The sequence below is a fragment of the Brevundimonas sp. genome, assembly GCF_032055285.1.
Taxonomy (GTDB): domain Bacteria; phylum Pseudomonadota; class Alphaproteobacteria; order Caulobacterales; family Caulobacteraceae; genus Brevundimonas.
In genome coordinates this window covers 56549-111591 of record NZ_DAMBRE010000001.1, presented here as the reverse complement: position 1 = coordinate 111591, position 55043 = coordinate 56549, and the positions used below count along the sequence as shown (strand labels likewise).

The 55043-nt window shown below is 67.7% G+C and carries 59 protein-coding genes and 1 pseudogene (1 of these 60 cut by a window edge); 40 read left to right on the top strand and 20 right to left on the bottom strand.

What is annotated here, in order from left to right; genetic code table 11:
- Window positions 1–28: 28 nt before the first annotated feature.
- The 4 genes from RTY13_RS00560 to RTY13_RS00545 form a co-directional block, all read right to left on the bottom strand.
- Window positions 29–502 carry a hypothetical protein gene (locus RTY13_RS00560; RefSeq protein WP_312780396.1) on the bottom strand — a complete coding sequence of 158 codons (474 nt, stop codon included), beginning with the start codon at window positions 500–502 and terminating at the stop codon, window positions 29–31.
- Window positions 503–588: 86 nt separating this feature from the next.
- Entirely contained in the window at window positions 589–789 is a 201-nt protein-coding gene (locus RTY13_RS00555; protein ID WP_312780395.1) for a hypothetical protein, read from the bottom strand.
- A 20-nt stretch (window positions 790–809) separates the two neighbouring features.
- Window positions 810–2261: a sigma-54 dependent transcriptional regulator gene (locus tag RTY13_RS00550; protein WP_312780394.1), complete on the bottom strand. Its 1452-nt coding sequence runs from the start codon at window positions 2259–2261 to the stop codon at window positions 810–812.
- Entirely contained in the window at window positions 2230–4167 is a 1938-nt protein-coding gene (locus tag RTY13_RS00545) for a DUF4153 domain-containing protein (protein ID WP_312780392.1), read from the bottom strand. The genes RTY13_RS00550 and RTY13_RS00545 overlap by 32 nt, the downstream gene beginning before the upstream one ends.
- Before the next feature lie 289 nt (window positions 4168–4456).
- On the opposite strand from RTY13_RS00545, the gene RTY13_RS00540 reads away from it, so the two are divergent.
- The gene (locus RTY13_RS00540) at window positions 4457–6256 is read left to right on the top strand and encodes a M3 family oligoendopeptidase (RefSeq protein WP_312780390.1); all 1800 of its coding nucleotides are present in this window, start codon (window positions 4457–4459) and stop codon (window positions 6254–6256) included.
- Here RTY13_RS00540 and RTY13_RS00535 read toward each other — a convergent pair.
- Window positions 6235–6636, bottom strand: a complete 402-nt coding sequence (locus RTY13_RS00535; RefSeq protein ID WP_312780388.1) for a universal stress protein — start codon at window positions 6634–6636, stop codon at window positions 6235–6237. The two genes, RTY13_RS00540 and RTY13_RS00535, sit on opposite strands and share 22 nt — an antisense overlap.
- On the opposite strand from RTY13_RS00535, the gene RTY13_RS00530 reads away from it, so the two are divergent.
- From RTY13_RS00530 to RTY13_RS00475, 12 genes are all read left to right on the top strand, one after another.
- The gene (locus tag RTY13_RS00530) at window positions 6535–7896 is read left to right on the top strand and encodes a serine hydrolase (RefSeq protein ID WP_312780386.1); all 1362 of its coding nucleotides are present in this window, start codon (window positions 6535–6537) and stop codon (window positions 7894–7896) included. The two genes, RTY13_RS00535 and RTY13_RS00530, sit on opposite strands and share 102 nt — an antisense overlap.
- A 74-nt stretch (window positions 7897–7970) precedes the next feature.
- Window positions 7971–8219, top strand: coding sequence for an aa3-type cytochrome c oxidase subunit IV (locus tag RTY13_RS00525; protein ID WP_312780384.1), 249 nt, complete (start codon window positions 7971–7973; stop codon window positions 8217–8219).
- 231 nt (window positions 8220–8450) lie between these two features.
- Window positions 8451–9584 carry a Re/Si-specific NAD(P)(+) transhydrogenase subunit alpha gene (locus RTY13_RS00520; RefSeq protein ID WP_312780382.1) on the top strand — a complete coding sequence of 378 codons (1134 nt, stop codon included), beginning with the start codon at window positions 8451–8453 and terminating at the stop codon, window positions 9582–9584.
- Window positions 9584–9910, top strand: a complete 327-nt coding sequence (locus RTY13_RS00515; protein WP_105562904.1) for an NAD(P) transhydrogenase subunit alpha — start codon at window positions 9584–9586, stop codon at window positions 9908–9910. Before RTY13_RS00520 ends, RTY13_RS00515 begins: the two co-directional genes overlap by 1 nt.
- On the top strand, window positions 9907–10191 hold the full coding sequence (locus tag RTY13_RS00510) for a hypothetical protein (protein ID WP_312780379.1): 285 nt from the start codon (window positions 9907–9909) through the stop codon (window positions 10189–10191). Before RTY13_RS00515 ends, RTY13_RS00510 begins: the two co-directional genes overlap by 4 nt.
- Before the next feature lie 11 nt (window positions 10192–10202).
- Window positions 10203–10580 (top strand): hypothetical protein, encoded by a 378-nt coding sequence (locus RTY13_RS00505; RefSeq protein WP_312780377.1) that lies wholly within the window; start codon window positions 10203–10205, stop codon window positions 10578–10580.
- A 41-nt stretch (window positions 10581–10621) separates the two neighbouring features.
- Entirely contained in the window at window positions 10622–12040 is a 1419-nt protein-coding gene (locus RTY13_RS00500; protein ID WP_312780375.1) for an NAD(P)(+) transhydrogenase (Re/Si-specific) subunit beta, read from the top strand.
- 70 nt (window positions 12041–12110) lie between these two features.
- Window positions 12111–12833, top strand: a complete 723-nt coding sequence (locus RTY13_RS00495) for a hypothetical protein (RefSeq protein WP_312780373.1) — start codon at window positions 12111–12113, stop codon at window positions 12831–12833.
- A complete protein-coding gene (locus RTY13_RS00490; RefSeq protein ID WP_312780371.1) occupies window positions 12827–13288 on the top strand; it encodes a hypothetical protein in 462 nt (153 codons plus the stop codon). Before RTY13_RS00495 ends, RTY13_RS00490 begins: the two co-directional genes overlap by 7 nt.
- Before the next feature lie 92 nt (window positions 13289–13380).
- Window positions 13381–13791: a cupin domain-containing protein gene (locus RTY13_RS00485; RefSeq protein WP_312780369.1), complete on the top strand. Its 411-nt coding sequence runs from the start codon at window positions 13381–13383 to the stop codon at window positions 13789–13791.
- Window positions 13784–14197: a DUF1801 domain-containing protein gene (locus RTY13_RS00480; RefSeq protein ID WP_312780367.1), complete on the top strand. Its 414-nt coding sequence runs from the start codon at window positions 13784–13786 to the stop codon at window positions 14195–14197. The genes RTY13_RS00485 and RTY13_RS00480 overlap by 8 nt, the downstream gene beginning before the upstream one ends.
- Window positions 14198–14238: 41 nt before the next feature.
- Window positions 14239–15708, top strand: a complete 1470-nt coding sequence (locus RTY13_RS00475; RefSeq protein ID WP_312780365.1) for an amidohydrolase family protein — start codon at window positions 14239–14241, stop codon at window positions 15706–15708.
- Here RTY13_RS00475 and RTY13_RS00470 read toward each other — a convergent pair.
- Entirely contained in the window at window positions 15686–16264 is a 579-nt protein-coding gene (locus tag RTY13_RS00470) for an HdeD family acid-resistance protein (protein WP_312780363.1), read from the bottom strand. The genes RTY13_RS00475 and RTY13_RS00470 overlap by 23 nt on opposite strands.
- A gap of 97 nt (window positions 16265–16361) precedes the next feature.
- Complete coding sequence (locus tag RTY13_RS00465) at window positions 16362–16604, bottom strand: hypothetical protein (protein WP_312780361.1); 243 nt, start codon at window positions 16602–16604, stop codon at window positions 16362–16364.
- A gap of 93 nt (window positions 16605–16697) precedes the next feature.
- Between RTY13_RS00465 and RTY13_RS00460 the strand changes: the two genes are divergently transcribed.
- The 3 genes from RTY13_RS00460 (at window position 16698) to RTY13_RS00450 (ending at window position 20100) form a co-directional block, all read left to right on the top strand.
- Window positions 16698–17687, top strand: coding sequence for a WYL domain-containing protein (locus RTY13_RS00460; protein WP_312780360.1), 990 nt, complete (start codon window positions 16698–16700; stop codon window positions 17685–17687).
- A 68-nt stretch (window positions 17688–17755) separates the two neighbouring features.
- Window positions 17756–19189 carry a hypothetical protein gene (locus RTY13_RS00455; RefSeq protein ID WP_312780358.1) on the top strand — a complete coding sequence of 478 codons (1434 nt, stop codon included), beginning with the start codon at window positions 17756–17758 and terminating at the stop codon, window positions 19187–19189.
- A gap of 77 nt (window positions 19190–19266) precedes the next feature.
- Window positions 19267–20100, top strand: coding sequence for a universal stress protein (locus RTY13_RS00450; RefSeq protein WP_312780356.1), 834 nt, complete (start codon window positions 19267–19269; stop codon window positions 20098–20100).
- A gap of 4 nt (window positions 20101–20104) precedes the next feature.
- Here the strand turns inward: RTY13_RS00450 and RTY13_RS00445 are convergent, their stop codons facing one another.
- Window positions 20105–21535, bottom strand: coding sequence for a short-chain fatty acyl-CoA regulator family protein (locus RTY13_RS00445; RefSeq protein ID WP_312780354.1), 1431 nt, complete (start codon window positions 21533–21535; stop codon window positions 20105–20107).
- Between the two features lie 154 nt (window positions 21536–21689).
- On the opposite strand from RTY13_RS00445, the gene aceA reads away from it, so the two are divergent.
- Both aceA and RTY13_RS00435 read left to right on the top strand, forming a co-directional pair.
- On the top strand, window positions 21690–22967 hold the full coding sequence (aceA, locus tag RTY13_RS00440; protein ID WP_312780352.1) for an isocitrate lyase: 1278 nt from the start codon (window positions 21690–21692) through the stop codon (window positions 22965–22967).
- A 14-nt stretch (window positions 22968–22981) separates the two neighbouring features.
- Window positions 22982–23191: a hypothetical protein gene (locus RTY13_RS00435; protein WP_105562892.1), complete on the top strand. Its 210-nt coding sequence runs from the start codon at window positions 22982–22984 to the stop codon at window positions 23189–23191.
- A 13-nt stretch (window positions 23192–23204) separates the two neighbouring features.
- Here RTY13_RS00435 and RTY13_RS00430 read toward each other — a convergent pair whose 3' ends face one another.
- Window positions 23205–25493 (bottom strand): ATP-binding protein, encoded by a 2289-nt coding sequence (locus RTY13_RS00430; protein WP_312780349.1) that lies wholly within the window; start codon window positions 25491–25493, stop codon window positions 23205–23207.
- A gap of 148 nt (window positions 25494–25641) precedes the next feature.
- On the opposite strand from RTY13_RS00430, the gene RTY13_RS00425 reads away from it, so the two are divergent.
- The 7 genes from RTY13_RS00425 (at window position 25642) to RTY13_RS00395 (ending at window position 33121) form a co-directional block, all read left to right on the top strand.
- A complete protein-coding gene (locus tag RTY13_RS00425) occupies window positions 25642–27066 on the top strand; it encodes an ATP-binding protein (protein ID WP_312780347.1) in 1425 nt (474 codons plus the stop codon).
- 148 nt (window positions 27067–27214) lie between these two features.
- Window positions 27215–28645, top strand: a complete 1431-nt coding sequence (pstC, locus tag RTY13_RS00420; protein ID WP_312780345.1) for a phosphate ABC transporter permease subunit PstC — start codon at window positions 27215–27217, stop codon at window positions 28643–28645.
- Complete coding sequence (pstA, locus tag RTY13_RS00415) at window positions 28638–29933, top strand: phosphate ABC transporter permease PstA (protein WP_312780343.1); 1296 nt, start codon at window positions 28638–28640, stop codon at window positions 29931–29933. Before pstC ends, pstA begins: the two co-directional genes overlap by 8 nt.
- 5 nt (window positions 29934–29938) lie before the next feature.
- On the top strand, window positions 29939–30805 hold the full coding sequence (pstB, locus tag RTY13_RS00410) for a phosphate ABC transporter ATP-binding protein PstB (protein WP_312780341.1): 867 nt from the start codon (window positions 29939–29941) through the stop codon (window positions 30803–30805).
- A gap of 10 nt (window positions 30806–30815) precedes the next feature.
- Window positions 30816–31565, top strand: coding sequence for a phosphate signaling complex protein PhoU (gene phoU, locus RTY13_RS00405; RefSeq protein ID WP_312780340.1), 750 nt, complete (start codon window positions 30816–30818; stop codon window positions 31563–31565).
- Between the two features lie 43 nt (window positions 31566–31608).
- Window positions 31609–32298 (top strand): phosphate regulon transcriptional regulator PhoB, encoded by a 690-nt coding sequence (gene phoB / locus RTY13_RS00400; RefSeq protein ID WP_105562885.1) that lies wholly within the window; start codon window positions 31609–31611, stop codon window positions 32296–32298.
- 103 nt (window positions 32299–32401) lie between these two features.
- Window positions 32402–33121 carry a CPBP family intramembrane glutamic endopeptidase, BDIM_20840 family gene (locus tag RTY13_RS00395; protein ID WP_312780339.1) on the top strand — a complete coding sequence of 240 codons (720 nt, stop codon included), beginning with the start codon at window positions 32402–32404 and terminating at the stop codon, window positions 33119–33121.
- On the opposite strand, the gene RTY13_RS00390 is transcribed toward RTY13_RS00395, so the two are convergent.
- Complete coding sequence (locus RTY13_RS00390; RefSeq protein WP_409450263.1) at window positions 33118–34050, bottom strand: Hsp33 family molecular chaperone; 933 nt, start codon at window positions 34048–34050, stop codon at window positions 33118–33120. The two genes, RTY13_RS00395 and RTY13_RS00390, sit on opposite strands and share 4 nt — an antisense overlap.
- Window positions 34051–34234: 184 nt before the next feature.
- Here RTY13_RS00390 and RTY13_RS00385 point away from each other — a divergent pair, with 184 nt between their 5' ends.
- The 7 genes and pseudogenes from RTY13_RS00385 to RTY13_RS00360 all read left to right on the top strand — a co-directional run bounded on the left by RTY13_RS00385 (window position 34235) and on the right by RTY13_RS00360 (window position 42052).
- Complete coding sequence (locus RTY13_RS00385; RefSeq protein ID WP_312780337.1) at window positions 34235–34774, top strand: hypothetical protein; 540 nt, start codon at window positions 34235–34237, stop codon at window positions 34772–34774.
- Between the two features lie 84 nt (window positions 34775–34858).
- Window positions 34859–35383 (top strand): annotated as a pseudogene (locus RTY13_RS17660) (HAD-IB family phosphatase); the annotation flags it as partial.
- 135 nt (window positions 35384–35518) lie between these two features.
- Window positions 35519–36748, top strand: a complete 1230-nt coding sequence (serA, locus tag RTY13_RS00380; RefSeq protein WP_409450275.1) for a phosphoglycerate dehydrogenase — start codon at window positions 35519–35521, stop codon at window positions 36746–36748.
- Window positions 36749–36845: 97 nt separating this feature from the next.
- Complete coding sequence (locus tag RTY13_RS00375; RefSeq protein WP_312780335.1) at window positions 36846–38648, top strand: autotransporter domain-containing protein; 1803 nt, start codon at window positions 36846–36848, stop codon at window positions 38646–38648.
- Between the two features lie 339 nt (window positions 38649–38987).
- Window positions 38988–39524, top strand: a complete 537-nt coding sequence (locus RTY13_RS00370) for a M23 family metallopeptidase (RefSeq protein WP_312780334.1) — start codon at window positions 38988–38990, stop codon at window positions 39522–39524.
- A gap of 105 nt (window positions 39525–39629) precedes the next feature.
- Window positions 39630–40610, top strand: coding sequence for an ATP-binding cassette domain-containing protein (locus RTY13_RS00365; protein ID WP_312780332.1), 981 nt, complete (start codon window positions 39630–39632; stop codon window positions 40608–40610).
- A complete protein-coding gene (locus RTY13_RS00360; RefSeq protein ID WP_312780330.1) occupies window positions 40607–42052 on the top strand; it encodes an ABC transporter permease in 1446 nt (481 codons plus the stop codon). Before RTY13_RS00365 ends, RTY13_RS00360 begins: the two co-directional genes overlap by 4 nt.
- Before the next feature lie 235 nt (window positions 42053–42287).
- On the opposite strand, the gene rpsU is transcribed toward RTY13_RS00360, so the two are convergent.
- Window positions 42288–42524 carry a 30S ribosomal protein S21 gene (gene rpsU, locus RTY13_RS00355; protein ID WP_312781747.1) on the bottom strand — a complete coding sequence of 79 codons (237 nt, stop codon included), beginning with the start codon at window positions 42522–42524 and terminating at the stop codon, window positions 42288–42290.
- Between the two features lie 189 nt (window positions 42525–42713).
- Here rpsU and RTY13_RS00350 point away from each other — a divergent pair, with 189 nt between their 5' ends.
- Both RTY13_RS00350 and RTY13_RS00345 read left to right on the top strand, forming a co-directional pair.
- The gene (locus tag RTY13_RS00350) at window positions 42714–43382 is read left to right on the top strand and encodes a COQ9 family protein (protein WP_312780328.1); all 669 of its coding nucleotides are present in this window, start codon (window positions 42714–42716) and stop codon (window positions 43380–43382) included.
- Between the two features lie 116 nt (window positions 43383–43498).
- A complete protein-coding gene (locus RTY13_RS00345) occupies window positions 43499–43852 on the top strand; it encodes a DUF559 domain-containing protein (protein ID WP_312780326.1) in 354 nt (117 codons plus the stop codon).
- Window positions 43853–43928: 76 nt separating this feature from the next.
- On the opposite strand, the gene RTY13_RS00340 is transcribed toward RTY13_RS00345, so the two are convergent.
- Both RTY13_RS00340 and purE read right to left on the bottom strand, forming a co-directional pair.
- The gene (locus RTY13_RS00340) at window positions 43929–45002 is read right to left on the bottom strand and encodes a 5-(carboxyamino)imidazole ribonucleotide synthase (RefSeq protein ID WP_312780324.1); all 1074 of its coding nucleotides are present in this window, start codon (window positions 45000–45002) and stop codon (window positions 43929–43931) included.
- A 1-nt stretch (window position 45003) separates the two neighbouring features.
- Window positions 45004–45495, bottom strand: a complete 492-nt coding sequence (gene purE, locus RTY13_RS00335) for a 5-(carboxyamino)imidazole ribonucleotide mutase (RefSeq protein WP_312780322.1) — start codon at window positions 45493–45495, stop codon at window positions 45004–45006.
- A gap of 135 nt (window positions 45496–45630) precedes the next feature.
- On the opposite strand from purE, the gene RTY13_RS00330 reads away from it, so the two are divergent.
- On the top strand, window positions 45631–46197 hold the full coding sequence (locus RTY13_RS00330) for a GGDEF domain-containing protein (RefSeq protein ID WP_312781745.1): 567 nt from the start codon (window positions 45631–45633) through the stop codon (window positions 46195–46197).
- A 12-nt stretch (window positions 46198–46209) separates the two neighbouring features.
- Here the strand turns inward: RTY13_RS00330 and RTY13_RS00325 are convergent, their stop codons facing one another.
- From RTY13_RS00325 to RTY13_RS00315, 3 genes are read right to left on the bottom strand one after another with little or no spacing between them, the layout of a single operon-like run.
- On the bottom strand, window positions 46210–46434 hold the full coding sequence (locus tag RTY13_RS00325; RefSeq protein ID WP_292084303.1) for a YdcH family protein: 225 nt from the start codon (window positions 46432–46434) through the stop codon (window positions 46210–46212).
- 39 nt (window positions 46435–46473) lie between these two features.
- Window positions 46474–46941 (bottom strand): TIGR02444 family protein, encoded by a 468-nt coding sequence (locus tag RTY13_RS00320; RefSeq protein WP_312780321.1) that lies wholly within the window; start codon window positions 46939–46941, stop codon window positions 46474–46476.
- Entirely contained in the window at window positions 46938–47555 is a 618-nt protein-coding gene (locus tag RTY13_RS00315; RefSeq protein WP_312780320.1) for a UbiX family flavin prenyltransferase, read from the bottom strand. Before RTY13_RS00315 ends, RTY13_RS00320 begins: the two co-directional genes overlap by 4 nt.
- Window positions 47556–47670: 115 nt before the next feature.
- Here RTY13_RS00315 and RTY13_RS00310 point away from each other — a divergent pair, with 115 nt between their 5' ends.
- Window positions 47671–47844: a YdcH family protein gene (locus RTY13_RS00310; protein ID WP_292084299.1), complete on the top strand. Its 174-nt coding sequence runs from the start codon at window positions 47671–47673 to the stop codon at window positions 47842–47844.
- Between the two features lie 71 nt (window positions 47845–47915).
- On the opposite strand, the gene RTY13_RS00305 is transcribed toward RTY13_RS00310, so the two are convergent.
- Window positions 47916–48584 (bottom strand): DUF1013 domain-containing protein, encoded by a 669-nt coding sequence (locus RTY13_RS00305; protein WP_207822457.1) that lies wholly within the window; start codon window positions 48582–48584, stop codon window positions 47916–47918.
- 217 nt (window positions 48585–48801) lie between these two features.
- Here RTY13_RS00305 and RTY13_RS00300 point away from each other — a divergent pair, with 217 nt between their 5' ends.
- Complete coding sequence (locus RTY13_RS00300; protein WP_312780317.1) at window positions 48802–49425, top strand: beta/gamma crystallin-related protein; 624 nt, start codon at window positions 48802–48804, stop codon at window positions 49423–49425.
- A 42-nt stretch (window positions 49426–49467) separates the two neighbouring features.
- Here RTY13_RS00300 and RTY13_RS00295 read toward each other — a convergent pair whose 3' ends face one another.
- The gene (locus RTY13_RS00295) at window positions 49468–50439 is read right to left on the bottom strand and encodes an NAD(P)H-quinone oxidoreductase (protein WP_312781744.1); all 972 of its coding nucleotides are present in this window, start codon (window positions 50437–50439) and stop codon (window positions 49468–49470) included.
- Window positions 50440–50518: 79 nt separating this feature from the next.
- Here RTY13_RS00295 and RTY13_RS00290 point away from each other — a divergent pair, with 79 nt between their 5' ends.
- Both RTY13_RS00290 and RTY13_RS00285 read left to right on the top strand, forming a co-directional pair.
- Window positions 50519–50722, top strand: a complete 204-nt coding sequence (locus tag RTY13_RS00290) for a DUF1192 domain-containing protein (protein ID WP_312780315.1) — start codon at window positions 50519–50521, stop codon at window positions 50720–50722.
- Between the two features lie 103 nt (window positions 50723–50825).
- On the top strand, window positions 50826–51353 hold the full coding sequence (locus RTY13_RS00285) for a DUF1465 family protein (RefSeq protein ID WP_409450262.1): 528 nt from the start codon (window positions 50826–50828) through the stop codon (window positions 51351–51353).
- A gap of 26 nt (window positions 51354–51379) precedes the next feature.
- Here the strand turns inward: RTY13_RS00285 and RTY13_RS00280 are convergent, their stop codons facing one another.
- Together RTY13_RS00280 and rpmE are read right to left on the bottom strand one after the other, a co-directional pair.
- The gene (locus RTY13_RS00280) at window positions 51380–52936 is read right to left on the bottom strand and encodes a L,D-transpeptidase family protein (protein WP_312780313.1); all 1557 of its coding nucleotides are present in this window, start codon (window positions 52934–52936) and stop codon (window positions 51380–51382) included.
- A gap of 152 nt (window positions 52937–53088) precedes the next feature.
- On the bottom strand, window positions 53089–53313 hold the full coding sequence (gene rpmE / locus RTY13_RS00275) for a 50S ribosomal protein L31 (protein ID WP_105562861.1): 225 nt from the start codon (window positions 53311–53313) through the stop codon (window positions 53089–53091).
- Between the two features lie 133 nt (window positions 53314–53446).
- Between rpmE and RTY13_RS00270 the strand changes: the two genes are divergently transcribed.
- Window positions 53447–55043: the 5' portion of an ABC transporter transmembrane domain-containing protein gene (locus tag RTY13_RS00270; RefSeq protein ID WP_312780311.1), read on the top strand. The gene runs 257 nt beyond the window's last position; only the first 1597 of its 1854 coding nucleotides appear in the window; the start codon lies at window positions 53447–53449; its stop codon lies beyond the right edge, outside the window.

Below are 55043 nucleotides of genomic sequence, written 5' to 3'. Positions count from 1 at the left end.
CCCGTTGCGGACGTTCATGCGCCGCTGGCTAAACTCTGAAAAAATCTAGATCGTCAGTCAGTTCTGCCAGCACGGATGTACAAAGGTGGAGCACGTCGTGTTTCGTTCCGTCTGGCGTTTCGACTACCACAGTTTCGGGCATGTCTGACCAAGTCGTACCGTCCGAAAAATAACTGCCATCACTGAATGCCGCACCCCTGCCCTTGGTGAGGTGCTCTGCACGCAATCCTATCAACTCAGGCCTAGGATGGCGGGTCAACTCGACGTGCTTACCTGCGTTCGCGATGGCTCGAACCGTGTGAAAATTGGGTATCTTCTCAGCGATCTCATATGCAATCTCGTGCGCCTTCGCGCCTCTGACATGAGCCACCACGTCGGCAAAATGAAACAGAATAATGCAGCACGAAATCGCTAACTCATAGCTGGTCGGCTCAGCCTGAAAACGGCGCAACAGAGGTTTCGCCAGATCGTCGATGTAAATTTGCGGGTTCGAAAACGCCATGTGCTTGCAATAGCTGCTTCCAGCCGCCGACAACAGTCGGCTTACCACCCTTAGCGGCTCTTCAGTAGGTTCGTTTCACCGCCGCCCTACTTAGTGCTCCATGGCCGTACGGCTCCGCTTTTGACGCGAGCAGCCTGTTCGCGCTGGAAGCGGCCGCCGCGCGGGGGCTTGGGACGGGCGGCGATGGCTTCCTGCTTTTCACGCAGGGCGCGCTGGATCGGGGTCTCGGTCGGAGCCTCATCCGCCGGGGCGGGAGAGGCGGACTGGTCGTCGCTATGGTCGCTCATGACCTCAGCCTAGCACGTCCTCAGCCCGCTTCCTTCAGCTGCTCTTCCAGCCCCTGTTCGCGGACCTTGCGGTACAGGGTCGAGCGGCCGATGCCGAGGCGTCGGGCGATCTCGCTCATGTGGCCGGAATAGACCTCGATGGCGTGCTGGATCAGGTCGCGTTCGATCTCTTCCAGGGTGCGGACGTGGCCGCGTGCGTCGATGATGCGCACCGGGCTGTCGGCCTGGGCCTCGGCGCCCGCTTCGCTAGGGGGCGTCTCGGCGCGCGCGTGCGAGACCACGGGGTTCAGCGGCATGGCGATGCCCGAGATGGCCGGGAAGTCGTGCGGCTGCAGCAGCGGCGAATCGGCCAGCACCAGGGCGCGATAGATCGAGTTCTCCAGCTGACGCACGTTGCCGGGCCAGTCATAGCCCTGCAGGAGAGCCATGGTCTCGACGGCGCAGCCGGCGACGCGCTTGCCTTCTTCCACGTTGAAGCGGGCGATGAAGTGCTCGACCAGGGCCGGGATGTCCTCGCGCCGTTCGCGCAGGGCCGGGGCCTCGATCGGGAAGACGTTCAGGCGATAGAAGAGGTCCTCGCGGAAGGCGCCTTCCTTGACCTGCTGGGCCGGGTCGCGATTGGTGGCCGAGACGATGCGGACGTCGACCTTGACCGCGCGTTTCGATCCGACCGGGTCGACCTCGCCTTCCTGCAAGGCGCGCAGCAGCTTGACCTGCATGTCCAGCGGCAGTTCGCCGATCTCGTCCAGGAACAGGGTGCCGCCATTGGCCTCCATGAACTTGCCGGCGTGCTTGTCGACAGCGCCGGTGAAGGCGCCCTTCTCGTGGCCGAACAGGATGGACTCGACCAGATTGGCGGGCAGGGCGCCGCAGTTGACCGCCACGAAGGGCTTGCCGGCCCGGTCCGAGGCGCCGTGCAGGGCGCGGGCGATGACTTCTTTGCCCACGCCGCTCTCGCCGGTGATCAGCACCGGGATGCCGGACTTGGCGGCGCGCACGCCCAGGGCCTTGACCATGCGCATCGGCGGGCTGTCGCCGACGATGTCGTCGAACGAGGTGCGGCCCGAGACATGTTTCTTCAGACGGCCGATCTCGGCCGACAGCTGGGTCAGCTGCAGGGCATTGCGCACGCCGATCAGCAGACGTTCCGGCCCGACCGGCTTGACGAAGAAGTCCTGGGCCCCGGCTTGCATGGCCTTGACCACGGTCTCGATGCCGCCGTTGGCCGTCAGGACGATGACCGGCACCGCCACCCCCGCCGTGCGGATTTCGGCCAGGGTCTCCAGACCCGACAGGCCGGGCATGACGAGATCCAGCAGCACCACGTCGGCGCCGCCGCCCTTGGTCAGGCGGTCGATGGCCTCGCCCCCGCTCTCGGCGTGAACGACGGCATAGCCTTCGCGGTCGAGCACCGCCTGAATCAGGCGGCGCTGCGTGGGATCATCGTCGACGACCAGAACGGTCTTGGCCATGTGAAACACACCCTAAATCATCACCGGAACGGCCGTCCTCGTTGCTCGGGATCGGCTCGCTTCGAGCACACCCTAGACCAAAGGGGGTGAAGATCGGGTTTCGGAGAACTGAGTCAGGGGTTAACGGGCGAGATGATCGGCGGGCAATCGATGCGGGCCTGGCGGTGCGCGGTGGCTGCGCCAGCTTCAGGTCCGGCCAGGGCGACGGCACGGGCGCGACGTCCGGCGACTTGAGGAACTCGCGGTGGTCGGCGCCGCGCGGGCTGACACAGGCGTCGGCGCGGTAATCGGCCTGAGGTTTCCAACTGCCGGCCTCGGCCGCGAACAGGGTGATCTGGAACCGCGTGGCCAGCAGGATTTCGTCGCGCCCGTCGCCGTTCATGTCGCGCATGACCGCCACGCAGTCCTCGGTTCCGCTGCAGGCGAAGCGCGGGTCGCCGCTGGAGACAGGGGCGTCGAACCCTTCAGGCAGGACGGCGCCCTTGGGCCAGGCGGTGATCCGGGGGTGGCTCGGCGGGGTGGCGCGTTCGTCATCATAGCGCGACGTGGACGCCTGCGCCCGCTTGGCGCGAGCGGCGATGTCGGCGTCCCTGGACCGGGCCAGGGACGCCAGCGCGCGCTGGCCGGTTCGGCCTGCATTCCACCTCAGGAAGCTGTAGTCGAAGTCCGCCGCGCTGACGGCGCCGCGCTTCAACCGGGCGACCTGATCGCCGACCGACAGGCGGGCGGGGTCCAGCAGGGGGCTGAACAGGGCCAGGATGACCCCGACCGTCAGGACGGCGGCGGCGACATTGGTGCGCTCCAGCGGCTTCATCCACGCCGTCGTCTTCCAGAAGGGCGACAGCGCGGCCCAGCCGTAGCCTGCCGCATAGACGAGCCCGACCAGGGCGCAGGCCGCGGCGATGATCCGATCCGGCGTCAGGCCGTGTTGGCCGATGCGCAAGGACAGACCCCAGACGGCGATCAGGATCAGCGGCGTCAGAAGAACCGCCGCCACCCGCACGGCCACACGCAGCACGACGGGCGGCAGGTTGTCCTCGCGTCCGTCCTGATAGGCGGTGTTGATCAGGATGATCAGGGCGGCGGCCGCCGACAGCACCAGGGCCGTGGCGCTGCCCGTCTTCCACAGGCCGTCCAGCCCGGTGAAGGGCAGGGCGATCAGGAAGCCCGCCACCAGCACCGTGATGACCAGCAGCAGCCAGGACAGCAGCATCAGGGCCACGGTCCGCACGCCCCGGATCAGACCGCTGCGTACATCTGTCAACTGCACCGCCACAGCGAAGACCAGGCAGGTGACGGGGATGGCGAACCATTCCTCGCCGATCAGGTCGGACAGGAAGCTGAGGCCGATGATGCGGAACAGGGCCGCACCGAGGAAGAGCAGCAGCCAGAAGGCCCCGGTGAAGCCCAGCGACAGGACCAGTTGCACCCCCGCCTTCCACGCCGTGTCGAAATAGTCGTCGAAGTCGGCGATCCACTGGCGGCTCGTGACCGCCGGGACGATGAGATGGTGGGCGATGAACAGGGCGGCGGCGCTGAAGGCGACCACAGGGAAACGCAGATAGGGCGGCCGGAAGTGGTCGCTGGCCTGCTGCGCGGCGTCATGCCAGCCCAGCAGGGCTAAAACTGCGGCGGCGACCACGCCCCAGAGCGCCAGCCCCTTGACCGACAGCCGTCCGACCCCCGCAAGCAGCATGATGGGCGTAAAGGCGCAGGCCAGAACCAGGGCCGCGAACAGCGGCGGATTGGTCGCGGGCCAGGTCAGGGCGTCGTGCGTCGCAATGCTGCGATACAGACTATAGAGCAACAGCCCTTGCGCCAGACCGATGCCGATGCGGGCGACGGCCAATCCCCGCGCGCCATCCAGCGAGGCGCGGCCGGTCTGGTCGTGGAACGGGTCGGTCATGGCGTGGCCCCTTCAGCTTTGCGGGCAGGGTGGACCGGACTGGGCGGCGAGGCAAATGGTGGCGTCTCCCTCTCCCGGCGGGAGAGGGCTTGAGCCTCCAAGAGCGAAGCGATTGGTTCAGGCGAAAGGGTGAGGGGCTACGGTTTCAGTCGGCGTCAGCCGTGGCGCGGCGGCTTACGCCGACGGCGGCCGACGACCCTCATCCGACCCTTCGGGCCACCTTCTCCCATCGGGAGAAGGAAGGGAGAGGCGCTTGCGTCCGCCCGTCCGCGCCCCCACAACCAGAGACATGAACGCGCCCGTCCAGATGACCGAACTCGCCGACGCCCCCCTGTGGGACCTGTCCGACCTTTACGCCTCGCGCGAGGATGCGCGCATCGGCGCCGACCTCGACCGCGCCAAGGCCCTGGTGGATCAGATGAACGCCTATCAGGGCCAGCTGGTCGCCCAGCGCGGCGACGCAGCGGCGCTGGGCGCGGCTCTGGACCAGACTATCGCCCTCTATGAACAGGCGGCGGACGTCATGGGCGGGCTGGGCGCCTACGCCTTCCTCGCGGCCTCCACGGCGCGCGACGATGCGGGCGCGCAGGGCTTCGAGGCCAATATCCGCGAGAAGATGACGGTCATCGCCACCCCGACCGTCTGGCTGACGCTGGAGATCAACCAGCTGGACGAGGCCGAGATCGCCGCGGCCCTGTCCGCCCATCCCGCCGCCGCGCGCTGGTCGCCCTGGCTGCGCCGGGTGCGGGCGATGAAGCCGCACGAGCTGTCCACCGAGCTTGAGACCTTCATCGCCGAGCGCGGCCCGATCCAGGCCCAATGGCCGCGCCTGTTCGACGAGACCCTGGCCGCGCTGCGGGCCGAGGCTGACGGCGAGAGCCTGACCCTGTCCGAAGCCCTCAACCGGCTCAGCGACGCCGACGGCGCCAAGCGCGCCTCAGCCGCCGAGGGCTTGTCAAAAGCCTTCGCCGACAAGGCCCAGACCATGGCCATGGTCATGAACACCGTCGCCGCCGACAAGGCGCTGGAAGACAAGTGGCGCGGCTTCAAGCGCCCCGCCGACAGCCGCCACCTGGGCAATGAGGTCGACGGCGAGAGTGTCGACGCCATGGCCGAGGCGGTGGCGCAAGCCTATCCGCGCATCTCGCACCGCTATTACGCGCTGAAAGCCAAGGCCATGGGCAAGACGGCGCTGGACCACTGGGACCGCAACGCCCCCATCGAGGCGACGCCGCCGCGCACCTATGACTGGGCGCAGGCGCGCGAGGTGGTGCTGGCCAGCTTCGCGGACCTAGGTGGCGACTTCGCTGAACGCGCCGGCTGGTTCTTCGACCGCCCGTGGATCGACGCGAAAGCCCGGCCGGGCAAGCAATCCGGCGCCTACGCCCACCCGGTGACGGCGGACCGCCACCCCTATGTCTTCCTGAACTGGATGGGCGAGCGGCGCGACCTGCTGACCCTGGCCCACGAACTGGGCCACGGCGTGCATCAGACCCTGGCGGCGGCGCAAGGCAGCCTGCTGGCCGACACGCCGCTGACCCTGGCCGAGACCGCCTCCATCTTCGCCGAGGGCCTGACCTTCGACCGCCTGTTGGCCGAGGCGACGCCGCAGGACCAGCGCGCCCTGCTGGCCGGTCGCATCGAGGACGGGTTGAACACGGTGGTGCGCCAGATCGCCTTCCACCGTTTCGAGACCCGCTTCCACGACGAGCGCGCGGCGGGCGAGGTCCCGGTCGAACGCCTCGGCGAAATCTGGATGGAGGAGCTGGGCGCCAGCCTCGGCCCGGCGGTGACGCTGAACCCCGGCTACGAGAACTGGTGGGCCTACGTCAGCCACTTCGTCCACTCGCCCTTCTATGTCTACGCCTACGCCTTCGGCGACCTGCTGGTCGCGGCCCTGATGGAGACGCGGGCCAAGGACCCGGCGGCCTTCACGCCGCTGTATCGCGATCTCCTGTCGGGCGGCGGAGCGCACACCTATGTCGAGGCGCTGAAGCCCTTCGGCCTCAACCCGCGCGACCCGGCCTTCTGGACCATCGGCACGAAGCGGCTGGAGCGTCTGGTCGATCAGTTCGAGGCGCTGGCCTGACGCACGACCAGAACATCCGAGGGCAGGCGTTTCAGCAGGTTGGACGCCTGACTGCCCAGGGGCGCCTGCACCCAGCCGCTGCGGCCATGCGAGCCGATGACGACCAGATCGGGCGCGTCTCTCAGGACGCGCTGCTCCATCACCGTCTGGACATCGCCCTTGGCGACGACGGTGCGCACGGCCTCGGGCCGGGGCGGGACGTTCGCAAGCGCATCATGAAGCCTGATCGGTCGGCGCCAACGCGTTGACAGGTCGCGCCAGGCTGCGAAGCTTGCGGCATGATGACCCTGTCCCGTTTCGCCGCCGTCGCGGCCGCCCTGGCTCTGCCGACCGTCGCCGCCGCCCAGACGGCGTCGAACGCGCCGCCGACATCCATGCACCGCGCCCTGGCGGCGGGCTACAAGGCGCTGACGACCTGCAGCGCGGTCCATACGGCGCGCGAAGCGGGTGCGACCCGCACCCCGGCCAGCGTCGAGGCGAACGAACTGGTCGGCATCTATCCCGAGCTTCAATCCCTGGTCGGCGCCATGCCGGTCGAGATGGCGGGCGATGTCGTCTCGGTCGCCTGGGATGCGGCGTCGCCGCCGCGCATCGCCACCTATACGGCAGGGCGCGGCTGTGTGATCGAGCCGATGGGCTATGTCGTCGGCAGCGCCCCGGCGCGGGTCCCGCTGACGCGTCGGGCTTCGGCGCCGGAACTGCCCAGCGCGGCCCCGCGCGGCGATGCGGCGGCCCTGACCAGCGCGGTCGATCGCGCCTTCATCCAGGGCTTTGGCGCAGGGACCAACACCACCGGCGTGGTGATCCTGCAGAACGGCCGCATCGTCGCTGAGCGCTACGCCCCGGACTTCGGACCCAACGTCCCACAACGCACCTGGTCGGTGGCCAAGAGCCTGGCGGGAACCCTGATCGGGGCGGCGGTCCAGCGCGGCGAGGTCGATGTGAAGGCCCCGGCGGCCATCGCCAACTGGCGCGAGCAGGGCGATCCGCGCGGCGCCATCACCCTGGAAGGCCTGATGCGAATGTCGTCGGGGCTGACCAGCGATACAGCGGGTAACCGCACTGACGCCCTCTATTTCGGCGGCACGGCCGCGGACGAGCAGGCGCCGGCCTGGCCTCTGCTGGCCCCGGTCGGATCGACCTATCGCTACGCCAACAACGACACCCTGCTGGCGACGATGGCGATTGCGCCGACCTTCGCCGCCCATCCGCCCGCCGAACTGTTCGACCGCCTGGGCATGACGCACACCTTCGCCGAGACCGACTGGCGCGGGAACTACATCCTGTCGAGCCAGGTCTGGACCACGGCGCGCGACCTGGCCAAGTTCGGTCAGCTGTATGTTCAGGACGGGGTGTGGGAGGGGCGACGCATCCTGCCTGAGAATTGGCGCGCCTTCGTTTCGGCGCCATCGGGACCGCAGCCCCCGACCGGCAATTTCGGATATGGCGCGACCTTCTGGGTGATGAACCGGTCGGAGGGCGTGCCCGCCGACGCCTTCGCCGCCTTCGGCAATCGCGGTCAGTATGTGGTGATCGTGCCGAGCCGAAATGTCGTCATCGTTCGGCGCGGCGAGGACCCGGCGGGCAAGGGTTTCGACGTCGCCGTCTTCGCCCGCGAGGTTCTGGCTGCGCTTGATTGAAGCGGGGTCTTGAGCGCCGCGTCCCGACCGCTATAAGCAACGTCGAAATCTTGACTCTTTTTCGGAAGACCGGAATGGCCGACCAGCACGCAGACAACGCCGAACACGCCTATATGCACGGCTCGATGGAAATCTCGGAACAGGTTTCGACCTGGCACCTGTTCATGTTCATGGCCAAGTGGGGTTCGCTGCTGACCGCCGCCATCCTGCTGCTGCTGACGGTCTGGTTCGCCGTTGGCGCGGGCTTCCTGGCGGGTTTCATCAGCGGCGCGGCCCTGTTCGTGGTCGGTTTCTTCGCCCTGCGCTCCAAGCCTGCCCATTGAGGTCGACGCCGCATTTGCGGCGCCCGGACATCTGAAAAGCCCGTCGGACCCCGCGTTCGATGGGCTTTTTCATGTCTGGCGCAGCGTAAGAAAAGGTCGAAACTTGCGTTGACGGGGCGAATTTTCTCTCGCGCTGCAACAAATTGTCAGGCGAGGGGGCGATTTGCGCTTTGACGCCCGCTTTGGCTTCGTCCTAACGTTCCGGTTCTGGGGGACTTGGGAGGGATTCGCTTGGCTGTCGCCATCGCCGTGACCCGCGAACGCCGTGAAGGCGAGACGCGTTGCGCTGTAACGCCGGAGACGGTGAAGAAGCTGATCGCCCTGGGCGCGACCGTCTCGGTCGAGGCCGGGACGGGGCTGGGCTCGTCCATTCCCGACGCCGACTACGCCGAGGCCGGGGCGACGGTGAAGCCTGACACTCGCGCGGTGCTGGACGGGGCCGACATCGTGCTGAAGGTGCGCGGCCCCACCGCGCAGGAGACCGCCGCGCTGAAGCCCGGCGCCATCGTCATCGCCATGCTGGACGCCTATCGCGAGAAGGCTGCGGTCGAGGCGCTGAAGGGCGCGAACGCCACCGCCTTCGCCATGGAATTCGTGCCGCGCATCACCCGCGCCCAGGTCATGGACGTGCTGTCGTCCCAGGCCAATCTGGCCGGCTATCGCGCGGTGATCGAGGCGGCCTATGCCTTTGGCAAGGGTTTCCCGATGATGATGACGGCGGCGGGCACGGTCGCCGCCGCCAAGGTCTTCGTCATGGGCGTGGGCGTGGCGGGGCTGCAGGCCATCGCCACGGCCCGGCGTCTGGGTGCGGTGGTCACGGCCACCGACGTGCGTCCGGCCACCAAGGAACAGGTCGAGAGCCTGGGCGCCAAATTCCTGGCCGTCGAGGACGACGAGTTCAAGAACGCGCAAACTGCTGGCGGCTACGCCAAGCCCATGTCGGCGGAATATCAGGCCAAGCAGGCCGTCCTGACCGGCGAACACATCAAGAAGCAGGACATCGTCATCACCACCGCCCTGATCCCCGGCCGCGCCGCGCCGGTGCTGGTCAGCGCCGAACAGGTGGCGTCGATGAAGCCGGGTTCGGTTCTGATTGATCTGGCGGTCGAGGCGGGCGGCAATGTCGCGGGCGCCAAGGCGGGCGAGGTCGTGACCACGGCCAACGGCGTGTCCATCGTCGGCTACACCAACCTGCCGGGCCGGATCGCGGCCGACGCCAGCGCTCTTTATGCGCGCAACCTGGTCGCCTTCCTCGGGTTGATCATTAAGGACGGCACCGTGACGCTGGACCTGGAAGACGAAATCCTCAAGGCCGCCGTCGTGACGCACGGCGGGGCCGTCGTGCATGAAGGAGTGAAGGGCTGATGGAACACGTCGATCCCACCGTCTTCCGGCTGGCCATTTTCGTGCTGGCGATCTTCGTCGGCTATTATGTGGTGTGGAGCGTGACGCCCGCCCTGCACACGCCGCTGATGGCCGTGACCAACGCCATCTCCAGCGTCATCATCGTCGGCGGCCTGATCGCCGCGGCGGCGCTCAGCCCTGAGGCTGCGGGACCGAACGCCTGGATCGCCAAGGGGGCGGGCGTGGTCGCCGTCACCCTGGCCAGCGTCAACATCTTCGGCGGCTTCATGGTCACGCGACGGATGCTGGCCATGTACAAGAAGAAGGAAAGGCCCAAGGCCTCGTGATCTTCTCGCCTGTCCTGTTCGCTTTTTATGTTTCCTGGGCCGTCACCGGTCTGGGCGTGGCCCTATGGATCTGGAGCTGGGTGCGGGTGAAGGACCCTATCGGCCGACTGCGGTTTCAGGACTGCGGCGTCGTGCTGGTCTTTGGGGCCGTGCTGACGCGCATCGTCATTCAGGACCGTGAGATGACCGTCTTCGACTGGGCCATGATATTCTTGGGGCCGCTGTTCATCGCCGCCGCGCTGTGGCGACTGTCCCGCACCCAAGGCCTGACCAAACGCTAAGAGTAATCGTGATGAAAACCACCCTGATTTTTGCCGCCGTCCTGACCGCCGCCGTCGCCGCCTCGGGCGCCGCCTCGGCCCAGCGCACCGAAGAAGTGGGCAAGAACCCCTACGGCGGCCTGCACTGGTCCGTGGCCGCGCCGCAGGGCGCCAGCTGGGCGCTGCAATGCCAGTTCGCCCCGGTGACCATTCGCGGCATCCACATGAACCGCATCAACCACACCGGCACGGGCCGCATGGCCGGGCGTCTGCCCAGCGACAACGGCAGCTGCACCGTGACCAAGACGGGCGGCGAGGGCGGCGTCGGCGTCGCTGTCGTCAAGAATGGCGTGGCCACGTCCGCCGGCACCCGCGACGCGGCGACGCCCGCCGTCGTCAACGTCTTCTGACTTAACGCCTGACTGAACATGACCTCGGGGGAGGGGATCTGATGAACGCATCCATAGCCGCGCTGGCCTATCTGGCCGCGGGGGTCCTGTTCATCCTCTCCCTTCGGGGGCTGTCCAGCCCGGAGACCAGCCGTCGGGGCAATACCCTGGGCATGATCGGCATGGCCCTGGCCGTCGGCGTGACCCTGCTGACTCTGGGGACCTCCGGTGCGCTGGACCTGCTGACCCTGGCCCTGATCGGCGGCGGCGTCGTGGTCGGCGGCGGGGCGGGGGCCCTGATCGCCCGGCGCGTGCCGATGACGGCCATGCCGCAACTGGTCGCGGCCTTCCACTCGCTCGTTGGTCTGGCCGCCTGTCTGGTGGCGGTCGGCGCCGTCTATGCGCCCGACGCCTTCGGCATCATGACGGCGGCGGGCGGCATCAAGACCCTGTCCATCGTCGAGCTGAGCCTCGGCGTGGCCATCGGGGCCATCACCTTCACCGGCTCGGTCATCGCCTTCCTGAAGCTTGATGGAAGGATGAGCGGCTCGCCGATCCTGCTGCCCGCGCGGCACCTGATCAACATCGGCCTGGCCCTGGCCCTGGTCTTCCTGATCGGGGTGCTGATCGGCACCGGCGGCACGGCGATCTGGGCCTTCTGGGGCGTCTTCGCCATCGCCCTGATCCTTGGCGCGACCCTGATCATCCCCATCGGCGGCGCAGACATGCCCGTCGTGGTGTCCATGCTGAACTCCTATTCCGGCTGGGCGGCGGCGGCGCTGGGCTTCACGCTGGAGAACATCGCCCTGATCATCACCGGCGCCCTGGTCGGCTCATCGGGCGCCATCCTCAGCTACATCATGTGCAAGGGCATGAACCGCAGCTTCATCAGCGTCATCCTGGGCGGCTTCGGCGGCGGAGACGCGGCGGCGGCGGGCGGTGGCGTGGTCGAGACGCGTCCCGTCAAGCAGGGTTCGGCCGAGGACGCCGCCTTCATCATGAAGAACGCCTCCAAGGTCATCATCGTCCCCGGCTACGGCATGGCCGTGGCCCAGGCCCAGCACGCCCTGCGTGAAATGGCCGATGTCCTGAAGGAAGAGGGCGTCGAGGTGAAATACGCCATCCACCCCGTCGCGGGCCGGATGCCGGGCCATATGAACGTCCTGCTGGCCGAGGCCAACGTCCCCTATGACGAGGTGTTCGAACTGGAGGACATCAACTCCGAGTTCAGCTCGGCCGACGTGGCCTTTGTCATCGGCGCCAACGACGTCACCAACCCCGCCGCCAAGACCGACCCCCAATCGCCCATCTACGGCATGCCGGTGCTGGACGTGGAAAAGGCAGGAACCGTCCTCTTCATCAAGCGCGGCATGGCGGCGGGCTATGCTGGCGTCGAGAACGAGCTCTTCTTCCGTGACAACACCATGATGCTGTTCGCCGACGCCAAGAAGATGGTCGAGGGGATTGTGAAGGCGCTCTAGGCTGAGCGTGAGAACCCTTCGCGCGCCGGTGCGTTGGCTTGCGACGCTCAACCTGAGCCGTGGAGAGATGATGACTGTGTTCCAAGGACTGAAAACCGTCGCCGTGCTGGGCGCCATGGCCGGACTGGCCGCCTGTGGTCAGGCGGAGAAGGCGGAGGAGAAGGTCACGGCTCCGGCCGAGGCGACGGCGGCCGCGCCTGAGGCTGCTCCCGCGGCGGGCGGCGCAGCGACGATTGATCAGATGTTGGGTGTTCAGGTCGCCTATCTGGAATCCAAGCTGGGTCCCGCCCGCACGGTTCAGGACAAGGAACGGACTTATGAGATCGGCGACTGCACGGTCCGGGTCAGCGCCGAGGGCGGCGAGGTCGTCGGCTACGCCGTGCCGATGACGCCCGCCTGTTCGACCCAGGCCCTGGCGGCGCTGAAGGATTATGACCTGCCGCAGAAGATCGACCTGACCATGGGCGAGTTCGCCGCCGCGCGCGGCAACGCCGACTTCAAGGCCGACTGTCTGACCCTGTGCGGCAATGCAGCCAATCCCTGGATCTATCTGGAAAGCGCTGGTCCGCGCGTCTCGCCGGGCATCCGCGCCTCGGCCGTGATGGTCAGCGACGCCACCATCGACGCCGCCTTCCGCATTCGCGACGCCATCAAGGCGGCCAAGGGCGAGGACTATGTGATCGACACGACCTTCAACTGCAGCGCCGACTTCGACCAGATGGCGGTGCGCGAGCTGAAGAATGTCCGCATCGACGAGATCGAGGTCGGCTACGTCCCCTACGCCGGGTGCTGAGGCGCCGTGCGGCCTGGCGCGCCGGGCCGGCCCTGGCGGCGGCCTCTCTGGCCGCCTGTTCGGCCATGATCCCGGTCAATATCAGCGGCGATCTGCAGCGGCCGACGGCGAGCTTCGGCCCTGATCCGACGCATCCCCAGAAGGCCTGCCTCGGCGGTCTGGCCGTGCATGAACTGTCCAACGCCATGATGCGGCCTGTGTGGTTGATCGAGGCGCGTGGTCGCGAGTGCCAGGGCCTGCGCCAGATCGTCTATGGCGAGGCGCCGGACGGGTTCGAGACGACAGTGGAGGCTCTGCCGCTGAAGCCCGGCGTGCGCTACGCTGTCGTTGGATATGGCGTCTCTGGCGGACCGCTGAGCCGAGTCCCTTGGCGTGGCGGCGGCGACTTCGTCTTCGAGGATGGTCAGTGGCGCTCCGCCGAGGGCCCCGGGCTTGGCGTTGGGCAGGGCGCCTAAGCCTTCCTTTTATGGTTGGGACGCGGCGACGCGGCGTTGAGTCTCGCCGCGAACAGCGCCATCAAGTCCGCCAGATCAGCAGCGGGACGGCCATGACTGAGGAGGGGGAGATCGTGTTCAGTGCGGACGAGATCATCGCCAACCTGTCATTGAGCCCCCATCCCGAGGGCGGGCATTTCCGGCCCATGGCGCGCGATCCCGGGCTGGCGGCCTGCGGGTCGGAGGCGGCGACCGAGTATCGGTTGTTGACGGCGGAGGGCGCGGACGACTGGCGTCCGGTCGAGGCGACCGAAATCTGGGCCTTTTACATGGGGGCGCCGCTGGATTTCGAGATCGCAACGGATCGCGGGGTGAGGTCGTTGGTGCTGGGACCGGATCGGCGACAGGTGGCGGCCCCTGCCGGCGCATGGCGACGGATGAGCAGTCAGGGCGACTGGACCCTGGCCGCCTGTTCGACGGCGCCGGGACTGGCGATCGAAGCCGTGGAGACCCCCCATGTCTGAGCCCAAGACCCAGCCCACGGACGCCTCGGTCGAGGATTTCCTCTCCGCGGCCGAACCGGCCCGACGGCGCGAGGAAGGCCGCATCATTTGCGCCCTGATGCAGGAGGTGACGGGCGAGGCGCCGGTCCTGTGGGGCCCGTCCATCGTCGGTTTCGGCCGTTACGCCAATCTCACCGCCAACGGCAAGAGCGCCGACTGGCCTCGGATGGGCTTTTCGCCGCGCAAGACGGCCCTGACCCTCTATCTGGCTTCGTCGCCGCAGACCGAGGCGCTGCTGGCGCGGCTGGGACCGCACACGACCAGTGTGGCCTGCCTCTACATCAAGCGCCTGGATCAGGTGGACATGGGCGTGCTGCGCGAATTGTGCGTCGCCAGCCGGGACGAGATGAACCGACGCTATCCCTGAATCGCTTGTTCCTGGTGCGGAGCGGCGTATAGCGGATGCCCATGCGCACCTTCCTGATCGTCGCCGCCGTCGCCCTGTTGTCCGCCTGCGCCACCGCGCCGCTGACGGCTGTTGATAAACCGGTGGAGACGGTCGACCTGCTGCTGACCTCGGCCACGGTGGTGGATGTCGAGAAGGGGGCGACGACCCCTGATCAACTGGTGGCCGTGCGCGGCGGGGACATCGTCGCCGTCCTGCCGGAAGGCGAGGCCCGCCGTTATCGTGCGACGCGGACGACGGACCTGGGCGACCGCTATGTCATGCCGGGCCTGTGGGACATGCACGTCCACTTCGGCGGGGGCGGGGCCCTGATCGAGGAAAACGCCGAGCTGATGCCCCTCTATGTCGTCAACGGCGTGGTCGCGGTGCGCGACGCGGCGGGCGATCTGGCGCAGCAGGTGCTGGACTGGCGCGACGCCCCGCCGACGCCTGACAGTCCGCGCATCTTCACCTCCGGTCCCAAGATCGAGGGCATCGCCCCGGTCTGGAAAGGCGTGATCGAGACCGGCAGCGAGGCCGACGTGGACGCGGCCCTGGACCGGCTGCAGGCCCTGCGCGTCGACTTCGTCAAGATCACTGACAACACCCTGAAGCCCGAGCTTTTCCTCTACGCCGTGCGCGAGGCGAAGAAGCGGGGCATGAAGACCTCGGCCCACATCCCGGCCAGCATCACCGTGCTGGAGGCGGCCGAGGCGGGCCTGTCGTCAATCGAGCACCTCGACTACGCCATGAAGGCGGGCTCGAAGGACGAAGCCGCAATCGCGGCCGACTATCTTGCGGGCAAATATACCTATGCCCAGACCATGCGGCGCTACGCCGACACCTTTGATGTCGAGACGGCGCGGCGGGTCTATGCGCGCTTGCGCGAACTGGGCACGGCGGTGTCGCCGACCCTCTATGGCTCGACCACCCTGGCCAACCTCGATCTCGACGACCACTCGCACGACGACGGGCTGGCCTATGTCGGCCCGGGAATCCGCGCCACCTATGCTTGGCGCGTCGAACGTGCGGCCAGGGCCACGCCGCAGCAGGTGGCGGATCGCCACTTCGTCAAGGACGTCACCGCCCGCACCCTGCCCATGCTGCGCGACGCGGGCGTGACCATCCTGACCGGGACGGACGCGGGCTTCCTCAACTCGTTCAACTATCCGGGCTTCTCGCTGCACGACGAGCTGGAGCTCTATGTGAAGCTGGGCCTGACCCCGCGCGAGGCGTTGGCGGGCTCGGTCGTCGATGGCCCCCGCTTCCTCAATCAGGGCGCGCGCTACGGCGCCGTGGCGGCGGGCAAGTCGGCCGACCTGCTGGTGCTGGAGGCCGACCCTCTGGCTGACGTGTCGGCGACGCGTCGCATCGCCGACGTGGTGCTGCGCGGTCGTCTGATCGACGCAGGCGAACTGGAGCGGATGCGCAGCGACATCCGCGCCCGCGTCGCCGCCCGCAACGCGACCTTCAGGCCTTCGCCAGCGTCCTGACCCTGAAGGCGACCCAGATCAGCAGCAGGCCGAACAGCACGGCCCAGGCGGCGATCAGCCACAGCAGGCCCATGGCCCCCGCGCCTGGCGCAAAGACCAGGACCAGGCCGAAGATGACCGACAGGGCGCCGGCCATGCCCAGGCTCCATTCGTTGGGGATCTCCTTCCTCAGCCGGATTGCGCCGACGATCTCCAGCACGCCGCGCATGATCGACCAGAAGCCGATCAGATAGACCAGGACCAGGGCCGTCAGGCCCGGCCAGACGAAGGTCAGTCCTCCGGCGACCAGGCTGGCGATCCCGCCGAGCGCCAGCCACCAGCGCGGGGCGATCCCGCCGCCGCGAACCGCCGCGATCAGGGCCAGAATCCCGTCCGCCACGGCGTAAATTCCATAGACCAGGATCAGGCTGACCAAGCTGATGCCCGGCCAGACGAAGGTGGCGACGCCGAAGGCCACGGCGATGATCCCGCGCAACAGCAGCAACCACCAGGAGCGACGCAGGGCGGACTTGACGAGGCCTTCCAGCGAAGGTGCGGCGGTATGGGACGATGTCATCGGCGGCTCCCCTCGGGCATGACCGGAATGGCCATGCTTCGGCGAACGTTGGATGGGGAATCGGGTTCCCGATGCGGCGCTCTGATCTGGCCAGGTTTCAGGCCGCCATGCGCCAGTCGTGCGCGGCGGTGGTCGGAGCGGCATGAAACTCGTCCCACAGAGCGTCCTCATCGGAGTAGCGGCTGCTGGCCGAGGCGGAGATGACGTCCACCACCTGTTCTTCCTGACGGTCCCAGATGACGGCCAGGTCGCCCTCGGCCTCGCACGGCACGATCATATAGCGGTCGGCGAAGGTCTTGCGGGCGGGCTTCTGGACGGTGGGGGTGCGGGCGAAGGCCATGTCGTGATCTCCTGAAGCGATTGCCTCTTGCTGATGTTGAGAGGATGCGACAGCATTGCGTCAGTTTCGGACGTAGTTCTGTGGAGAAGTTTCTTGCGGCACGACAAGGCGGCGATGGTCATCGATCTGGCGCGCGGCATGGCGGCCAGCGCCGAGGGGCTGACGCTGAACGAGATGGCGGGCCAACTGCGGGTCGGGCGGCGCACCGCCGAGCGGATGCGCGACGCCGTCCTGATGCTGTTCCCTCAGGTCGAGGAGATCAGCGATCCGCCGAGCAAGCGCTGGCGTATTCGCGGCGGTCTGTCCGCCTTCGAGCAGGCCCCGACCGCGACCGAGATGCTGGAGCTGACCAAGGCGGCGGCGGCCCTGCGCGCGGCGGGCGAACCGGCGCGGGCGGCGGCGCTGGAGGGGCTGGAGCGCAAGGTCAAGGCGGCCATGCGCTCGACCACCCTGAACCGCATGGCCCCGGACCTTGAGGCTCTAGTCCGCGCCGAGACCATCGCCGTCCAGGCCGGGCCGCGCCCCACCGCAGATGAGACGGTGCTGGCCGAGATCAGAGGCGCGGTGCTGGCCGAACGGCCGCTGAGCTTCATCTACGCCCGTCCGGGGGTCGAGGCGCGCAGCCGCAGCGTGGCGCCCTGCGGCCTGATGTTCGGGCGCGCCAACTATCTGGTGGCGGCGGATCGCGAGAGCGGGCGTATCCAGACCTTCCGCCTGGATCGCATGAGCTCGGTCGAGGCGGGAGAGGGGACGGCGCGCCCGCCCGCGGACTTCGACCTGGCCGCCTTCGCCAGCCAGTCCTTCGGCATCTATCAGGACGAGATCGAGGAGGTGGTGCTGCGCATCGCCCCTGAGGGTGCGGCTGAGGCGCGCGGCTGGCGTTGGCACCCGACCCAGGTCATCGAGGATCAGGCGGACGGATCGGTCCTGGTGCGGTTCCGGGCTTCGGGTATGCGCGAGCTGGCTTGGCACCTGTTCACCTGGGGCGAGCAGGCCACCATCGAGGGGCCGCAGCGGCTGAAGGCGGTCATGGCGGGCGAGCTGGCGGCGGCCGGGCGCGCCCTGTCGCGGGCGCAATCCTGAGCAATCCGTAAGCTGACGCCGCGCCGCTCGCGGCTATGTTCGAGCTGAACCGTATGGAGTCCGTCGTCTTGCGTTTGAAAGCCCTCGCCGCCTCGACCCTTCTGGCCGCCGCTCTTCTAGGGGCCTGCGCCGCCGCGCCCCTGCCGCCGGGGACCTGGGACGCGCGGGCCGCGCCGAGCGTCGAGGTCGTGCGCGACGGCGACCGGTGGACGGCGGACTATGTCTTTAACCGGGATGCGCAGGTCTGGGCCTTCATGGATTCGGCCCTGATGACCGACGTGCGTCAGCCCTGGCGTCCGACCCAATGGACGGTCGAGACGCCAGGCGTCGTCATGGAGCGGCGCGGCCACTATGACGTGATCCGCAGTCTGGACGGCGGTCCCGTGCCGCGCCACGTGCGCTTCTCGCTCAAGCCCAAGGCCGTCTATCTGGAGGCGGAATACGGCACGCTGACCTTCTCCGACGGCGCGGTCGCCCTGCCGACGCGCCAGTTCGACGTCTTCGCCCTGCCGTCGGTCGAGGCCGCCGAGGCCATGCCGGCCGACCTGAACGGCGTCGATCTGGAAGGCGGGGCCTCCACCGTTCGCTGGCGGGACACGGCGGGGCCGGTGCTGTTCAACGGCGAGCGCCGGGCCAGCCTTACCACGACCGGCGAGCGCTCCTATGTCCTGCTGGGGCAGGCGCGGGTGACGCCGGGCAGGGGGCTGACCACGGTCATCGATCCCAATCTGCCGCCGTGGATCGGCGAGGAGATCCGCAGCTTCGCTCCCCATGTCGGCGACTACTACCTGCGTCGGCTGGGCGCGCCGGGCGTCGGCAGCGAGACCTCGACCGTCATGGTCAGCTGGAACGGTCCGACCGAGCGCCTGTCCAGCATGGGCGGCAGCGTCCTGCCCGGTCTTATCGTCATGAAGTTCGAGGGCGTTGGCGTGTTGAACCCCAGTCGGGAGGTGCTGGAACGCTCGCGCTGGTTCATCGGCCACGAGAGCGCGCACTTCTGGCTGGGGCAGGCCGTGCGCTATCAGTTCGCGCGTGACGCCTGGATCACCGAGGGAGGGGCCGACCTGATGGCGGTGCGGGCGCTGAAGGCGCTGGACCCGGCCTATGACGATCGCGCCGAGCTTCAGACCGAGGTGGACGACTGCATCGATCTGGCGCGCAAGCCTGTAGCCGAGGCCGGGGATCGGGGCGAGCACCGCGCCTATTATGCGTGCGGCGCTGTCTTCGCCATGGCGGCGGAGGGGGCGCAGAAGCGGCGCGACGGCGGAGACTGGTTCGACTTTCTGCGCCCGGTCCTGGTCGCCAACCGCGACGACGGGGTCCTGAGTCGCGCCGAATGGCTGGACACCCTGACCCGTGTTTCGGGCGATCCGTCGCTCGCGGGAACCATCGAGCGGATGCTGGATCAGGGCGCGAACGATCCGGCAGCCGAGATCGCGGCTGTGTTCCAGAAGACAGGTGTTCCGCACCGGGTCGAGAACGGCAAGGTGGTCCTGCTCTGATCGTTGTTATTTGATCAGGATCAAGGACCGAACTTCGGCTCAGGCGTTCTATCGTTCTGGAACGAGAGGAGGTCGCCATGACCTGGTCCAGCCTGATCGTCTATGTCGATGACGAGCCCGACAACACCCAGAGGATCGAGCAGGCCGCCGCTCTGGCCAAGGCGCACGGCGCTCATCTGATCGGGGTGTCGGCCTGCGCGCCTGAAACCCCGATGGCCGACGCCTATGGAGCGGGCATCCTTGTGGGCGAGGTGTTGACGGCTCAGCACGAGCGGGCCGAGAGCGCCCTGAAGGGGGCCGAGGAGAGGTTCCGCGACATCGCTGTCCACGTGGGCGTGGGCTGCGAATGGCGCGCCGATGTGGGCGATCCTACCGGTCTTCTGGTCAAGCACGCCCGCGCCGCCGACGTGTTGATCGTCGGGCGCGATGCGGCCAACGCCAGCGGCTGGCGCGCGCCCTATCCTGCGGACCTGACTATGCGGGCAGGGCGATCGGTCCTGATCGTGCCGCCGAACCCGGCTCGCGCCGTCGCAGGCGCGCCGGTCCTGCTGGCCTGGACCGACAGCCGTGAGAGCCGTCTGGCCGCTGTCGCCGCCATCCCCCTGCTGCGCGAGGCCGAGAGCGTGCGCGTGCTGGAGTTGTGCGATCCCGAGGACATGGACGGCGCCCGGCTGCGCACCGCCGACGTGGCCGCCTGGCTGCGGCGTCACGGCGTCAACGCCGAGCCCGAGGCTCGCGCCCACGACGACCGTTCGGCGGGGCGTCGCCTGCTGGACTGCGCCGCCGAGATGAAGGCCGGCGCCATCGTCAGCGGGGCTTGGGGGCATGCGCGGATGCGTCAGTGGATCTTTGGCGGCGTGACCCAGACTCTGATCACCGAAAGCCCGGTGGCCCTGCTGCTGGCGCACTGAGCCGTCAGGCGAAGGGGTAGGGGCTGACCGACTTGGACCAGTCGTCGACCGTCAACGCCCGCCCGACCGGCGGCGCGGCGCGTTCGGCGCAGGGGTGGCGTTCGCATAGTCTGCACGCGGGGCCGATGGGCGTGACCTCGGGCCTTTGCAGGTCCAGGCCGCGCGCATAGGTCAGGCGGTGGGCGTGCTTCAGCTCGCAGCCCAGGCCGATGGCCAGGTCCTGCCCCTCGGTGAAGGCGTCCTGACCCTGGCGGTCCACGGTGCGAGCCAGGGTGAACCAGCGGCCGCCATCGGGCGTCTCGATGATCTGGGTGACGACGCGGCCCGGCGTACGGAAGGCCGAGTGCAGCCGCCAGCGCGGGCAGGCCCCACCGAAGCGCGAAAAGGGAAAGGCGCCGGAGGCGTAGCGCTTGGACACGTTGCCCGCCTGATCGACCCGCATCAGAAAGAAGGGCACGCCTCTGGCCGTGGGGCGTGACAGGGTGGTCAGCCGGTGCGCCGCCTGCTCGAAGCCGACGCCGAAGCGGGCCTGCAGCCGGGCCAGGTCATAGCCGGTTTCCTCGGCCGTGCGCTGGAAGGCGGCGTAGGGCATCAGGATGGCGGCGGCCAGGCTGTTGGTCAGCGAGGTCTTGAGCAGGTTGCGGGTCGGGGCGTCGGGCGTATTCGCCGCCTCGGTCAGGGCCTGAAGCTCGGCCCCGTGCTCCATCAGGGCCAGCTGGCTGGCGACAGCGAAGGCGCGCGATGACGGGCCGAGGGTGTCGGACAGCAGCAGGCGGCCCCGGTGTGGGTCGAAGCGGCGGGTCCATTCGACCATGACCTCGGCGGGCAGGGTGCGCACCGTCAGGCCGTGCCGCGCGAACAACCGTGCGCGGGCCAGGGCCTCGAAGCTCTCGTCCGGCGATGGGGCCTCGGCCTTCAGGGCGTCGTGCAGAGCCTCGCCGAGGGCGTCGAGTTCGGGGACGTGATTGTGGCGGCTCTGGATGTATTCGCGCACCCATTCCGACGGGCTGTCGGCGGGGGAGGCGGCGCCGGCGACCTCGGCCTCGGCCCGGTCGCGCACGCGGCGGTCGGAAAAGGCGCGGTAGAGCCTCAGGATGGCGTCGGCGGCGGCGGGTTGGTCCTCGGCCAGTTGCACGATCTCATGGCGCGGCACGGCCAGACCCTGAAACAGGGGGTCGGCGAAGGCCTCGGCCAGTTCGGCCTCGGAGGCCGGGCCGCCGGACTGGCCGAGGTTGCGCAGGTCCACGTCATAGGTCTCGGCCAGACGCAGCAGAAGCTGGGCCGAGACGGGGCGCTGATTGCGCTCGATGTGGTTGAGGTAGGAGGGTGAAACGCCCAGATCGCCGGCCATGGCCGTCTGCGACAGGGCGAGATCGCGCCGCAGCCGTTTCAGGCGGCCGCCGAGGAAGAGTTTGCGATCGGCGGCGGCGTTCATGACGCGATGATGTCATGATATGACTGAATGGCAAGTGTCATGATATGACTGTTTGACTTGAATGCTGTGGCTCGTGCTGTGTCAATCATGACGGTGGCGTGTTCTGGTCTGGTGACGGCGGCAGCAGCCGCGCCATTTCAAAGCCGAGACGAACATGACGACCTTCGCCGATCTGGTTCCTTCGCCCGCCGGCCGTTTCGACGGCATCGAACGCCCCTATACGCCGGAGGACGTTCTGCGCCTGCGCGGCTCGGTGCCGATCACCCACACCCTGGCCGAGCGCGGCGCCAACCGCCTGTGGCAGCTGCTGCACGACGAGCCCTTCATCAGCGCCCTGGGCGCCGTCACCGGCAACCAGGCGATGCAGATGGTTCGCGCCGGCCTGAAGGCCATCTATCTGTCGGGCTGGCAGGTCGCAGCTGACGCCAACACCGCCGGGGCCATGTACCCGGACCAGTCGCTGTATCCGGCCAACGCCGCGCCGGAACTGTGCCGCCGCATCAACCGCACCCTGCAACGCGCCGACCAGATCGAGCACGCCGAGGGCGGCGCCAAGCGCGACTGGTTCGCTCCCATCGTCGCCGACGCCGAGGCCGGTTTCGGTGGCCCGCTGAACAGCTTCGAGATCATGAAGGCCTTCATCGAGGCGGGCGCGGCGGGCGTCCATTTCGAGGACCAACTGGCCTCTGAGAAGAAGTGCGGCCACCTGGGGGGCAAGGTCCTGATCCCGACCCAGGCGCATGAGCGCAATCTGGTCGCCGCCCGTCTGGCCGCCGACGTCATGGGCACGCCGACCATCACGGTCGCCCGCACCGACGCCGAGAGCGCCCAGCTGATCACCTCGGACATCGATGAACGCGACCAGCCCTTCATCGACCGCGACAACCGCACGCCCGAGGGCTTCTTCCGCCTGAAGGAAGGCACGGGTCTGGACCATTGCATCGCGCGCGGCCTGTCCTACGCCAACATCGCCGACCTCTTGTGGTGGGAGACCTCGCATCCCGATCTGGACGACGCCAAGAAGTTCGCCGAGGCGATCCAGAAGGCGCATCCGGGCAAGCTGATGGCCTACAACTGCTCGCCCTCCTTCAACTGGAAGGCCAAGCTGGACGACGCCACCATCGCCAAGTTCCAGCGCGAGCTGGGGGCCATGGGCTACAAGTTCCAGTTCGTGACCCTGGCCGGCTTCCACAGCCTGAACAACTCTATGTTCGAACTGGCCGATGGTTACCGCGATCGCGGAATGGCGGCCTATTCCGAGCTCCAGCAGCGCGAGTTCTCGAACGAGGCCGCAGGCTACACCGCCACCCGTCACCAGCGTGAAGTCGGCACCGGCTATTTCGATCAGGTCGCCACGGTCATTTCGAACGGCCAGTCCTCGACCACGGCTCTGAAGGACTCGACCGAGACCGCTCAGTTCCACGCCGCATAGGAAAGGATAGAGACATGGAACCGATGACCCGTCCGCAAGCCATCATCGACTTTTGCCTGGCGCCCCTGGCGCTGGACGGATCGACCGAGGCGGAACGCGAGGTGCGCCGCCGTCTGGAGCATGTGCTCAAGACCTTTGAGGCCAAGGCCGCTCGGCCCTTGAGCGTGGACTTCTCGTCCATGCCCAGCCAGGTCATCAACGAAGCCGCCCACGGCTACGAATAGGAAGAGAAGACCCTCAGGCCGCCTGAACCGCGGCCTGAGGCGCGTCGGAAGTTAGTTCAGCCACCATGGCCAGCAGGGCCTCGACGCTGAAGGGCTTGGACAGATGGCGGTCGGCGCCGGCATCGATGCCGGCGGCTATGTGTTCGGGCAGGGCGTTGGCCGTGAGCATGACGATGGGCGTGGGGGACATGCCCATCGCCAACTCATGCAGACGAATCTCGCGGGTGGCGGTCAGCCCGTCCATGACCGGCATCTGCATGTCCATCAGCACCAGGTCGAAGGTCGACGCCCGGCAGGCTTCGACCGCCTGGACCCCATTCTCCGCCGAGACCAGATCGACGGCTTCCTGATCCAGGATCAACTCGACCACGCGCCGGTTGGTGGGATGGTCGTCGGCGACGAGGATGCGTAGGCGGCGGTTGTTCTCGACAAGGCCAGAGTCCGCCGACGCCACCATGGTTGGCGTCGGCGCAACGGGGGCTTCGGCTGGCCGCAAGGGCAGGGCCAGGATGAAGGCGGCGCCGCCGCCTGGCTCGCTTTCGCAGTCCAGACCGCCGCCCATCATGGCCGCAAGTTCGCGGCTGATCGACAGACCCAGGCCCGAGCCGCCAAAGCGTCGTGTGATCTCCCCGTCGGCTTGTTCGAAGCGGCTGAACAGGCGGTCGCGCGTTTCGGCGTCAAAGCCGATGCCGGTGTCCTGAACCACGAAGCGCAGGCCTTGAGGCCCGGCGTCGACGGTCAGGCTGACGAAGCCGGCGGCGGTGAACTTGACGGCGTTGGAGACCAGATTGGTCAGGATCTGTTTCAGGCGCACCGCATCGCCATGAACCCAGATGCGGGCCTCGGGCGCCACCTCGACGACGAATTGCAGTCCCTTGTCGCGGGCGGCGGCGGCATAGAGTTGGGCCGCCTCTTCGGTGGCGCGGGCCAGATCGAACGGCTCGTCGCCCAGCTCCAGGCGACCCGATTCGACGCGGGCAAGGTCCAGGATATCGCTGAGCAGGGTCTGCAGGGTGCGGCTGGAGGAGTGGATCAGGTCCAGCATCTCGCGCTGTTGTTCGCTCAGATCCGTGCGGGCCAGGGCCTGGGCCACGCCGATGACGCCATTCAGGGGCGTGCGGATCTCGTGGCTCATATTGGCCAGGAACTGGCTCTTGGCGCGGTTGGCGGCGTCGGCGGCGTCGCGCGCCTCGGCCAGGGCCTGGGCGTCGCGTTTCAGGTCGGTGATGTCGGAGCAGACCGTGACCGTGCCTTTTTCAGCCGTGCGGCGGTCCTGAACCCTCAGCCAGCGGTCGCCCACATTCTGTTCCATCGCGCCTTGGGGCCGCCGGCGGTTGGCCATGCGTTCGGCGAGCCAGGCCTGTTCACGGCCCTTGGCGCAAGGGTAGATGTTCGCTTTCAGTCCCGCTTCCAGGATTTCGCGGAAGGTGACGCCGACCTTGAGGACGGCGGCCACTTCGGGATTCACGTCGGCGTAGCGCTGGTTCCAGATCGCCAGGCGGTCGTCGGCATCGTAGAAGCCGAGGCCGTCGGGCATGGCTTCAATCGCCTCGCGCAACTGGCCCAGGGCGCTGTGGCGCGACCACCAGACCATGCCGGTCAGGAAGGCGGCGATGACGACCAATAGTCCGACGCCGGCGCCGATCCAGACGGTCAAAGCGGTCTCGGCGAAGGCGGCGACGGGGATCAGCACGCCGGGCGTGGGGGTGATGACGACAGCGCTCATGGCGACAAAATGCAGCCAGCAGACGCTGAGCGCCCCCAGGACGGTGGCGCCGATGACCCGCTTGATTCCCGATCGCCAGGGCAGGAAGCTCATGGTCCCGACCAGCATCAAGCCGCCGATCACGGCGAGCGCGACCAGGGGCGCGTTCCACGACAGCACGGCGCCTGAAAGCCGCATCGCACCCATGCCCAAGAAGTGCATGGCCGCGACGCCCAGGCCGCACGTGACGGCGGCGACGACTCTTCCGATGCGCCCGGCTTCGGCGAGGGCCAGATGCATGGCGACGTAGAAGGCGAACGCGACGACCAATAGTGAGCCTGCCGTTTCCCAGACCTCGTAGCGAACCGGCACGCCAATGTCGTAGGCGGTCATGGCGATGAAGTGGGTGCTCCAGACGCCCAATCCCGCCACCAGGGGGGCGGCGATTAAATAGACGCGCCGCGAGCGCCGCGCCACGCTGCGGGCGCGATCGAACAAGGATAGGGCGATCAGGAGACTGAAGACAGAGACAAGAAGGGCGAACGGCAGAATGCGCCAATCGTGTTGCTGAACCAGGCAGTTCAGGATCGTATTCACGTCAAAAACCCCTCGGTCTGTCGTCGTGACTGCCGCAAATCGGTGAACAAATTAAGCTAGGCACGAGAATCCCGCCGCCTCCGACGAAGGCCCCGTATTTCTGACAGGTTAGGGGCTGTCGCTGAATAATGAGATAACGTCGATCCTCATGCCGTACGAGCACTCGCCTTCCCCGGTCGCGCCAACCGCCTCGTCCCGGCTATGGACCGCCGGCGCCAGCGGCGGGGTGGCCATCCTGATCATGGCGGTTCTGGGCGTGATGAAGCCGGAGTTGGCGGGATGGCTGGCGGCGGGCGCGGCGGCGGTGGCTCTGGCGACCTGGCTGGTCAATCGTCGTCCTCCGGCCCTGGTCAGCATCAGCGAGCTGGACGGAAACGGACGCGTGGATATCGCGCCGGACGGCGCCTTGCTGGGTGACGTCTTCGAGGCGCTGGGCGATCCCATCCTGATCGTCAGCGGCGGCGAAGCCGATGACATCGCCGGACGCCGCATCGCCCTGGCCAACGCCGCCGCGCGTGAGCTGTTTCGCTTGAGCGGGACGGGCGGCGGTTTGCTGGTCTCCGTGATCCGCGATCCCAAGGTGCTGGAGGCGGTGGACGAGGCCCTGTTCGGCGATTTCAGCAGCACGGTCGACTATGTCGGCGGCGGCGCCCAAGAGCGGCACTGGCGCGCCTTCATCCGGCCCCTGCCAGAGCGGGACGCCCATCTGTGGGGCGCCGGGGCCCTGGCCCTGCTGGCCCTGCGCGACGAAACCGACGCCCGTCGCATGGAGATGATGCGCGTCGACTTCCTGGCCAACGCCAGTCACGAACTGCGCACGCCCCTGGCCTCGCTGTCGGGCTTCATCGAGACGTTGAAGGGCCACGCCAAGGACGACCCCAAGGCCCGCGATAAGTTCCTCGACATCATGGCCATCCAGGCCGACCGCATGGGGCGCCTGGTCGCCGACCTGCTGTCGCTGAGCCGGATCGAGCTGAACGAACACATCGCGCCTCTGGGGCGGGTCGATCTGGCTCGGGCGGCCTCCGACGTCGTGGACGCCGTCAGCGTCCTCTCGCGCGAGCGCGGGGTCACCATCAAGGCCGACCTGGGTCAGGGGGGGGCAAGCGTGACCGGCGACCGCGACGAGATCGTTCAGGTGATCCAGAATCTGGTGGACAACGCCCTGAAATATTCCAGCAACGGCGGGATGGTCGAACTGTCGATTGATCGTGGTCGCACCCTGGACGAGGCCATGGCCGCGCGCATGCCCGAGGGAACTCGCCTGTCCCTGGAAACGCCCGACCGCGAGACGGGGGTGAAATACGCCGTCGTCACCGTGCGCGATCATGGTCCTGGCATGGCGCGGGAGCACCTGCCGCGTTTGACCGAACGATTCTATCGCGTCGAGGGCCAGAAGAGCGGCGAGCGTCAGGGCACAGGCCTGGGCCTGGCCATCGTGCGCCACATCATCATCCGCCACCGAGGCGGGCTGAGCGTGGACAGCGCCCCGGGGCAGGGGGCGATCTTCGCGGCGGCCTTCCCCCTGGCCCCTGCGCGCGAGACGGAGCCCGCGGGCAGTTCGGCGATCTAGGCCTGCGACACAGGCTGCGACACAGGGGATGGGCACCGTAACAGAACTGTCACGCGCCCGTCTTATTCCGCTCGCCAATCACAGGCAGTTTCCCGGCCGAAACGCGCCGGACCCGGCACGTTAATGATTCACGCGTGCACGGACCCGGATGATCTGGATTTTCCTGTTACTGCTGTTCGCCTTTTCGGGGCTCGCCTATCTGGGTGGGCGTCGCCTGGCGACGCGCCGCAGCAAGGGCGTCAGGGCGCATTCGCGTCCTGGCCAACACGGCCTCTACGCCCTGATCTGGGTCGGCATGCCGGCCCTGGTCGTGCTGATCGCCGCCTCGATCTTCTCGGCCCCGCTGGAGCGCCAGATGCTGGCCGCCGGCGCACCCGACAGCATCACCCAGCTGGAGCCCTTCCGTCGCGAGGCCTTCTTCTCGGACGCGCGCCGCATCGGCCAAGGACTTGAGGCCCAGCAGATCTGGCCCGCGCCCTATGCCGAGGAACTGCCGGCTGAAGGCCGCCGCGCCCACAGCATCTCGTCGGCCCTGAACTGGGGCGGCGGTGTCGCGGCCCTGATCGCGGCTGTCCTGGGCGGGGTCTTCGTCTTCGTGCGCATCCGCCCCGACCTGCGAGCGCGCAACCGGGTAGAAGGCTGGATCAGCATCATCCTGTTCGCCTGTTCCGCGGTGGCGGTGCTGACGACGGTCGGCATCATCTTCTCCCTGGTGTGGGACAGCCTTCGCTTCTTCGCTTCGGTGCCGGTGACCGAGTTCCTGTTCGGCACCAAGTGGAGCCCGCAGATGGCGATCCGCGCCGACCAGATCGGCTCGTCGGGCGCCTTCGGAGCCGTGCCCCTGTTCGCCGGCACCTTCCTGATCATGCTGATCGCCATGCTGGTGGCGGGTCCGATCGGCCTGTTCTCGGCCATCTATCTGTCGGAATACGCCGGTCGTCGCACCCGCGCCGTGGTCAAGCCGCTGCTTGAGGTTCTGGCCGGGGTTCCGACCGTGGTCTACGGCTTTTTCGCCGCCCTGACGGTGGGGCCGGCCTTCCGCGTCTTCTTCAACACCATCGGCGGCTGGCTGGCCGGCGGACCGCTGGACGGGGTGGGGCAATACCTGCTGCTGGTTCAGAACCAGATGGCCCTGGTGGCCGGCGCTGTCATGGGGATCATGCTGATCCCCTTCGTCAGCTCCCTGTCGGACGACATCATGAACGCCGTGCCGCAGTCCCTGCGCGACGGCTCCTACGCCATGGGCGCGACCAAGTCCGAGACGGTCAAGAAGGTGCTGCTGCCCGCCGCCCTGCCGGGCATCGCCGGGGCCTTCCTGCTGGCCGTCTCGCGCGCCATCGGCGAGACCATGATCGTGACCATGGCCGCCGGTCTGGCCGCCAAGCTGACGCTGAACCCGCTGGACACGGTCACGACCGTGACCGTGCAGATCGTCACCCTGCTGACCGGAGACCAGGAGTTCAACAGCCCCAAGACGCTTGCCGCCTTCGGTCTGGGCCTGACCCTGTTCGTGGTCACCCTGCTGCTCAACATCGTCGCCATGCGCATCGTGCAAGCCTATCGGGAACAGTATGACTGACGCCGCCCAGAACCCGAGCGCCGTCAGCCCGCGCACCCAGCGCCTGCAAGCGCGCCTGCGCGGCCGCTATGCGCGCGAGACCCGCTTCAAGTGGTATGGCCGCGCGGCCATCGGCTTCGCCCTGGTCTTCCTGGTGATCCTGCTGGGCAGCATCATCATGCAGGGCCGCACGGCCTTCTACAGCCACAGCGTCACCCTGCCGGTGCATATGGACGCGTCGCGCATCGACCGATCCTACCCGCAGGGCGCCAACTTCGAGCAGATCGTCGCCGAGCAGCAACTGCGTCGTTTGGGCATCCAGGACGATGCGCAAGGCTCCAAGGCTGCGGCCATGAAGGCCCTGTTCTCGTCCGAGCTGAAGTTCCAGGCGGCGGGCATGATCGCGCGCCAGCCCAGCCTGCTGGGCCAGACGGTGCCGGTCACCGCGCCCCTGTCGGACAACGCCGACCTCTACCTGAAGGGCGAGATCTCCAGGGCCGTGCCCGAGGATCAGCGCCGCGTCAGCAATGAGCAGATGGCCTGGCTGGACCGGATGAAGGCCTCGGGCGCCGTGCGCGCCCACTTCAACAGCGCCCTGTTCACCAAGGGGGACTCGACCCAACCGGAACTGGCGGGTCTGCTGGGCGCCGTGGTCGGTTCGGCCCTGATGCTGCTGGTCACGGCCCTGATCGCCATTCCGGTCGGCGTCTGCGCCGCCGTCTGGCTGGAGGAATACTCGCCGCGCAACCGCATCACGGCGATCATCGAGGTCAACATCAACAACCTGGCCGCCGTGCCGTCGATCGTCTACGGCCTGCTGGGGCTGGCCCTGTTCATCAACTTCATGCACCTGCCGCGCGCCAGTCCGCTGGTCGGCGGTCTGGTGCTGGCCCTGATGGCCTTGCCGACGGTGATCATCGCCACGCGCTCGTCGCTGAAGGCCGTGCCGCCCTCGATCCGCGAGGCCGCCCTGGCCATGGGCGCCAGCCGCACCCAGACGGTGTTCGGCCATGTCCTGCCCCTGGCCATGCCGGGCGTCATGACGGGTTCGATCATCGCCATGGCCCACGCCCTGGGTGAGACGGCGCCCCTGCTGCTGATCGGCATGATCAGCTTCGTCCCCGGCGTGCCTCACGCCATCGACGAGCCCGTCGGCGCCCTGCCGTCGCTGATCTACATCTGGGAGAACGCCTCGGAGCGCGCGTTCCACGAGCGGACCGCCGCCGCCATCCTTGTGCTCCTCGCCTTCATGATCGTCATGAACGCCGCCGCGATCCTGCTGCGTCGGCGGTTCGAACGCCGGTGGTAAGTCTTATGAAGTCCAAAATCTTCCGCGCTCCCGATGGCCAGGCCGACGGCGGCTCCGCCGGGGCCAGCCTGTCGACCGCCCCGGCCGTGGGCGCCCACGCCTCGGCGCCGCTGGGCCCGATCAAGATCGCCGCGCGCGACGTCAGCGTCTTCTACGGCGAGAAGCAGGCGCTGTTCGGCGTCTCGCTGGACATCCCGGACAAGACCGTCACGGCCCTGATCGGTCCGTCGGGCTGCGGCAAGTCGACCTTCCTGCGGACCATGAACCGCATGAACGACACCATTCCGGGCTGCCGCGTCACCGGCGAGATCGAGATGGACGGCGGCGACATCAACGACCGCAAGATCGACCCCGTGCTGCTGCGCGCCCAGGTCGGCATGGTCTTCCAGAAGCCGAACCCCTTCCCCAAGACGATCTATGAGAACGTCGCCTATGGGCCGAAGATTCACGGCCTGGCCTCGTCCAAGGGCGAGCTGGACGACATCGTCCAGAAGGCGCTGAAGCGCGCCGGTCTGTGGGACGAGGTCGCCGACCGCCTGCACTCGCCGGGCACCGGCCTGTCGGGCGGCCAGCAGCAGCGTCTGGTCATCGCCCGCGCCATCGCGGTCGAACCCGAAGTGATCCTGATGGACGAGCCCTGCTCGGCGCTGGACCCCATCGCCACGGCCAAGATCGAGGAGCTGATCGACGAGCTGCGCGAGCGCTACTGCATCGTCATCGTCACCCACTCCATGGCCCAGGCGGCCCGCGTGTCGCAGCGCACGGCCTTCTTCCACATGGGCAAGCTGGTCGAGACCGGCGACACCGAAGAGATCTTCACCAACCCGCGCGAGCGTCGCACGCTCGACTACATCACCGGCCGCTTCGGCTAAGGGCGCGAGCATGAACCAGCATACGGTCAAGGCTTACGGCGACGAACTGAACCAGCTGACGGCCGAGGTCGTCCGCATGGGCGGTCTGGCCGAGGCCCAGGTGGCGGACGCCATCGAATCCGTCGCCCGCCGCGACGTGGCCCTGGCGAAGGCGGTGGTCGAGCGCGACAACCGCCTGGACGCTCTGCACCGCGACATCGAGAAGAAGTCGATCCGCCTGATCGCCCTGCGTCAGCCGGTGGCTTCGGACCTGCGCCGCACCTTGGGGGCCATGAAGCTGGCTTCTGATCTGGAGCGGACCGGCGATCTGGCCAAGAACATCGCCAAGCGGGCGCTGATCCTGGCCGAGGGCGAGCCGATGCAGCCCCTGACCCGTTCGATCGAGCGGATGGGCCGTCTGGTGTCGACCCGACTGCGGGACGTGCTGGACGCCTATACGGCCTCGGAGGTCGAGCGCGCCCTGTCGGTGTGGAGCACCGACGACGAGGTGGACGAGCACTACAACGCCCTGTTCCGCGAGCTGCTGACCTACATGATGGGCGACCCGCGCACGATCACGGCCTGCACCCATTTGCTATTCATGGCCAAGAACCTGGAACGGATCGGCGACCACGCGACCAATATCGCCGAGACCGTCCACTATGAGATCACCGGCGAGGAAATGCTGGGCGAGCGGCCCAAGGCCGTCCCTGGTCCGGGCGAGGAACAGACGCCCACGCCCCATATCTCGACCCAGCCGTCCGATCTGACGGACGACTGACCTTACTTCCTGCTGACGACTTCGACCGACCGGAGAGCCTGACGTGCAACCCTATATTCTGGTGATGGAAGACGAGGACGCCCTGGCCACCCTGCTCCAGTACAATCTGGAGAAGGAAGGCTATGACGTGACCGTGGCCGCGGACGGGGAGGAGGGGCTTCTACAGGTCGACGAACGCCTGCCGGATCTGGTCCTGCTGGACTGGATGCTGCCCAAGCTGTCGGGCATCGAGGTCTGCCGCCGTCTGCGCGGCCGGGCCGAGACCCGCAACCTGCCGATCATCATGCTGACCGCGCGCGGCGAGGAGACCGACCGCGTGCGCGGCCTGGACACCGGCGCCGACGACTACATGACCAAGCCCTTCTCGATGACCGAGCTGACGGCCCGCATCCGCGCCGTTCTGCGCCGTATCCGCCCGGGTCTGGCCGACGACCGCATCAACCACGCCGACATCGTCATCGACCGCGTCGCCCACCGCGTGCGTCGCGCAGGCAAGGAGGTCCACCTGGGGCCGACCGAATTCCGTCTGCTGGACCACCTGATGAAGCATCCCGGTCGTGTTTTCAGCCGCGAACAGCTGCTGGACGCCGTCTGGGGTTCGGACGTCTATGTCGAGGCCCGCACCGTCGACGTCCACGTCGGTCGCCTGCGCAAGGCGCTGAACGTCGAAGGTACGGTCAACCCGATCCGCACCGTGCGTTCGGCCGGCTATTCGCTGGACCTGAACAGCTAGGACGTCGGCGTCGCCGGCGATGGCCGGCGCGTTAAATTTCGGTCATCCGCATCTGCCGACGGCCTGGTTCGCCTCATGACGACAGGTCATGGGGAGAGGCGCGATGCCGGACGCGATCATTGCAATGCTAGGCTGGGTCGGGGCTGTCGCCCTGGCTGGAGGGCTGGCGGCTGTTCTGATGAAGGGGCGCGTGCGGTGGGGCTGGCTGATCGCCGCCCTGCTGCTGATGGCGGCCTATGACGCGGTGCTGACGCGCGGCTACGGCCATATTCCGCTGTCGTTCGGCGCTTCGAACTGGAACTGGGAAGGCAAGGCGCTGGCGGTCTTGCTGTCGCTCGCCGTGGCCAGCCTGCCGATCATCGGCTGGCGGCGGGCGGGCCTGACGCTGAAGCAGGATCGCCGGGGTTTGCCGGGGGCTTTGGTCCTGTCAGGTCTGCTGGTCGCCCTGTTTCTCGGGCTGGCCCTCTATTTCCCCGGCCAGGGCTTCGATCTCGACAGCCTGGCCTTCCAGTTGACCATGCCGGGACTGGACGAGGAGCTCTTCTATCGCGGCGTGCTGCTGCTGATGCTGAACGAGGCCTTCGGCAGGCCGGTTCGCATTCTGGGCGCATGGATGGGGTGGGGCGCGGTGTTGTCGTCCCTGGCTTTCGGCCTGACCCATGCCCTGGTCTATTCAGACGGCGGCTTCACCTTCGAGCCGCTGCTGATGGCCTCGACGGGAGGCGCGGCCCTGTTGCTGGTGTGGCTGCGCGAGAAGACCGGCAGCGTGCTGCTGCCGATCCTCCTGCACAACTACGGAAATGCGATCTTCATGCTGGTCTAGGCGGCCGGCTGTTCGATCTCGGCGGGGGCGATCTTGTAGACGGTCGAGCAGTATTCGCAGGTGGCGTGGATCATGCCGTCGTCCTCGACCATGGCGGCGCGGTCGTCGGGCGGGAAGGACTGCATGACCGTGACCAGCCGCTCCTTGGAGCAGCGGCAGACGGCGGCCAGGGCCTGGGCGCCTTCCAGCCGCACGCCGTCCTCGTGGAACAGACGATACAGCAGGGTCTCGGCGCTGACCGTGGGGTCGATCAGTTCGTCGTCGCCCAGGGTGTTGAACAGGGCGCGGGTGCGTTCCCACACCTCTTCGGTCGAGCCCCGGGCCTCGTCGCCGGCGATGACCTGAATCATGGCTCCGCCCGCGCGCCAGGCGGTGCCGTCTTCGGTCGTGATCTGGCCCACGGCCAGACGCACCTTGGTCGGCACCTGTTCCGACTGGGCGAAGTAGTGCTCGGCGCACAGCGACAGGCTCTCGCCCTCGATCGGGGTGATGCCCTGGGTGCGCTCGAAGTCCTCGCCCCGGTCGATGGTCATGATGAAGACGCCCTTGCCCAACAGCGTCTGGGCGCCGGGGCGGGTAAAGCCTTCGGAGGCCTTGGCCACCTCTTCGGGATCGAAGCGGCAGAAGCCGCGCAGCGTGCCGGCGGTGTCATAGTCGGCGACGACATAGCGCACAGGGCCGTCGCCCTGGGCCTGAACGATCAGGCGCCCCTCGAACTTCAGCGCCGAGCCGACGATGGCGGCCAGGACGCAGGCCTCGCCCAGCAGGGCGGCGACGGGTTCGGGATAGTCGTGGGCCGACAGGATCTTGTCCACCACCTCGCCCAACCGCACCAGGCGGCCGCGCACGGGCCAGCCTTCGATCTGGAAGGCGGCGGCGAGGTTGTCGGTCGGGGCGGTCGGCTGTGCGGCGGGCGCGTGATCGGTCACGGCGAAAGATCCTGAAAAAGGCGAAACTGTCTGGAAGCGGCGCAACATAGGGAGGCGACGCGCGCTTGGTAAGGGGCGGGGCGTGCGAACGTGCCGGCTTGCAGCTTGGCCGTTTGTATCGGAACCTCTTTCGTCCCGGTTCGCTCCTGTCCTGACGACAGTTGGTTTCGAGAAGAGGTTGCCCATGGTTCGACAGTTCAACGCCGTGGACGAGGTCCGCAAACATCCGGGGGTTGCTGCCGGCGTAGTCGCCGTCCTGGCCGGGATCGGCCTGGCCGCCCTGCTGCTGAACCAGCGCAGCGGCCCGACTCGATATGAGCGCTTGCGGGAACGTGTTGATCCGCGTGGTTGGTTCGACGCCGAGGCTCTGCGCCACCGCTTCGATGACATTGCACGTGGGGTGCGTCACGGCGCCGAGGGGCTAACGCACCGCGCCGCTGATCTCGGCGACTATGCGGGCGAGCGGGCCGGAAGGTTCGGCCAGGATGCCCGGGCGCAGGCGGATCACTGGCTGCAGCGTTCACGCAAGAAGGCGCGCAAGCCAATGAAGCGCTACGCTAGGCAGGCGCGCCGATACGCCGAGGATGCGGGCGACTTCGCGCACGACCACGCCAAGGAAGGCGGGGCCCTGCTGGCCGTGGCCACCATCGCCGCCGCCATCGGCGCCGCCGCCCTGGAAAGCCGCCGCAGAGGCGGAGGGTCGGGCGGTTTCGGCAAATTGTGACGTTCTTGGAAAAATCATGCGGAAAGGGGCGCTTCGACGCCCCTTTTTATTGCTGCAAGTGCGAAGCTGGGCTAGGTGCGGGGCATGACTTCGCCCGTCTTCATCTTCGACTTCGACTCCACCCTGGTGCGTATCGAGACGCTTGAAGCGCTCGCTGACATCGCCCTGTCCGACGCCCCCGATGCGGCGGCGAAAAAGGCCGAGATCGCGGGCCTGACCGATCAGGCCATGACGGGGCAGGTGGACTTCGGCACAGCCCTGCGTCGTCGTCTGGAGCTGCTGGCCCTGACCCGCGGCCACGTTGAGACCCTGACGGACCGCATTCTGGACGAGGCCGGCGCCTCGATCCGTCGCAACGTCGACTTCTTCGAGCGTCACGCCGAACGGGTCTATATTCTGTCGGGCGGCTTCCGCGAGGTGATCGCGCCCCTGGCCGCGCGTCTGGGCGTCGCCGCCGATCACGTCCTGGCCAACGACCTGATCTATGACGACGAGGGCCGGGTCACGGGCGTGGACGAGGCCAACCCCCTGTCGCGCGACAACGGCAAGCCCGAGGTCATCAAGGCGCTGAACCTGGCCGGCCCGGTGGTCATGGTCGGCGACGGCTGGACCGACGCCGAGGTCAAGTTGGCCGGCGCCGCCGACCGCTTCTACGCCTTTACCGAGGTTGTCAGCCGCCAGAAGGTGATCGAGGTCGCCGACGCGACCGCCGCCTCGCTGGACGAGGTCCTGTTCGCCGAGGGCGTGGCCGGGCGCTGGTCCTATCCGCGCAACCGGGTCCGCATGCTGCTGCTGGAGAACATCCACCCCGCCGCCGTCGAGCGGCTGGAGGAGGCGGGCTACACTGTCGAGACGATGAAGGGCGCGCTGGACGAGGACGACCTGATCGAGGCGATCAAGGGCGTGCACGTCCTGGGCATCCGCTCCAAGACCAACGTCAGCAAGCGGGTGCTGGAACACGCCGACCGCCTGCTGGCCGTCGCCGCCTTCTGCATCGGCACCAACCAGATCGATCTGGAGGCCGCCGCCGAACACGGCGTGGCCGTGTTCAACGCGCCCTATTCCAACACCCGCTCGGTGGTCGAACTGGCCATCGGCCTGACCATCGTCCTGATGCGCGACGTGGCTGACAAGTCGGCGGCCATGCATCAGGGCCAGTGGAACAAGTCAGCGACCGGCTCGCGCGAGCTGCGCGGCAAGACCCTGGGCATCGTCGGCTACGGCGCTATCGGCTCACAGTTGTCGGTCCTGGCCGAGGGTCTGGGGATGCGGGTCATCTTCCATGACCTGTCGGAGCGTCTGGCCCTGGGCAACGCCCGGCGGATGCGCTCGCTGGACGCCCTGCTGGCCGAGGCCGACGTGGTCAGCCTGCATGTCGACGGGCGCAAGGACAACACCGACGTCATCGGTGCGGCCCAGTTCGCGAAGATGAAGCCCGGCGCCCTGTTCCTGAACCTGTCGCGCGGTCACGTCGTCGATGTCGACGCCCTGGCCGAGGCGGTGAAGTCGGGCCGGGTGGCCGGCGCGGCGGTGGACGTCTTCCCCGAAGAGCCGCGCACCAACGCCGACCCCTTCGCCAGCCCTCTGCAGGGCCTGAAGAACGTCATCCTGTCGCCCCACATTGGCGGCTCGACCGAGGAGGCGCAGGAAGCCATCGCCGAGTTCGCCGCGGAACGCCTGCTGGGCTATCTGAACCGGGGCGACACCACCTTCTGCGTCAACCTGCCCAACGTGCAGCTGGCCGAGGTGTCGCGGGCCCACCGCCTGCTGCATATCCACCGCAATCAGCCGGGCGTTCTGGCCGAGCTGAACCGCGCCCTGTCGGCGGCGGGCCTCAATATCCTGGGCCAGCATCTGAAGACGGACGAGCGCACCGGCTATGTCATCACCGACGTGGACCGCGGCTATGATCCCGAGGTGCTGAAGGTCCTGCGTGACCTGCCGGGCACAGTGCGCTTCCGAATGCTTCACTGAACGACGTTCAGTTTACCTAGGGGCATCTTGCGCTTGCGGCGAAGCAGCGCATCCTCCCGATAACGACCGCATACTGACGGTCGAGGGAGGAACATCGATGTCTCGTCTTCTTCGCGGAGCGGCCCTGGCCGCCCTGACCCTGGCTGCCGTCTCGACGGCCAGCGCGGCCGGGGCGCAGAGCTACAACCGGCTGGTCGTCTTCGGCGACAGCCTGTCCGACAACGGCAACCTCTATCTGGCGACGGGCGGCGCGACGCCGACATCGCCGCCCTACTACCAGGGGCGCTTCTCCAGCGGGCCGGTCTTCACCGAGCGGCTGGGCTTCAACGCATCGAACTTCATGGGGCCGGTGACGGGCAGCATCAACTACGCCTTCGGCGGCGCTCGCACCGACAGCCAGGCCGCGCCGATGGGAATGCGCCTGCAGTTGTCCCAATATCAGGCTCGCGGCGGAAAGTTCGGTTCTGGCGATCTGGTCAGCATCCTGGGCGGCGCCAACAATATCTTCCAGGGACTGCCCGCAGCGGGGGCCTCCTCCAATCCGACCGCGAGCATCGCCCCCGTCTCGCTGGCGGCGGCGGCCGATATGAACTTCATCGTCGGTAGCGTGGCCCAGGCGGGGGCGGGGACCATTCTGGTCACCAACCTGCCCAAGCTCAGTCTGACCCCGCAGTTCCGTGGCACGCCCGCCGCGCCCCTGGCCGATTATGCCGTGACGACCTTCAACGGCGCCTTGCTGACCGGGCTGACCACGACGGCCGCGGCGCGACCGGGAACGAACATCATCATGATGGATCTGTTCAAGGTCGGTGACGTCATCGCCGCCAACCCCGCCGCCTTTGGCGTGTCGAACGTCACCCAGCCCTGCTTCAATGGCGCGACGGTCTGCTCAAACCCCAACGACTATTTCTATTGGGACGGCGTGCATCCGACGGCCGCCGGCCATGCAGTGATCGCCCGCCTGGCCAATGACTACCTCTACTACGGCGATCTGGGCTCGCAGACGGCGGTGCTTGGCGAGACGGCGGGACGTCATCGTGAGGATGCTCTGGACGACTCGACCGCCGCTCTGTCTGGACGCGAGGCGTGGGCGCCGGGGACCTCGATCGTCGTTGCGGCGCTGGCGGACCGCACCAAGACCGATGCGCGCGACGCTATCGGAGAGGCCACTTCGGACGGCTATGGGGTGCGGATCGCGATCGAGGGCGGCAGCGAGCGGCTCAAGTTCGGATTGGCCGGCAGCTATCGCAACGCCGACGTGGACGCGGGCAGCCTGAACGTCGAACTGGATAGCTTCGGCCTCGATGTCTACGGCGGTTGGCGCTCGGGCGACCTGTTCATCAACGCGGCGGCGGGCGTGGCGCAGGATGATTTCAACGACATCAGCCGTCTGACGTCGCTGGCGCCCGTTGTTCACACCGGCTCCACGCGCGGCGTATCGACTGGCGCGCGTCTGCAAGGTGGGATGTGGTTCGACATGGGCGGCATCGCCCTGTCGCCGCGCGCCGCCGTGACATGGGTCAACAGCGATGTGGACGGCTTCGTCGAGCAGGGGCCAGCGGCGCAGTACGCCTATCAGGACCGCACGGTTCAGGGCACGACCGCCGAGATCGTTCTGCGGGCCGAGGCGGGCGTCGACCGGTTCCATTTCTACGCAGAGGGCGGCTATCGCGACTCGCTGAGCGACGACAGCGACGCGGTTCGCACCGGCATCGCGGGCAATCCGGCCCAGGTCCTGTCGCGTGAGATCGAGGACCCCTGGGGCGGTCAGTTCCTGGCCTCGGCGGGCATCGAAGGCACGGTGATGGACCGCCTGAAGGTCTCGATCGGCTACAAGGGCCGCTTCGGCGATCGAGCCGACAGCCACATGGGCGGAGTGCAACTGACTTTGCCGCTGTAAAGCGCGCAATAGTGCAAGGGGAGGGGCCGCGCGGCGCAGGTCGCGCGGCCTCTTTCGTTCAGGGGAAGTGTTCAGGTTCCAGGACTGCGACGCCTTGTCGCCCATCCTGCGCCCCATTCGCGTCCCGGTGTGATGGCAAAAGACGACCAACCCCGGCCGTCGGCGACTGCTTTTTCCGCCACCTGCGCTGCCTGTTTCGCGTGACCATGACGGCCCTCCCGCTCGCAGTTTGAGCGCCCGGAGTGCAGTTTCAGTATGCGTTTTCTTCCCCCGGCCGTAAGGCCGTTTGCGATCCGTTTTGGTCAAACCAGCGTCGTCGCTGTTACCGCCGTTCTCGCCATGGCCGGCGCTCCCTTGGGGGCCGCCGGTCCAGCGCCCGACAAGGTCGAGGAGCTGTCCGTGCCCGCCTCCCCGCCGATCAAGGCTGTGGCCAAGCCCGCCGGTCCCGTCACCCGCAAGCTCCTGTTCGAGGCCCCTGTGAAGGGCTATCGCATCAACTCGGCCTTTGGACTGCGCAAGCTTACGATCGAGGCCAAGGCCCGCGCTCACAAGGGCGTGGACATCGCCGCCCCCAAGGGCACCAGCGTCTATACGACGGCTGAAGGCAAGGTGATCCGCGCCGGTTTCCAGGCTGGCGGCTATGGCAATTTTATCGAGGTGAAGCACCCGAACGGCCTGAGCAGCGTCTATGGCCACCTCAGCCGTATCGACGTGCATACGGGGCAACAGGTGGCGTCGGGCGAGCGCATCGGCCTTGTCGGGTCGACGGGCTACTCGACCGGCCCGCACCTGCATTTCGAGGTGCGCCGCAACGGGGGGCAGGTGAACCCGATCAAGGTCGTCGGCCAGAGCTTTGATGTGAAGGCCAGCGCCTGAAGTCCGGTCGGATCGGATCATGACTAATCCGTAATGTAAAATGGCCTTTCCATTGCCTGTCTCCCGCCGTTAGGATTCGCGTTCGACGATTGCGAGGGGGACGGCATGGTTGCGGCGCTGACGCTGGACGGGATCAGCAAGAAGTACGGGGGCTTCCAGGCGGTCTCCGACCTGAGCTTCCAGGTCGAGAAGGGTACGATCTGCGGTTTCCTCGGTCCCAACGGGGCAGGCAAGACCTCGACGTTGCGGATGATCCTGGGTTTGCAGTCGGCGACATCGGGGCGGATCGACATCCTGGGCGCCGACGATGGACGCAAGGTGCGCGACCGCATCGGCTTCCTTCCCGAGGAGCGCGGCCTCTACAAGAAGATGACGCCTGTGGACGCCATCGCCTTCTTCGGCGGGCTGAAGGGCGTGCCGGCGTCCGAGGGCCGCAAGCGCGCCCGCGAGATGCTGACCCAGATGGGTCTGGGCGACGCTCAGAAGAAGAAGATGAAGGAGCTGTCCAAGGGGATGGCCCAGAAGGTCCAGTTGATCGCCTCGGTGGTGCATCGCCCCGAGTTCGTGATCCTGGACGAGCCGTTTTCGGGCCTCGACCCGATGAACCAGCAGGGGCTGGAGGCCATGATCCGCGCCCTGGCCGCCGATGGCGCGACGGTTCTGTTCTCGACCCACGTCATGCAGCATGCCGAGCGTCTGTGTGACAAGGTCGTGTTGCTGGCGCGCGGCAAGAAGGCGTTCGAGGGCACGGTGGATCAGGCGCGGGCGACCTCGCCACGCTTCCTGGAAATGGAAGGCGTGCTGGACGTCGCCGCTGTCGCCGGGCTGCCGGGCGTGTCGGGCGTCGAGGTCCTTAACGATCACGGCGGAGTGCTGACGCTTCGCGCCGGCCTGGTCCAAGGCGCGGGCGGCCAGGAGGCGTTGAAGGCCGCCTTCCTGAGCGGACTGGATGTCCGTCGCTTCCAGATGAAGGAGCCGACGCTGCACGACGCCTTCATCGCCTTGACGGGCGACCACCCCGACGAAGATCAGACAGTCGCCCGAGATGGGGCGCGCGATGCGCTCAAGACGGAGGCCGCCCGATGAACCGCACCCTTCTGATCGCGCGCCGGGAGTTCATGGCCTACGCCAAGACCGTCGGCTTCTGGTTGTCCTTGCTGGCCTTCCCCCTGTTCGGGGTGCTGGGCGGCGCCATCCCCATCTTGATGAAGAGCGCCGAGCCCGTGCGCCAGGTAGCCCTGATCGACGAAGCGCCTGCCGGATCAGGCGTGGCCGCCGCCGTGCGGCGAGCCTTGGAAACCGAGCAGGCGAGGGGGGATATCAGCGCCCTGCGCATGGCCGCCATACCCGAAGCGGGTGTGGAAGGCGGCAATCGAGTGCGTCAGGTCGCCGAGGCCGAAGGCTTTGAGGCGGGCGTGGCGGCGCTGAAGCGCGAGGCTCCGCGCGCTGGAGCCGCCTTCGAGATGCCGAAACGTAGTCTGACCCTGGTGGCGGCGCCTGCCGACATCGCGGCTGCAGCACCGGGCGAGGCGCGCGACGCCCTGGCGCGTCGATACGTCAGCGATGATGCGCCGGAAGGAAAAGAACTGAGCGCTGTCGTCTTTCTGAACGAGACGAACGGCCAGCCGGGCGCTCGTGTCTGGACCGCTCGGGCCACGGACGACGCGGTCGAGGACGCTGTTCGCGACGCCTTGAAGGAAGCTAATCGTCACCAGGTCTTCGCCGCCAGCGGCATCGACCCGGCTGTGGTGACCCAGACGGACCGCTTCCGTCCTGAGCTGTCGATCTTCTCGCCCAAGGCGCGCTCGGGCGGTGAGGTCTCGTTCCGCGACAAGCTGCCGACCGTGGTCGGTCTGGCGGTTGGCTTCATCCTGTGGTCGCTGATCATCACCGGCGCCTCAATCCTGCTGAACAGCGTGATGGAGGAGAAGTCGAACAAGATCCTGGAGGTCCTTCTGTCTTCGGCCTCGGCGACCGAGATCCTGACCGGCAAGGTGTTGGGCGTGGCCATGCTGACGCTGACGGTGCTGATTGCGTGGGGCGCTCTGGGAGGCGTCGCCTTGGTCGCTGCGGCGCCGGACATGGCCCGCGACGTCGGCTCGGTGCTGCTGAGCGGCGGGCTCCTGGTCTACTTCCTGATGTTCATGGTCGGCGGCTATCTGATGTACGCGTTTCTGTTCGCGGCGATCGGCGCATTCTGCGAGACGCCGCGGGACGCCCAGACACTGATGGGGCCGATCATGATGGTGCTGATCGTTCCGTTGCTGGTCATGCAGATGGCCATCCGCACGCCGGATGCGCCAGTGGTGAAGATCATGAGCCTGATCCCGCCCTTCACCCCCTTCGTCATGGCCGCACGAGCGCCCAGCGGTCCGCCTCTGATCGAGATCGTCGGCGCGCTGATCGGCATGTTCGCCTTCGCAGCGCTGATGATCTGGGTCGCGGGCAGGGCCTTCCGCGCAGGCGCCCTGTCGGACGTGAAGCTGAACTGGAGAAGCTTCCTCGGCGCGGTGCGCGGCGGGCATTGAGGCGTCAGGGGCGGCCGCGAACCTCACGCGCGGTCGTCCGTTTGCGGGTCATGACGACAATGACCGCGGGCGTTCAGTGGGGGCTGACGAACGAAAAGCCGGCGGTGTTGCTGACATGGGCCGACGCCGCCGTTGACCTGCTCCAGGAGCAGGCTAGCCGAACGCAGTCAAAAGAAAAGGCCCGCTCCGGCTTCCCGGGGCGGGCCTTGATCTTGTCAGCCTGGGCTGAAGCCGATCAGCGCGGTGCGCGCGGCTTCGGAGCGGGCAGCAGGCCTTCGCGTTGGGCGCGTTTGCGGGCCAGCTTGCGGGCGCGACGGACGGCTTCAGCCTTCTGACGGGCGCGCTTTTCCGAGGGCTTCTCGAAGTGCACGTGGCGCTTCATTTCACGGAAGCTGCCTTCGCGCTGCATCTTCTTCTTCAGGGCTTTCAGCGCCTGATCGACATTGTTGTCGCGGACGAAAATCTGAACCAGGGTTATCTCTCCTTTGGCCGCCCGCCGCGTCCTTTCCAAGGGAGACGGGCAGACAAAATAAAATCTCTCCCGAAAGTCAGGGCTTTCGGATGAAGGCGCGCTGATACACGACACAGGGGAGCCTGTCCAGATCGTCACAGCCAATCGTGATGGCTCGAAATGCCCGCCGGAGCGGACTATTCTGGGGATATGACCCAGACCGCCGACGCCGCTCCCAAAACCGACTGGGCCTCCCGCATGGAGCAGGCCGTGCTGGACGCCGCCATAGAACGCGCGCCCACACTGGGCTGGAACAGCCGCCTGGTCCGCGCGGCGTGCGAGGCGAACGGGCTTTCGCTCGGGGATGAAGAACTGCTGCTGCCCAACGGCGCCCGCGACCTGGCTGTCCTGCTGTCGCGACGTCACGATTCGCGGGCGCTTCAGGCGTTGGAGGCCACGCCTGCCGCCACGATGAAGATTCGCGAGCGAATCGCCGCCGCCGTCTCGGCGCGGATGGAGGCGGGGGCGCAGGACATCGAGGCGGCCAGGCGCTGCGCCGGGTTTCTGACCCTGCCGACCAATGTGGATCTGGGCTTCAAGCTGGCCGGGGAGAGCGCCGACCATCTGTGGCGCTGGGCAGGGGACACGGCGACGGACCAGAACCATTATTCCAAGCGCGCCATCCTGGGCGGCATCCTGATCCCCGCCCTGACCATGCGCTGGTTCGAGGGACGTGAGGCCGCAGAAGCCTTCGTCGCCCGCCGCATCGAGAACGTCATGGCCTTCGAGAAGTGGAAGGCGGGCAAGGACTTCGACGCGCCGATCAAGGCCGTCACGGACGCCCTGGGACGGCTGCGCTACGGGGCGAAGGAAGCCTGACCTCCCTCTCCCAGCGTGAGAGGGCTTGAGCCTCGGAGAGCCGAAGGCGATCCGCCAGGCGAAAGGGTGAGGGGCTTCGGCTTGCCGTTATTCCTCGCCGCTCACACACTCCTCCGATGACATCCTCGCGAACCGACCGTGCGCGTGCGTTGCGCCAGTCTTGCGGGCGTGCGGAAGAGCGCGTCTGGGCGATTCTGCGCGGGGGAAGGATCGACGGCCACAAGTTCCGCCGCCAGCATCCTGTCGGCCCCTACTTTGCGGACTTCGCCTGCGATCAATTACGCTTGATCATTGAGGTCGACGGCGGCGTGCATCGGCTGGATCAGGTGGCGGCGCGCGACCGGCAAAGGCAACAGGGGCTTGAGGCGCTTGGCTGGGTGGTAATCCGGGTGACCAATGATCAGGTCTTCAGCGCGCCGGAAGGCTTAATCGAAGCGGTGAGGCTGCACGCGTGGCGTCTTCACGGCTGACCGCCGCCCCTCACCCTTTCGCCTTGGCCAATCGCTTCGCTCTTGGAGGCTCAAGCCCTCTCCCAGCGGGAGAGGGTCAGAGGATGCGGTTCACGTGGGCCATCTTTCGACCGGCGCGGGCGTCGTGCTTGCCGTAGAGGTGCAGACGAGCGTTCGATTGGGCGGCCAGCGCGCGCCACTGATCGACCTCGTCGCCCAGCAGATTGGTCATCTCGATGCGGGCGTGGGCGTCGGTCGGGCCCAGGGGCCAGCCGACGATGGCGCGGATGTGCTGCTCGAACTGGTCGCAGACGCAGCCGTCCTGGGTCCAGTGGCCGGTGTTGTGGACGCGCGGGGCGACCTCGTTCACCAGCAAGACCCCACCTCCCATGTCGAATAGTTCGATCCCCATGACGCCGACGTAGTCGAGGCCGTCGAGCACCGCCGAGGCGATCTCGACGGCGCGGGCCTGTGTCGCTGGATCGACGGCGGCGGGGGCCAGGGTGGTCTTGAGCACGCCGTTGGCGTGGATGTTCTCGCCCAGGGGATAGACGGCGACGACGCCGTCGTGTCCGCGCGCGGCGATCACCGACAGTTCGCGATTGAAGACGGCGGCGGCTTCGAGCACGGCGGGGCGGCGGCCGATGGCGTCGAAGGCGGCCTCGGCGTCGGCGGCGTCGCGGATCCAGACCTGACCCTTGCCGTCATAGCCCTCGCGGCGGGTCTTCAGGACGGCGGGCAGGCCAAGCTTGTCGATGGCCTTGGTCAGGTCGTCCAGGGTGGCGACGGCGGCGAAGTCGGCGGTCACGGCGCCGACGGCGTTCAGATAGGTCTTCTCGTCCACCCGGTCCTGGGCCACGGCCAGAGCCGTCGGTCCGGGCGCGACCAGGGCGCCGGCCTCGGCCAGGGTCTCGACCGAGGAGGCCGGGACGTTCTCGAACTCGAAGGTGACGACGTCGCACAGCCGTCCGAGCGCCTGCAGCGCGTCGGGGTCATTATAGGGGGCGGTGATCTGGGCGCGCGAGACGCGGGCGGCCGGGCAGTCCGGCTGGGGATCGAGGATCACCACATCGAAGCCGAGGCGCGAGGCGGCCTGGCTCAGCATCCGGCCCAACTGGCCCCCGCCGAGAATACCGAGGGTCGATCCGGGGGGCAGGGGCAGCTGGGGCAAGTCAGTCCTCGACGGTTTCGGCGATGGAATCGGTCTGGGCGGCGCGGAAGGCGCTGAGGCGCTCGGCCAGGGCGGGGTCCGACAGGGCCAGGATCTGCGCCGCCAGGATGCCGGCGTTGGCGGCGCCCGCCTCGCCGATGGCCAGGGTGGCGACCGGTACGCCGCCGGGCATCTGGACGATGGAGAGCAGGCTATCCATGCCCTTCAGGGCCTTGGACTGAACCGGCACGCCCAGCACGGGCAGGTCGGTCATCGAGGCGGCCATGCCGGGCAGGTGGGCCGCGCCGCCGGCGCCGGCGATGATGACCTTGTGGCCCTTGGCCTTGGCGGTCGTGGCGAAATCATAGAGGCGCTGGGGCGTGCGGTGGGCGCTGACGACCTTGGCCTCCCAGGCGACGCCCAGTTGATCCAGGCGGTCGGCGGCCAGCTTCATGGTCGGCCAGTCGGACCGGCTGCCCATGATGATGGCGACGGGTGGCGTCGAGGCGGTCATGCGAAGGCTCCCCACACGGAAAGCGGCCCGTTACAGCACGCGCGTTGCGCCCGCAACCAAGGTCGTTAGAATCATCGCCGTCGCGAGGGCCTGAGTCGCCCGGGATTCGCGACGCCGGAGCCTGACTTGACCGACGTGGCCGAACCGACTGCAGAGACCGATCTGCACGCCGAGATCGAACGGCTGCGCGCCGAAGTCGCCGCCCTGACCGCCCGCGCAGAGACGGCCGAGGCCCTGGCGGACCACGATGTCCTGACGCCCGCGCTGAACCGGCGCGGCTTCATGAGCGTGCTGAGCCGCAGCATGGCCTATTGCCGCCGTCACGAGGTCGAGGCGGCGCTGCTCTATCTCGACATGGACGGCTTCAAGGGCGTCAACGACGGCTTGGGCCATGCGGCGGGCGACGCCGCCCTGATGGCCGTGGCGGACCTGCTGCTGGCCAATGTGCGCGAGTCCGATGCGGTCGGGCGCCTGGGCGGCGATGAGTTCGCGCTTCTGCTGATGAACGCGGGCGCGGACGAGGGGCGTGCAAAGGCGCAGCGCCTGGCGACCGCGCTGGAAACCGAAGGCTTCGTCTGGGAGGGCGCGACTGTGGCCCTGGGCGGTTCGTTCGGCGTTCGCGCCTATGCGGGGCAGACCGATCCCGAGGTCTGGCTGTCCGAAGCCGACGCCGCCATGTGGCTGCGAAAGAAGGCGCGCTGAGCCTTCGCCTGCCTAGGCGATGATGTCGGGCAGGATGCGGTCTTCGATCTTCACGATCTCGTCGCGCAGGGCCAGCTTCTTGCGTTTGAGGCGGGCGATCCGCAGCTGATCGGGGATCGGCATGTGGCCGAGCGCCTCGATCGAGGCGTCGAGGTCGGCGTGTTCCTGAAGAAGCGCCTTCAACTGATCGCGAAGCTGCTGGTCCTCATCGGACAGGAAAGGTTGGTCGTCGTTCATGGCTCGCCCCGGAAGCCCCCTCTTATAACCGACCGGCGGTCAGGCGGGAAGGCGATCCGCCAGCGTCGTCAGCGCCGGACGCGGCACCACGCGAGCCCACAGCTTCGCGGTCTCGGCCAAGCCGTCGATGGCGCGGCGCGGGGCTCCCGACGGCGCGGGGGCCAGGGCTTCAAGCTCCAGCATCAGGCGGCGTTCGGCGTCCAGCTCCAGCGCCTTGACCTGCTGGCGCAGGGCCTCGCGGTGATCATGGTCGACATCGGGGATCGGCGCCTTCAGCGTCCGGCGCACGGCGCGCAGGGGGGCGACGACGACGGTGTCGTAGGCGCGGGCGGCGTCGCAGGCGGCCTCGATCGTTTCCTCGTCCGGGCGGCGGCCGGTAACGGCGAGCCAGGCGGCCCATAGCAGCAGGGGCACGTTCTGCTCGTTGTGATCCTGCAGGCTCAGGCAGGACTCGGCCACGCCGGGAGCCTCATAGGCTGTGACGGCCCAGGGCCAGAAGTCGCTCATGCCTGGGTTCCGGCGTTCAGGCCTTCCCAGCGGCGCACGGCCGACCAGTCCAGACCGAACAGGTCCAGGGCGCGGCCGACCGACTGATCCACCATTTCGGCGACGCTGGCGGGTTTGGCGTAGAAGGCGGGCAGGGGCGGGGCGATGGTGGCGCCCATTTCGGCCAGGGCTGTCATGGTGCGCAGGTGGCCCAGATGCAGCGGCGTCTCGCGCACCATCAGCACAAGGGGGCGACGCTCCTTCAGCACCACGTCGGCGGCCCGGGTCAGCAGAGTCGAGGTCACGCCGGTGGCGATCTCGCTCATGGTCCGCACAGAGCAGGGAGCCACGATCATGCCCATCGTGCGGAACGAACCCGAGGCGATGGCGGCCCCGACATCGGCCAGCTTGTAGGTCACGTCCGCCTTCGACAGCAGGTCGCCGGGGCTTAAGTCCGTCTCCTGCGACAATGTGAGCAGGGCGGCCTTGGTGACCACCACATGGCTCTCCACGCCCAGTTCCCGCAGGGCGTCCAGCACGCGCGCGCCGTAAATGACGCCGGAAGCGCCAGAGATTCCAACGACCAACCGCGAGGGCTTCGGGTTCCGTATGGTCGAGTTCACATCATCGGCCATTTTGACTTCCACAGTCTCCGTGTTCGGAGCGACTCGGGGTCACCGCAATGTGATTCCACAGGCCGTCGTTCCGGGCGCTCAGTGTAGTGGTCCCTAAGACATGGAGGCGCAAGCCATGACGATCGAGGCTCGTATTCGCGAACTGGGAAATCGGCACAGGACGCTGGATGAGACCATCCAGCAGGAGACCCGCCGGCCCACCGCGGACCCGACACACCTCAGGGAACTCAAGCAGAGAAAGCTCAGGCTGAAGGAAGAAATCACTAGCCTGGAGGCCAGGACCCACTAGGCCCGCCTCCGAAAACAGAACGGCCCCGAAGATCGCTCTTCGGGGCCGTTTTCATGTTCAGGTCAGAACAATCAGTCGTCGTTGCGGCCGAAGACCGATTCCGCGGTCGGCTCGGCGCCGGGACGCACGCGCTCTTCGGGGACGAACTCGGGCTCTTCCGGCTCGGCTTCGATGGCCTGCAGCACGCCGCCGCCGTTCTTGGCGTCGTCCTTGGCCTTCTTGTCGGCGGCCTTCTTGACGATCTCGTCCAGTTGCAACTGGCCGACCAGGCCGAGGGTCACCGGATCGACCGGCTTGATGTTGGCCGAGTTCCAGTGGGTGCGGTTGCGCACGGTCTCGATGGTCGACTTGGTCGTGCCCAGCAGCTTGGCGATCTGGGCGTCGGTCACTTCCGGGTGGTTGCGCACGAACCAGGCGATGGCGTCGGGACGGTCCTGACGACGCGACACCGGCGTGTACTTGGGGCCGGTCTTGGACGGCTTCAGCAGTTCGGCGTGGCGGCTGACCACGGCCTTCATGCGGTAGTCGGGGTTGGCTTGCGCCTTTTCCAGCTCTTCGCGCGTCAACTGGCCGCCGGTGACGGGGTCCACGCCGCGGATGTCGCGGGCCACGTCGCCGTCGGCGATGCCGCGCACTTCCAGCGGGTGCAGACCGCAGAAGGCGGCGATCTGCTCGAACGAGAGCGAGGTGTTGTCCACCAGCCAGACCGCGGTGGCCTTGGGCATCAGGATGTCGGTCATGGGGCGTGCGTCCCGGCGTTTGCGGCCCGAAAATCGGGCGTTTGAATCGACGGCGCCCGACCTTTCGGCCGGGCGCTGAGACCTTCTGTATAGGCCCATTCTCGATAAAAGAAAACGTTGTCCGAAGATGGCGTACAGCAAAGGTTCATGGAGAATGTTGAACAGTCTCGCTTGTGGCGCGTTGGTGCGCCGAGCGATTTAGAGAAGGACAGCTCTCATGAGACAGTTCGCGATTATCGCCGCCAGCGCAGTCATGGCCTTCGGCGCCGCCGCTGCCGTGCCGTCGGGCTCGGCGGAGGCCCAGGCTCAGATGCGCGGCGCCCCGCGCGGCAGCTATGCGCAGTCTTGCAGCGGCTCCTACGTCAATCAGGGGCGTCTCTATGCGGACTGCCGCGATCGCCGTGGCAATATGCGCGAGACCTCGATCGAGTTGGCGCGCTGCTCCAGCAGCGACATCGGCAACGATAACGGCCTGCTGGTCTGCTACAATCACCGCGGCGACTATGAGGACAACGGCCGACCGGGCAACGGCAATGGCGGCGGCTGGGGCGGCGGCAACGGCGGCGGTTGGAGCAATAGCTCGATCACCGTCTATCGCGACGCCAACTATCGCGGTCAGTCGATGAGCTTCCGTCAGGAAATCCCCAACCTGCGCAACAGCGGTCTGAACGACGCCATCAGCTCGATCCGCCTGGACCGCGGCAGTTGGGAGGTCTGCGAGGACGCAAATTATCGTGGACGCTGCCAGATCATCAGCAGCGACGTGCGCGATCTGGGGCGCACCGGCCTGAACGACCGGATTTCCTCGCTGCGCCCCGCGCGTCGCGGCGGCAACTGGTAGGACTTTGAAACGGGAGGTTTCGGTCTCCCGTTTTTCTTTTCGTCAGAGCGTCAGGACGATCTTGCCGACGTGGTCGCCAGCTTCCAGCCTTAGATGGGCCGCGGCAGCCTGTTCCAGGGGAAAGGTCGCCTCGACCTTGGCCTTGATGGCGCCCGACGCGATCCAGGGCCATACGGTCTGCTCGACGGCGGCGGCCAGGCGCGCCTTCTCGTCCGCAGGGCGACTGCGCAGGGTCGAGCCGGTCAGGACCACGCGCTTCAACATGACCCGCATCAGGTCGATCTGGGCCAGGGCGCCTGTCAGGGTGGCGATGACCACCCAACGCCCGCCGGGCTTGAGCGCGTTCAGGTTCAGTTCGGCATAGGCCGCCCCCACCATGTCCAGCACGACATCGACCCCGCCCGCCGCCTTGATGGCGTCTAGGAGGTCGCCGTTCGTAGCGTCCAGGCTGACGTCGGCGCCCAGGGCGAGCGCCGCCTCGGCCTTGGCCGGCCCGCGCGAGGTGGCGATGACGCGGGCGCCCGCCGCCTTGGCCATCTGAATGGCCATGACGCCGATGCCGCTGGTGGCGCCGTGGATCAGCAGGGTTTCGCCCGCCTTCAACTCGCCGCCCTCGAAGACGTTGGCGAAGACGGTGAAGGCGGTCTCGGGCAGGGCTGCGGCTCTGACGAAGTCGAGACCCTTAGGGAGAGGTAGGGCCTGGCGGGCGTCGACCACGGCGTATTCGGCGTAGCCGCCGCCGCCCAGCAGGGCGCAGACTTGGTCTCCGACCGCCCAGCGGGTCACGCCGTCGCCCACGGCGTCGACTTCGCCGGCGATTTCCAGGCCGAGAATGTCCGAGGCGCCGGGCGGCGGCGGATAGCGGCCTTCACGCTGGACGATGTCCGGGCGGTTGACTCCGGCGGCATGAATGCGAACGCGGATTTCGCCGCGCCCGGGCGTGGGCGTAGGGCGCTTGGCCGCCTTCAGCGCTTCAGCCGGTCCGTGGCCGCCTTCGATCTCGATGACGCGCATGGTGTCTCCGCCGCTTGCAATCCTTGTCATTGGAGCGTTTTCATACGGGCTCGTGCGGTCGCTGACCACGGAGGCGATGATGTCGTTCGAAGATCTGGAACCGCGGCCCCAAGCCGGCGAGGCGCTGAAGACCCTGAGTCGCGAAGACTTGGACCTGTTCGCCGTCGATGAACTGCATGAGCGGATCGCCGCCCTGGAAGCCGAGATCGCGCGTTCGAAAGCCGCCATCGACGGCAAGTCCTCCAAGCGCAGCGCCGCCGACGCCCTGTTCAATTTCCGCTGATCAGCCTCTCCCGCGTTTTCGCAATCCGTGGCATGACGATTGCAGTTCCGGTCCGTGCGGAGTCGTTCTGACCCGCGAGTTTGACGGACGCGCGTTACGTTTCATGGGTAGGACCGAGTTGACCGCCATCGACGCTGACATGGTCGGAATGCGTTCGCGCAGCGCTGAGGTGCTGGATTTCGCGCGCTCCGAGCTGTTCGACCGCACCTTCCGCGAAGGCATGGAGCTGGTCGAGGAGACCGCCGCCTATCTGGACGGCGACGGGCGTCAGGATTCGCGCCTGCTGTCGCGCGCGGCGGCCTTGGCCTATGCAGGTGAAAGCATGAAGCTGACCACGCGGCTGATGCAGATCGCGTCCTGGCTGCTGGTGCAGCGCGCCGTGCGCGAGGACGACATGAGCGCCGACGCCGCCTGCGAGCCGCGTTATCGGCTGGCAGACCGCAAGGTCGAAAGCGAGCCCAGCCATCGCGAACTGCCCATCGCCCTGGTCGAATACGCCGTGCGCGCCGAGAAGCTGTACGACCGCGTCCTGCATCTGGACCAACGGATGTATCTGGGCGGCGACGAGGAACAGCCGGTCAATCCGGTGCAGAGCCAGCTGGATCGCCTGCAGGCGGCTTTCGGGGGCTAGGCCCCCGATAACCCTGAGCTTGAGCCCTACGGCCCGACGTCGTTGGCGTCGCTGGGACCGTCGGCGATGACGCGCGGCAGGTTGACCGCGATGCCCAGCGCCTGGGCCAGCTTCTCGTCGCGGCGATAGACGTCCTCGCGGAAGGCGACGCGGCCCTGACCGTCAACGAAGGCGGTCCAGTAGAGCAGGCGCACGGCGATTTCGCGGCCCGTGGTCACGCGCGTGGTCTCACGGCTGTCCTGGGCGGTGTCGAACTGAGCCAGCTTGGCAGGGTCGGGCTGCAGCAGCAGGCGCGCGAACTCGACAGCGTTCTGAACCCGGACGCAGCCATGGCTGCGCTGACGCACCGACAGGTTGAAGGCCCCCTTGGACGGGGTGTCGTGCAGGAAGATGGCGTAGCTGTCGCGCAGCTCGAACTTCACATAGCCCAGCGAGGACTGAGGTCCGGCGCGCTGCACCACCCAGCCGTCCTTGTTGATGTACATGTCGTGGGCCGCCAGATAGCCGGGGCCCTTGGGCAGGATTTCGCGACGCGCGATGCCCATGGGGACGGTCCAGGGCGGATTGGCCACGACCGAGGCGAAGGGCTTTTCCAGGCTGGGGGTCTGATTCTCGACCGAGCCGACAACGACGCGGTTGGAGTGAACCGGCTTGCCGTCCTTCCAGTAGACCATGATGGCGGCGGCGGTGTTGACCTCGATCCGCTCGGGATTCAGGTCGCGCTTCAGCCAGCGACGACGTTCCAGGTTCAGGGCGATCTGGCGGGCGCGATCCTCGGCCGTGGCGCCGAGCGAGCGCTGGGTGCCGGGGCCGATGCGACCGTCGGCGCCGAGGCCATGGCGGGTCTGGAAGCTGCGGACGGCCTGCTGCAGCTCGGAACCATAGGCCAGGTTGCCCTTGAGGCGTTCGCCCGCAGAGGCGCTGAGGTCGCCCTCGGCCACCAGGCGGGCCACCAGGGCCGGGATGCGGTTGTCGCTGGTGTCGGGCTCGATCGTGCCGCCCTGACGGAAGGCGGGCCAGCCCCCCGCGCGGGCAATGCGGCGATAGCGGGCGTAGCCAGCCGACAGGTTGGTGTAGCCGATGTCGGTCGGGGCCAGGTTGTCGAACCACTGGCTCAGTTGGTTGCTGCTGACCGCCTGGGTCAGGCCGGTCGGGATGTCGATGCTGTTCTTCTGCATCTCCCACAGGTCCTCGACCGTCTCGGGACGGACGCGGCCTTCGGCCAGGACGCGGGCATAGGTCACGGCGGCGGCAGTGGTGCGGATCTCGGCCGAGCCGGGATCGGCGGCCAGGCCGACGAAGTCGAAGAAGTCCCCGGCGGGCAGGGCGTGACGCTCTGCCCCGGCGGCCACCTCGCGCAAGACGCGCAGGCGGTCGGCGGTCCAGATCGGCTTGCCGCCGGTCAGTTGATAGACGGCGCGGACATCGGCCTGGACAGCCTCGGGCAGGCGCCCGGCCTGGGCGTCGAAGCCGGCGATGAAGACCTGGGGATCGACCGACCGGGTCTGCGCCAGTGCGGACGAGGCCGCGCCAAGGGTCAGGGTCGTTGTTGCGACGCCAAAGCCCAATTCCCGTCGGTTCATTCTAAAGCTCTTCAAGTCCGGTCCGGCGCCAGACCCGTCGCCTGCGCCCCGAAGGATCGAACGCCCGCATGTTATCGACGTTCCGGGCAAACAAAAAGCGCCGGCCCATCGGACCGGCGCTTCTGTGGCGACTATGTCGCAGGCCGTAAGGCTTACTTCTTGATGAAGCCGCCGAACTTGTTGTTGAAGCGCGACACGCGGCCGCCGCGGTCCAGCATCTGGGCGTTGCCGCCGGTCCAGGCGGGGTGGGTCGACGGATCGATGTCGAGGGCCAGCGAGGCACCTTCCTTGCCGTAGGTCGAACGGGTCTGGAAGGTGCTGCCATCCGGCTTCACAACCGTGATGAAGTGGTAGTCGGGGTGCGTGTCCGCTTTCATGGGTCTGATCCGTCTCTGCGCTTCGACGATGCCGACCGTCAGTGCGCGTAAATAGAGAAACCCGCCGAGGCTAAACGGCGGGAATGAGCGGCGGCGTTTACACCGGGGGGCGTTCCGGGGCAAGAGCGCGGTCATGACACAAGTTTCCCCGCCTTCCGTCCCGCAAGACGCCGCCGCCCGGGGGCGCCCCGGCGCCGGGGCCCTGCTGGCCGAGCAGATGGAAGAGGCGGGCGGCAAGCGCGCCAAGACCCGCAACATCAAGCCCCTGGCCCAGTTGCTGCCTTTCATGATGCGGCATCGGCTGGACGCGGCGATCGCCGGCCTTTGGCTGATCGGCTCGACCGTGGCTTCCCTGGCGCTGACGGCGACGGCGCGCGGGGCCATCGACAACGGCTTCGAGAACGGCGGTCGGGACATCAACACCTGGTTCCTGATTCTGGGCGCCAACGCCCTGATTCTGGGGCTGGCGACGGCCTTCCGCTATTTCTACGTGACCAAGACGGGCGAGCGGGTCATCGCCGACCTGCGGACGGCCCTGTTCAAACGCATCCTGACGCTGGACCCGGTCTTCTTCGCCCATATGCGGACGGGCGAAGTGCTGTCGCGCCTGACGACCGACATCCAGCTGGTCGATACCCTGCTGACCACATCCGTCAGCTACGCCCTGCGCAACTTCCTGACGTTGATCGGCGGGGTGATCCTGTTGTTCTTCGTCAGCCCCAAGCTGACAGGGTTCGTCCTGCTGATCGTGCCGGTTCTGATCGTGCCGCTGTTCATCTTCGGCCGTCAGGTGCGGAAGTTGACGGTCAAGTCGCAGGACACCTTCGCTAACGCCGTCGGTTTCGCTGGCGAGAGCGTGGACGCCATCGAGACGGTGCAAGCTTTCGGCCGCGAAAAGAGCGCCATCGGCCGCTTCGGCGCGGCGGTGGAGGAGGCCTTCGGCGTCTCCCTGATCCGGATGCGGGCGCGGGCGGTGATGACCGCCATGATCATCACCGTCATGTTCGGCGGCGTGACCCTGGTGCTGTGGCTGGGGGCGCAGGACGTGATCGCCGGGAGCATGACGCCGGGCGCCCTGCTGCAGTTCGTTTTGCTGTCTGTCTTCGCGGCGGGAGCCGTGGGCGCCCTGGGCGAAAGCTGGGGCGACGTGCAGAAGGCCGCCGGGGCCATGGAGCGGATCGACGAGCTGATGCGGGCCGTGCCCGCCATCGCCCCGCCCGCCAACCCCGTGGCGCTGCCGCAGCCGCCGCTGGGCGAGGTGTCGATGTCGGCGGTGGACTTCGCCTATCCGGGTCGTCCCGACCTGCCGGCGCTGAAGGGCTTCAGCCTGACCGTGCGTCCGGGCGAGACCGTGGCCCTGGTCGGGCCGTCGGGCGCGGGCAAATCGACGGTCTTCCGTCTGCTGCTGCGTTTCTATGATCCGCAGGCCGGTCTGGTGTCGGTGGACGGCGTGGATGTGCGCGCCGCCGACCCGATCGAGGTGCGCGAGCGCTTCGCCTGGGTGTCGCAGGAGGCGCCCCTGTTCTCGGGTTCGGCGCTGGAGAACATCCGCTTCGGCCGTGAGGCCGCGACCCTGGCCGAGGCCCGCGCCGTGGCTGACGAGGCCCAGGCGCTGGGCTTCATCGAGGCCCTGCCTCAGGCCTTCGACACGCCGCTGGGCGAACGCGGCAAGAGCCTGTCGGGCGGTCAACGCCAGCGTCTGGCCATCGCGCGGGCCTTGGTGCGCGAAG

Bases quoted from the DNA above. Each gene is read 5' to 3' on its own strand.
- RTY13_RS00560 (WP_312780396.1), bottom strand. From the start codon at position 502: ATGGCGTTTTCGAACCCGCAAATTTACATCGACGATCTGGCGAAACCT.
- RTY13_RS00555 (WP_312780395.1), bottom strand. From the start codon at position 789: ATGAGCGACCATAGCGACGACCAGTCCGCCTCTCCCGCCCCGGCGGAT.
- RTY13_RS00550 (WP_312780394.1), bottom strand. From the start codon at position 2,261: ATGGCCAAGACCGTTCTGGTCGTCGACGATGATCCCACGCAGCGCCGC.
- RTY13_RS00545 (WP_312780392.1), bottom strand. From the start codon at position 4,167: ATGACCGACCCGTTCCACGACCAGACCGGCCGCGCCTCGCTGGATGGC.
- RTY13_RS00540 (WP_312780390.1), top strand. From the start codon at position 4,457: ATGAACGCGCCCGTCCAGATGACCGAACTCGCCGACGCCCCCCTGTGG.
- RTY13_RS00530 (WP_312780386.1), top strand. From the start codon at position 6,535: ATGATGACCCTGTCCCGTTTCGCCGCCGTCGCGGCCGCCCTGGCTCTG.
- RTY13_RS00525 (WP_312780384.1), top strand. From the start codon at position 7,971: ATGGCCGACCAGCACGCAGACAACGCCGAACACGCCTATATGCACGGC.
- RTY13_RS00515 (WP_105562904.1), top strand. From the start codon at position 9,584: ATGGAACACGTCGATCCCACCGTCTTCCGGCTGGCCATTTTCGTGCTG.
- RTY13_RS00505 (WP_312780377.1), top strand. From the start codon at position 10,203: ATGAAAACCACCCTGATTTTTGCCGCCGTCCTGACCGCCGCCGTCGCC.
- RTY13_RS00500 (WP_312780375.1), top strand. From the start codon at position 10,622: ATGAACGCATCCATAGCCGCGCTGGCCTATCTGGCCGCGGGGGTCCTG.
- RTY13_RS00495 (WP_312780373.1), top strand. From the start codon at position 12,111: ATGACTGTGTTCCAAGGACTGAAAACCGTCGCCGTGCTGGGCGCCATG.
- RTY13_RS00485 (WP_312780369.1), top strand. From the start codon at position 13,381: ATGACTGAGGAGGGGGAGATCGTGTTCAGTGCGGACGAGATCATCGCC.
- RTY13_RS00480 (WP_312780367.1), top strand. From the start codon at position 13,784: ATGTCTGAGCCCAAGACCCAGCCCACGGACGCCTCGGTCGAGGATTTC.
- RTY13_RS00475 (WP_312780365.1), top strand. From the start codon at position 14,239: ATGCGCACCTTCCTGATCGTCGCCGCCGTCGCCCTGTTGTCCGCCTGC.
- RTY13_RS00470 (WP_312780363.1), bottom strand. From the start codon at position 16,264: ATGACATCGTCCCATACCGCCGCACCTTCGCTGGAAGGCCTCGTCAAG.
- RTY13_RS00465 (WP_312780361.1), bottom strand. From the start codon at position 16,604: ATGGCCTTCGCCCGCACCCCCACCGTCCAGAAGCCCGCCCGCAAGACC.
- RTY13_RS00450 (WP_312780356.1), top strand. From the start codon at position 19,267: ATGACCTGGTCCAGCCTGATCGTCTATGTCGATGACGAGCCCGACAAC.
- RTY13_RS00445 (WP_312780354.1), bottom strand. From the start codon at position 21,535: ATGAACGCCGCCGCCGATCGCAAACTCTTCCTCGGCGGCCGCCTGAAA.
- aceA (WP_312780352.1), top strand. From the start codon at position 21,690: ATGACGACCTTCGCCGATCTGGTTCCTTCGCCCGCCGGCCGTTTCGAC.
- RTY13_RS00435 (WP_105562892.1), top strand. From the start codon at position 22,982: ATGGAACCGATGACCCGTCCGCAAGCCATCATCGACTTTTGCCTGGCG.
- RTY13_RS00425 (WP_312780347.1), top strand. From the start codon at position 25,642: ATGCCGTACGAGCACTCGCCTTCCCCGGTCGCGCCAACCGCCTCGTCC.
- pstC (WP_312780345.1), top strand. From the start codon at position 27,215: ATGATCTGGATTTTCCTGTTACTGCTGTTCGCCTTTTCGGGGCTCGCC.
- pstA (WP_312780343.1), top strand. From the start codon at position 28,638: ATGACTGACGCCGCCCAGAACCCGAGCGCCGTCAGCCCGCGCACCCAG.
- pstB (WP_312780341.1), top strand. From the start codon at position 29,939: ATGAAGTCCAAAATCTTCCGCGCTCCCGATGGCCAGGCCGACGGCGGC.
- phoU (WP_312780340.1), top strand. From the start codon at position 30,816: ATGAACCAGCATACGGTCAAGGCTTACGGCGACGAACTGAACCAGCTG.
- RTY13_RS00395 (WP_312780339.1), top strand. From the start codon at position 32,402: ATGCCGGACGCGATCATTGCAATGCTAGGCTGGGTCGGGGCTGTCGCC.
- RTY13_RS00385 (WP_312780337.1), top strand. From the start codon at position 34,235: ATGGTTCGACAGTTCAACGCCGTGGACGAGGTCCGCAAACATCCGGGG.
- RTY13_RS00375 (WP_312780335.1), top strand. From the start codon at position 36,846: ATGTCTCGTCTTCTTCGCGGAGCGGCCCTGGCCGCCCTGACCCTGGCT.
- RTY13_RS00370 (WP_312780334.1), top strand. From the start codon at position 38,988: ATGGCCGGCGCTCCCTTGGGGGCCGCCGGTCCAGCGCCCGACAAGGTC.
- RTY13_RS00365 (WP_312780332.1), top strand. From the start codon at position 39,630: ATGGTTGCGGCGCTGACGCTGGACGGGATCAGCAAGAAGTACGGGGGC.
- RTY13_RS00360 (WP_312780330.1), top strand. From the start codon at position 40,607: ATGAACCGCACCCTTCTGATCGCGCGCCGGGAGTTCATGGCCTACGCC.
- RTY13_RS00350 (WP_312780328.1), top strand. From the start codon at position 42,714: ATGACCCAGACCGCCGACGCCGCTCCCAAAACCGACTGGGCCTCCCGC.
- RTY13_RS00345 (WP_312780326.1), top strand. From the start codon at position 43,499: ATGACATCCTCGCGAACCGACCGTGCGCGTGCGTTGCGCCAGTCTTGC.
- purE (WP_312780322.1), bottom strand. From the start codon at position 45,495: ATGACCGCCTCGACGCCACCCGTCGCCATCATCATGGGCAGCCGGTCC.
- RTY13_RS00325 (WP_292084303.1), bottom strand. From the start codon at position 46,434: ATGAACGACGACCAACCTTTCCTGTCCGATGAGGACCAGCAGCTTCGC.
- RTY13_RS00320 (WP_312780321.1), bottom strand. From the start codon at position 46,941: ATGAGCGACTTCTGGCCCTGGGCCGTCACAGCCTATGAGGCTCCCGGC.
- RTY13_RS00315 (WP_312780320.1), bottom strand. From the start codon at position 47,555: ATGGCCGATGATGTGAACTCGACCATACGGAACCCGAAGCCCTCGCGG.
- RTY13_RS00310 (WP_292084299.1), top strand. From the start codon at position 47,671: ATGACGATCGAGGCTCGTATTCGCGAACTGGGAAATCGGCACAGGACG.
- RTY13_RS00305 (WP_207822457.1), bottom strand. From the start codon at position 48,584: ATGACCGACATCCTGATGCCCAAGGCCACCGCGGTCTGGCTGGTGGAC.
- RTY13_RS00300 (WP_312780317.1), top strand. From the start codon at position 48,802: ATGAGACAGTTCGCGATTATCGCCGCCAGCGCAGTCATGGCCTTCGGC.
- RTY13_RS00295 (WP_312781744.1), bottom strand. From the start codon at position 50,439: ATGCGCGTCATCGAGATCGAAGGCGGCCACGGACCGGCTGAAGCGCTG.
- RTY13_RS00290 (WP_312780315.1), top strand. From the start codon at position 50,519: ATGTCGTTCGAAGATCTGGAACCGCGGCCCCAAGCCGGCGAGGCGCTG.
- RTY13_RS00285 (WP_409450262.1), top strand. From the start codon at position 50,826: ATGGGTAGGACCGAGTTGACCGCCATCGACGCTGACATGGTCGGAATG.
- RTY13_RS00280 (WP_312780313.1), bottom strand. From the start codon at position 52,936: ATGAACCGACGGGAATTGGGCTTTGGCGTCGCAACAACGACCCTGACC.
- rpmE (WP_105562861.1), bottom strand. From the start codon at position 53,313: ATGAAAGCGGACACGCACCCCGACTACCACTTCATCACGGTTGTGAAG.